This is a genomic window from Microcoleus sp. Pol12B3 (assembly GCF_036701355.1).
GTDB lineage: Bacteria > Cyanobacteriota > Cyanobacteriia > Cyanobacteriales > Microcoleaceae > Microcoleus.
This window is the reverse complement of sequence record NZ_JAUBQS010000024.1, coordinates 57,672-99,044: the sequence shown is the minus strand read 5'-3', so window position 1 is coordinate 99,044 and position 41,373 is coordinate 57,672. Positions and strand designations below refer to the sequence as shown.

Here is a 41,373-nt window from a genome sequence, read left to right as displayed (position 1 = left end):
CAGCAATCGTTTGGGGGTTTTGTGTTGCCGAATCTATCTTCCTTTCTCTCTGCTTAAATATCTGCGGAATGTGGGTTCCAAATAATGAGGTTTGGCTTGAGGGTTTGTTACCATCCCTAATGGGCCAGAATCCAAAATAATTATTCTGCTCATTGAAACAAGGGTCGATTAGACATTCGATCTTCATTTATCACTTGTTCTAGATATTCCGCAGTTTCTTTTTGCTCTTGTTCGTCATCATCTTCTCGCCATGAGCGCAATAATTCAATTGCACCTTGATTTCTTTGTATCCGTTCCTCCAACGACAGTTTAGTAATGTCTATTTGCTCAGATATCTGGGCCGGATCGGACAAGAGTGGCTTTACTGTCACCGTTTCCATAAATAAGCGCATCATCTGAAGTAAATTAGGCCAATATTCTCTGGGAGTCTGCTGAATTACGCGCAGAAATTCTGCGATGGGCTGGCTTAAGGGGCGATTGCTTTCTTTGTCTTCAACCATAGGAGTTTCGGGCGCGGATTTTACTGTCCCTTGGCTTTCGCTGCTTAAAACTTCTTCTGACATAATTAGTTTTTTCCTTTCTCTTATTTACTCATATTATAAACAAAGGGCGGGCAATGGCCCGCCCCACTTTTTACTTGCTCAACACACCATCGGGAATCCCCAAAATATCCTCAATTCGAGGCATATCTTCCAAAGCAATCACCCTGCCTTCATCCTCAAAACCAGCAATTTGATCGAAATTCAAATACCGATACAAATCACCAGCAAAAGGATCGATTCTCTTCGACACAATGTCATTGTATTCTTGGACTGTAGGAATGCGACCTAACAGCGAACAAACGGCTGCCAATTCCGCCGAACCGAGATAAACTTGTGCATCTTTGCCCATGCGGTTGTTAAAGTTACGAGTAGAAGTTGAAAACACAGTTGTCGCATCTTTAACCCGCGCTTGATTGCCCATACACAGACTGCAACCGGGCATTTCTGTACGCGCTCCAGCAGCTCCAAAAATGCTGTAATAACCTTCATCTTTGAGTTGCTGTTCGTCCATCCGAGTTGGCGGACAAATCCACAGGCGAGTTTTCACTTCCCCTGCACCTTCCAACACCTTCGCAGTGGCGCGGTAGTGACCGATATTTGTCATGCAAGAACCGACAAATACCTCGTCAACGCGATCGCCCGCAACCTCACTCAACAACTTAACATTATCCGGGTCATTCGGAGCAGCCACAATCGGTTCTGTAATGTCGTTCAAATCTATTTCGATGATTTCAACGTATTCCGCATCAGCATCAGCCTCCAGCAGTACCGGATTTGCTAGCCATTCCTCCATCTTCGCTACGCGGCGCATCATCGTCCGCGCATCTTGATAGCCCCGCGCCACCATGTTTTTCAGCAGCACGACATTAGAACGAATGTACTCGGAAACAGTCTCTACGCTCAATTTAATCGTGCATCCAGCGCAAGAACGCTCGGCAGAAGCATCGGTCAATTCAAAAGCCTGCTCGACCTTCAAATCTGGCAAACCTTCAATCTCCATAATCCGCCCAGAAAAGATGTTTTTCTTGTTCTGTTTCTCGACGGTTAGCAAACCTTTTTGAATTGCTACATAGGGAATGGCATTCACAACATCCCGCAGGGTTACTCCGGGCTGCAATTCACCTTTAAACCGCACTAAAACCGATTCCGGCATATCCAAAGGCATGACGCCCAAGGCAGCAGCAAATGCCACCAATCCCGATCCAGCAGGAAAAGAAATTCCCAAAGGAAAACGAGTGTGAGAATCTCCGCCAGTTCCCACTGTATCCGGCAATAACATTCGATTCAGCCAGGAGTGAATAATGCCGTCTCCAGGCCGCAAAGCTATGCCGCCCCGCTGTGACATGAAATCGGGTAATTCATGGTGAGTTTTGACATCAACTGGTTTGGGATAAGCGGCCGTGTGGCAAAAACTTTGAATTACCAAATCGGCGCTAAATCCCAAACAAGCAAGTTCTTTTAATTCGTCCCGAGTCATAGGCCCGGTAGTATCTTGCGAGCCGACTGTTGTCATGACTGGTTCGCAAGATGTACCTGGACGAACGCCGGACAAACCGCAAGCTTTGCCTACCATCTTTTGTGCTAAAGTGAAGCCTTTGCCCGTATCTACTGGGATTGTTGGACGGGTAAAAATAGTGCTAGGTTCTAGTCCTAAAGCTGCGCGGGTTTTGTCGGTTAAAGTTCTTCCAATTAATAGCGGGATTCGACCACCGGCACGAACTTCGTCTAGAATTGTGTCGGGTTTGAGGGTGAAGGTGGAGATGATTTCTCCGGCTTCGTTGGTGATTTCGCCTTTGTAGGGGTGGATGGTAATTACCATTCCTGTTTCCATTTGGGAGACATCACATTCGATCGGCAATGCGCCGGAATCTTCAGCGGTATTGAAAAAAATCGGGGCGATCGCACTTCCTAAAATATAACCGCCACTGCGTTTGTTCGGCACAAACGGAATATCATTGCCAATGTGCCAGAGTACGGAATTAATCGCTGATTTCCGTGACGAACCGGTACCGACAACATCACCAACATAGGCTACGGGATGACCTTTTTGCTTCAAGTCGGCAAGGGTTTGCAAAGCTCCTGGCATCTTACTTTCGAGCATCGCCAAAGCGTGTAGGGGAATGTCCGGCCGCGTGGTAGCATGAGGTGCAGGCGATAAGTCGTCAGTATTGGTTTCTCCAGGAACTTTGAAGACTGTAACGGTAATCGCTTCTGGCAACACAGGACGGCCTGTAAACCACTCGGCATCCGCCCAAGAATCGACTACCTGCTTGGCGTAGGGATTGGTATCAGACAAAGCTATAACGTCGTGGAAAGCGTCGAATACTAACAACGTTTTGCTCAGTGCCCGGGCGGCGGTGGCGGGAATGGCGATTTCGGCAGTGGGGTTGAGCAAATCGATTAAAGATTGGACGTTGTAACCGCCCATCATTGTCCCCAGCAGGTAAACTGCCCATTTGGGAGCAATTAGGGGGCTGTGGATTTCGCCTTTAGCAATGCCAGTTAAAAAACCAGCTTTGACGTAGGCGGCGCTGTCTACTCCGGGCGGGACGCGATCGCGCAATAATTCTATTAACGTTTCTTCTTCTCCAGCCGGCGGATTTTTCAGCAGTTCACACAGTTCCGACGTTTGCTGGGCGTCTAGCGGCAGCGGTGGAATTCCCAAAGCGGCCCGTTCGGCAGCGTTACGGCGGTAAGATTCAAGCATTTCTCCTCTCTCCTCGGATAGTATTCGGTGGTTGTTTGTAGGTGACTTTACTTTTTAGATTAGGAGCTTCCGCTGCACATTGGTTAAAGTACCTCGCTCTTATCAAAACTTAACGCAACTTTAAAAACAGTAGATTGTCATACCAAAGACAGATGTGGTCTTTAACGAGAGAGCTGCATATCAAACTTCAGCCGAGCAGTTTAGGGGCGTTCAGTTGCATAGTTCTGGTTAAGATTAATGTGTTGTGGGCTACTGTAGATCGTCCTCTGCATCTGAAATCGTCATTTACCAATAATCTGGACTGTTTTTAGTTCGTAGTTTGAAACCCTTGATTGTCCGTTGATAGCTCGATTGGCGAATCCCCTTGAAACTTTTATTCTACGAATGCTAATTAAAAACCGTCCGCAGTATTGATTGACCACAAGTTTAAAAAAGTTGTCCTGCTAATGGATCGATTAAACAATGGAAAGTTTTATCCCTGAAAAGTCTGAAGACTGTCACGGCTGGGCGTCCAAGCCAGACTTGTACAAAGAGCTGCAAGGAACCAAAGAATTACTGCTGACGATCGCCAACTCGATGCCACTGCCCCTGATCGTCAGCAGTCTGGCGGACGGCACAATTCTTTATAGCAATGATTTATGCCGTCAGGCTTTCGGGTTCACAGGATTCAAGTCGATCGACCGCCAAAAAGCCGAAATGCTCTACCACAAACCTGCAGATCGCCAGGAATTGCTGTTGAGGCTCGCCCGCAACGGACACGTCCGCGAGACAGAAGTCCGGCTTAAAAAAGCTGACGGCACGCTGTTTTGGGCAAGTGTATCGATGCGGTATCTGACATTGGTGTCGGGGAAAGCTGTTCTGTCGGTGTTCACCGACATTACCGATCGGAAACGAGTCGCCGCCAAGGAGCAGGAATTGCTCACCTCAATCCACTCGCGAGCCCGCCAGCAAGCGGCCGTCGCTTACTTGGGGCAGCAGGCCCTGGCAGAAACAGATTTGTCCGCACTGATGGACAAAGCTGCGGTTTTAATTGCTCAAACCCTGGACGTTGATTATTGCCAGTTGTTAGAACTGTTGCCCTCTGGTCATGCTTTTCTTCTGCGAGCGGGGGTTGGCTGGCAGCCGGGCCTCGTCGGCAGCGCTACTGTTGCCGCTTCTGCTCGATCGCAAGCAGGTTACACATTGCTAGTGGGCGAACCGACAATCGTCGAAGATTTGCGGGTGGAAACGCGCTTTAGCGAGTTGCCACTGCTGCACAATCACCGGGCTGTCAGCGGCGTTACTGTGATCGTTCCCGGCAATCGAGGACTGGGGAGGAACTGGGGACAAGCAGAACCAGCGAACAGTTCCTCCTCGCCGGCCTGGGGCATTTTGGGGGTTCATACCAGCCAAGGGCGGGTTTTCAGTCAAGATGACGTTTATTTTGTAGAAGCAATCGCTAACGTATTAGCTGCGGCGATCGAGCGCATTACATCGCAAGAGCGCTTACAAATGATGGAACGGGCGATCGAAAGTTGCAGCAACGGCATTGCAATTACCGACGCAACCGTAGCAGATAATCCAATTATTTATGTCAATCCCAGTTTTGAGCGGATTACTGGTTATCGCAGAGACGAGTTAATCGGGAAGAATTGCCGATTTTTGCAGGGGACAGACACTGACAGCCCCGCTGCCAAAGAATTGCGAATTGCGATTGAAGAAGGTAGAGAATCTCAAGTTATATTACGCAACTTTCGGAAAGACGGCACGCCTTTTTGGCACGAACTGTCGATCGCTCCGGTTTACAACTCGCGGCGACACTTAACCCACTTTATTGGAGTGCAAACAGACATTACCGACCGCCAGCGATCGGAAGAAGAATTATTTTTAAATTCTCAAGCTTTAGCAGCTTTTAGCGCTAATCTCAAACACTTGCACCGGATTACAACTTATCATTATCAAAACTTTGAAGAACTGGTTGACGATTATCTAACAGCAGGCTGTTTGATGTTTGGACTTTCAAGGGGCATCATGGCTGAAGTTGACAACGAGACTTTTATTGTTCGAGCAGCTAAAACAGAGTTAGAATACTTTGTGCGAGGTTTAGAATTGAACCTCAGCGATACTTACTGCGCGGCAGTCATTAAACTTAACAAAACAGTTGCGTATTCTCATATAGGAGCAGATATTGAGATGCGCGAACATCCTGCTTATCAGAACTGCCACGCGGAATCTTACATTGGAACGCCGATATTTGTTAACAATAAAACTTACGGCACTTTAAGTTTTAGTTCGCCAGAAATCAAGAAAAGAAAGTTCAAGTACGAGGAAATAGAAATTATAGAATTGATGGCTCAAAGTATTGGAAAAATTCTGGCGGTTCACCAAATGGAACTCGAACGCCAGCAAGCTGAAAAAGAGCGATGCGAGTTAATAGTATCTCTCAAAGAAAGTGAAGAACGCTATCGCCGTTTAGTAGAACTATCTCCCGAAGCGATCGCCGTTCACAGTCAAGGGAAAATCGCCTACATCAATGCTGCCGGCGCGAAACTCCTCGGTGCGAGCTCTCCCGAAGCGCTCATGGGCTTTCCAATATTGCATTTCGTGCATCCAAACTATGTAGAAATAGCCACAGAGCGCATTCGGCTAGTCGAGACAGAAAATCAGCCACTCGAGCTTGCCGAACAAAAACTGATGCGGCTCGACGGACAAATAATAGACGTTGAAATGGCCGGCATCCCCGCTACTTATCAAGGCTCGACGGCCGGCCAGATTATTATCCGAGATGTCACCGAGCGCAAGCGAGTAGAACGGCAACTGCTGCACGGCGCTTTTCACGATGCGCTGACGGGTTTGCCCAACCGGGTTTTGTTCATCGACAGGCTAGGACAAGCCATCCGCCGCTCCAATCAGTCCCCCGATTACAAATTTGGTTTACTTTTCCTAGATTTAGACCGCTTCAAAGTAGTTAATGATTCTTTAGGACACGTTTTAGGCGACAAATTGCTAATCGCCCTTGCGGAGCGACTGCAAACCTGCGTCCGGGTTTCTGATACCGTCGCCCGGCTGGGAGGAGACGAATTCACCATCCTGCTAGACCACATTCAGAGCCTCAGCGACGCCACCCTCGCAGCTAAAAAGATACAAAAAGAACTGACAAAGCCGTTTCATCTCGAAGGGCACGAGGTATTTACAACCGCTAGCATTGGCATTGTTTTCAGTCGAGGTGAAGCCACCGCCAGTGGCGCATCAAATTCGTACACTCACCCGGAAGAATTCCTACGCGATGCTGACATCGCTATGTACCGCGCTAAAGCTTTGGGTAAGGCCCGCCACGAAGTGTTTAATTTGGCGATGCACGACCAAACTATGTCGCTGTTGCAGTTAGAAACTGACCTGCGGTTGGCTATTTTGGGCAAGGAGGAATTAGGAGAGAGCAAGAATCAATGTTCGCACTTTATTGTGCACTACCAACCAATTGTTTCGATCGCCAGCGGTGCGCTCGAAGGTTTTGAGGCCTTGGTGCGCTGGCACCACCCAGTTCGGGGTTTAGTTCCACCGTCTACTTTTATCCCTGTAGCTGAAGAAACAGGTTTGATCGTGCCTCTGGGAGTCTGGGTGTTGCGGGAAGCTTGTCAGCAATTGCGGATTTGGCAAGAAATGTTAACCGATGAACAGGGAAGAAGTCCAATGGAAGTCGGAACAAGACCCTTCCACTCCCTTCGGCTTGACTCAGGGCAACTCGCTCAGGCTAACCAGAAGGAAGAAGGCGCTTCGACTTCGCTCCGGGTAACAACAGGGAAGAAGGGAACGGGCAATGTAGGGGATTTAACTGATGTAACAGATACAGGGAATGAGGAACACGAAACTTTTAGTGAGCGTAGTGCCAGTATTGGTCACAGGGAAGAAAGAATCGGTAAAAAATTACCAATTCCCAGTTACCAATTCCCGATTACCGATTTCCACTCATCTATTACCAATTCTCAATTCCCAATTACCAATACTTCGGCTACGTTCAGTACCACTTCCCAGGTACCAATTCCGAATTTTAAATTACCCATTATCGATCCTTCGCAATTAACAATGAGCGTCAATCTCTCTCCTAAACAGTTAGGTATGCCGAATTTAATTGACGAAATCGATGAGATTTTAGCAGAAACTGGCTGCGATCCGAGCTGTTTAAAATTGGAGATTACTGAAAGCGCGATCGTGGAAAATGTGAAGAAAGCCAATATTGTGCTAGCCCAATTAAAAGGTAGAAATATTCGATTGTCGATCGACGATTTCGGTACTGGCTATTCGTCTTTGAGTTACTTGCACCGTTTTCCGCTGGATACACTGAAGATCGATCGATCTTTTGTAAGCCGCTTGGGGGCTGTCGAAAATGGTGAGGACGGGGGTCAGCCTTTGCAGATTGTGCGGGCGATCGTAACTTTGGCTCACAATTTGGGATTGAATGCGATCGCCGAAGGTGTAGAGACAGGCGAACAGTTAGCACAGCTTCGAGAACTCGACTGCGAATTAGCTCAGGGATATTGGTTTTCTAAACCTTTGGACAGTTCTACCGTGACAGAAATCCTGATAAATCTCGGTAATCAAGCAATTATGGACTGAGTGAGGTACAGATTGGTAAATCGTGCGTCACCCCGTGAAGACATTTTTTCTACAAACTCACAATCTCGAAACTGATGCACCAAGGAATAAATTGTGCATCAAAATTAGATTTTTGGTGACAATCAAATCTGTTAGCATCGGAATTATTAATCTGCGTGAATCCGGGTTAATCTCTTGTAATCTGCGGCTATCAATTATCTTTTAAAAACCGCAGATAAGGGCAGATAAACACATATTAACGCAGATGAATTAGATTAATTCCGGTTGCACAGTCGGTGATTGTTGACTATTGACTGGATTTTATGAAGACAATACTACCGGATTTGAGATGGTTTAAAAGTACCAAACTGACGCACAGTAACGCTTTTGCAATTGCCAATTGCCAATTACAACTTACCAATTCCCCATTAACAATTAGCTTTGAGGGGAATCTCGATCGTCAATTCTGTACCCTGTCCCGGAGAAGAAGTGCATTTGAGCGACCCGTTGTGTCTGTCTGTAACAATTTGATAGCTAATCGACAAGCCCATCCCAGTTCCTTTACCCACAGGTTTAGTGGTAAAAAACGGGTCAAAAAGCCGAGTGCCGACTGTCTCCGGTATGCCCGGCCCGTTGTCAGAAATCCGAATGATTACCTTGCCCGCTGGCGATATTTCAGTGCGGATGCGGATGTGGCTGGGCTGTTGCCGCATTTCCTCAGCAGAACGGCGCTGATCCCGTTCTTCCAAAGCATCCAAAGCATTGCTCAAGATGTTCATAAATACTTGATTTAACTGTCCGGCATAACATTCTACTAAGGGAAGTTGAGCGTATTCTTTAATCACCTGAATTTCTGGATGATTGTGTTTAGCTTTGAGCCGGTGCTGCAAAATCATCAGGGTGCTATCTATGCCGTCGTGGATGTTGACTGCTTTCTTTTCTGCTTCGTCCATGCGGGAAAATGTGCGGAGAGAAGCAACAATTTGCTGAATTCTGTCTGCACCGACTTTCATTGAAGACAGCAACTTTGGCAAGTCTTCCATCAAAAAGTCGAGTTCAATCTTGTCTACTTCCTGTTGAATTTCCGGGACGGGATCGGGATAGTGGTTTTGGTAAAGTTCGATTAGGTGCAGCAAGTCTTGGGTATAGTCGTTGGCGTGGCTGAGATTGCCGTAAATAAAGTTAACTGGGTTGTTGATTTCGTGGGCGACTCCTGCGACAAGTTGACCGAGACTTGACATTTTTTCATTTTGAATTAACTGCGATTGAGTGCTGGTTAATTTCTGCAATGTTTGCTCTAATTCGCGAGCTTTATTGCGAGTTTGGGCGTAAAGATCGGCTTGGTTGAGAGCGATCGCCAATTGAACTGTAACCGCTTGCAATAATTCTATTTCGCCCTCACTCCAGGGTCGCACAGCAGCAGAGTGGGCGCAGGTAATAACGCTCACTACCCCCGAAAGTGCCTGCATCGGAATTGCCAACACAGATCGGTAGCCCAGAGAGTTAAGAGACCTTATCCAAACTGGGTCTGCGAGCGCTCCGACATCATCGATTTGCAGCGTTTCTAGACGCAACATCTGTTCTCCTATAGTGCCGAAGTCAGAAGCTTTATAGCAACCTATTAAATCGGGAAGTTCTATTCTGCGAGATTCTTGAATGATTTCCCAAAAAGCCTCTTCTTGTTCGCTGCGGTACCAGGAAAAATAGCACCGATCGATCTGCATGAAAGCCCGAATTTCTTGGACGGCGACAGCAATAATGCTGTCGAAATCGAGGGAATTGCGGATTTGAGTCGTGAGGTTGTTGAGCAATTTTTCTCGCTCTGCCTGCTGTCTGAGTCGGGCTTCCGATCGCCTCAAGGCAATTTCTCCCCGCTTGCGATCGGTAATGTCTTCGGTGACAGCTAATAGATATTGCGGTTTGCCATCAGCATCGAGTATTGCTGTTTTCTTGGTATGAAATATCAGCGTTTCTCCCTGCCTCGTTTCAATCTCTTCTTCGGCGATTTCTACAATTTGTCCGTTGTTTAGCACTTCCCGGTCTTTGGCGGTGAAAAAATCAGCTTGTTCTGTTGGGAAAAAGTCGTAATCATTTTTGCCTATCACTTCTGCTGCACTCAAACCGAGTAACTTTTCAGCTACTGGGTTCCACAGTACAAATCGCAGTTCTTGAGCATCCTTGGCAACCACTCCTACGGGTATGGTTTTGAGCACTGATTCCATAAACTGTTGGGCGTGTTGGAGTTCTGCTTCTGCCTGTTTGCGATCGCTAATATCTCGGACGTTGGCAATGATGTTGAGATTACCGTTGAGATGAATTCTGGATAGGGCAATTTCTGCATCAAAAGTTGAACCGTCGTTGGGACGCCTCGCTTTCCATTCCACGCGACCTGTTTCGCCGGCTAATACTCTTTCCCAAAGTTTTCCCATTTGTTCAATGGGATTGTCGCTACTTGAATAGTCGTTTTTAATTGATAATTTTGTTGCTTGTTCTGGAGTAACTCTGTACATTTCTAACATTCGATTATTGAAATCGAGAATATTTCCTTCTAAATCGTGAATCAAGATAGCATCGTAGACATTGTTAAATATGGTTCTCAAGTTTTGCTCGGAAACTTGCAGCGCTGCTTCTGCCTGTTTGCGATCGCCAATTTCTTGTTCTAATTGCGTGACTGCTAGGGAAAGTTCGGCCGTGCGATCGCTCACTCTGTCTTCTAACTCGACTGCTGCTTGCCGCAGTGCAGCTTCGGCGGCTTTGCGATCGGTAATGTCGATCGCCGTACCGAACAGTTTTACCACCTTGCCGTTCACATCGGTTTCGGCTTTGCCCAGGGCGTTCACGTGTCGCAAGATGCCGTCGGGACGGTACAGGCGAAAGTCAAAATCAAAAGGGATGCCTGTTGCGAGTCCCTGTTGCACTTGAGTTTGCCACAATTCCAAATCTTCTGGATGAATCAGAGCGACCTGTTCGGCTAAGTTGGGTGCAAAGGCTGCCGGTTCGAGCCCGAAGATGCGGAAAAGTTCTTCCGACCAAGTGAGGGTTTCGGTGGCTGCGTCGAGTTCCCAATTTCCGACGTGGGCAAGTCTCTGGGCTTCTTTTAGCTGCCGCTGGCTGTTGCGGATGGCGGTTTCGGCAACTTTGCGATCGGTGATGTCGAGCAGGACACCGCAAAATACTATGTCGCCGTTCTCGCTGCGCGTGGGCATTGAGTCGCCTTGCCACCAGCGAATCTCACCGTCGGGCTTGACTAACCGTCCTTCGTAGTGCCAGGGACAAAGATTTTCTACGGCTTCGTTGACGGAAGCGAGGTGGCTTTCCGAGTCTTCGGGGTGGATGCGAGAAATAAATGTACTTAAGTCTCGCGTCATTTCTGCTGCTGTGACGCCCGTGAGATCGAAGATGCGATCGCTCATGTAGTCCACTCTCCACACTCCCTGGCTGCTGCAAAATTGGAACAGAGCTCCGGGGATGGTCGCCGCGATCGTCCTGAACCTGGCTTCGCTGGCCGTGAGGGCGGCAAAAGTCTGGCGCAGTTCTGCCGTGCGTGCTTCTACTCTGCGCTCTAGTTCTGCGTTGGCGTGTTGTAAGGCTGCTTCTGCTCGCTTGCGATCGGTAATGTCGGTGGCTGTACCGGTCGTGCCGAGGAAGTTTCCGGTTTCGTCGTAGAGGGCAATGGCATTAAACATTAAATGTTTCATGCTGCCGTCTTTGGCGATTTGGGTGGTTTCGTACTGGAAAATTGATTCTCCGGTTACCAGGCGGGCGAAAACTTCTAAATCTTTCTGGCTTTGTTCTGGTGTCACAAAGTCGGAGAACGGCCGACCGATCATTTCTTCTGGTTCGTAACCGTAAATGTACTTAACTGCTGGGTTGACGAAGGTGTAGTGCCCGATCGCATCGACAGACCAAATCATGTCTTGAGATGTTTCTACCAGGCTGCGGTATTTGGTTTCGCTGGCTTTGACGGCTTCTTCTGTTTTTTTGCGTTCCGTCATGTCGCGGGAGACGCCGACAGTCATGACGATTTGGCCGTCTGCGCTGCGGATCGGTGTTTTGACGGTGCTGAACAGCCGCACTTCTCCGTCGTAGCGCGTCACCGGTTCTTCGGAAATTTGCAGAGTGTGTCCGGTGTCAAATACGAAGGCGTCATCTTTGACGTACTGGAGAGTATTGTCGGGATCGGCGAAAGGTGCGTCTACGATGTCTTGAAGTTCCTCTTGAGTCATGCCGTAATAATCGCGGAATGCTTGATTTGCCCAAACAATTTTGGATTTCGGGCCTTTGACTAATACCATATCGGCGATCGAATCGAGAATTTGGTGATATTTTTGCTCGCTGTCGCGGAGTTTCTGCTGCGCGGATTCGATTTCTGCTATTTGCCTCTGGGTTTGCAAGTGCAGTTCGGCTTGGTAGATGGCAACTGCTAAATGGTCGCCTACTTGTTTGGCAAATTCGATTTCGTCTTCTTGCCACTGGCGGGGTTGACCGCAGGAGTGAATGCACAGCAATCCCCACAAATGTTTCCCCTGCAGTAGGGGTACAACTAAGTTGGCTCGGATTTGAAACCGCTTGAGGATTTTGAGGTGACAAGGGCTCAACCGGGCTTTGTAGATGTCCGTGACTGCTTGAACGTATCCTTTGGTGTATTTAGCTGCAAATTGTTCGCCGAAACAGTAGTCGCGGATTCTTGCTCCCAAAGATGGGCTGTATTGGGGCAGTACGTCTTCGGACACTACTTCGCCCTCATTCCCTTCGGATTCGGGAAAAAAGCGGTAGACTGCGACTCGATCGGCATTTAGGAGTTGCCGAACTTCGGTGGCTGTGATTTTGAATATTGTTTCTAAGTCTAGGGATTCACGAATTTTGCTAATAACTCCCATCAGCGCTTGCAGCTTTTTGAACCAGGTTTGAGACTGCGTTTGTCTTTCTAGGTGAGCTAGTTTCTCGCGCAGGTTGGTTACTTCGTGATACAGGTATTCATGAAACATAATGCTTTTTCTTTAGTTATTTTGCGGTTTGGTATCGAGGTTGATGGCATCTCAATAGCGCTCTGCAAGTTGAGTCTGGTAACTCAAAAATGCAAAGGACATATTTTCCTCCTTCTGCTACCACTTAGCAGCTACTCAGGCTGCATTTCCGTATTTTTTCTAGATTGGGAAATCAATCGAGCATCTTAGGTTACGTACATTTACTTAAAAAAGGCACAAATTGCTACGTCATAAGTTGTCAATTATTGAGAATAATGGTAAGCAAACTTACACATAAACTCGGTTTTTTAACGTAATTAAGTCAGGGAAGCTCCGAAAGTGGAACGAAGAAACCCGGTTCTATTGCGCGATCGGCAGGAGCATCTCTGACTAATTTTGACATTTTTTGGCTCGCCTTCGGTTGCAATTGTCACCTTTTTATTATTACCGAAAACTCTAGCAAGTTTTTTTTTGTTTTGGCGAACGAATATCCTGTTGGGTTCGCCTCTATTAAAATTTGTCTAAACTTAGACCATCGCCTTTTCTCGATTTTTAAGTAATGCTTGATTTATCTATCCTAAATTATATTTTTTACAGCCTTTAGGTTAACCAGAAATTTGAGATATTTTTTCTTGCATTCTCATTTTTTTATGTAAGGAATAGAATTTTTTTTAAAATGATTAAAAATCACCGAATCAGAGGTTAGTTTTCGGTCAAACAGTTGAGGTAGTTGCAGGCTATGGTTAAATTGGCTCAACTCAAAGGCGATTTCCTACCGCAACGACCCCGAACGCGCGTTCGATAACTTCGCACGCGCGGAGACTGTTTGCCGGATTTTTGTGATTTTTGAGAACTGTAAAAATTTTCAATAATACAAATATTCACGGTATCACATTTTTGGGTAAAATAAAGGTATTTCAAGCTCGATCAATAGAAAGGGCGATCGCGACGATTAAAGTTTGGGCAAAGTAATGATAAATTTCGTATAAACTCACCTTTCACTTTCTACCTTTAAAATGCCACCGTGTAGTTCGGCAATCGGCTCGCGAGGGAGAGATCAGCCAAAACCGGCTGCTTCTGCTGTTGGTTTAGCAGTAAAGAAAAGATGGCAGATTTTTGCTTTAATTTCTACAGAAACTCTGATGGTATTGTCGCGCAGACAAAGTTCAAATGCTTTTGCCAGTTTTTGCGTTTTTACCAAATTTTTTAGAGTAAATTTTATGTTTATCGGTCGGTTCCTTGCTGCCATTTTTCGGCTTGTGAAATACATCCTCACAAGCATATCCATGATATTTACCAAAGCGCAGTTGAAATGCGAGAAGCGCAGTTTCGAGAGAGCGATCGCCCTTTGATACTCAATATAAATTATTATTATATTGCAGTGGCGAGCGGGCTGCTGCGATCGCCGAACTGCTACAAGCTTAAGAAGCAGTTTTCAATATTGCCTTGGCTTCCTCAATATTTTGGGCAACCACTTTGCCCGACTCGATAAAGGCTGCTCTTTCCCTATCGCTGAGTTCGAGTTCCACTACCTGTTCGACTCCCTGATACCCCAAGCGACAGGGAACTCCCAAACATATATCTTGCACGCCGTATTCGCCGTCCAAATAAACGGAGCAAGGCAACAGTCGTGACTGATTGAGTAAAATTGATTCTACCATCAAACAGGCAGAAGATGCGGGTGCAAAATAAGCACTACTAATCTTCATCAATCCGACAATTTCTGCGCCGCCGTGGCGAGTTCGCTGTACGATTCGATCGATCGCCTCAGCATCCATAAGTTGATTGATGGGAATACCGTTGACAGTAGAATAGCGTGGCAAAGGAACCATCAAATCGCCATGAGAACCGATGACAGTTGCATTAATTTCAGCATTTGAAACGCCCAATTCCATCGCAATAAAAGTTTGAAAGCGGGCGGAGTCGAGAACTCCCCCCATACCCATGACTCGGTGTTTGGGCAAATCCACAGCTTCCCACGCTAAATAAGTCATGATATCTAGGGGATTTGTGATTACGATTAAGATTGCTTCGGGAGAATTCTCGATCGCCTGTTTTGATGCTTCCGTGACAATTCGAGCATTAATTTTAATTAAATCTTCCCGATTAATACCGGGTTTGCGCGGAACTCCGGCGGCAATTACTATGATATTTGAGTTGGCTGTATCTGTATAATCATTTGTACCGACAATTTGGCGATCGTGGCGTTCCACTCCCCTGGCTTCCATCAAATCTAAAGCAACGCCCTGCGGCCAGCCCTCCACAATATCTAGCAATACTACATCTGCCAGATTTTTCTCAGCAATTCGCTGGGCTAAGGTACTGCCCACTTTGCCTGCACCAATAATTGATACGCGGTTTGATGGAGAATTCATTGGATTTTAGATTTTAGATTTTAGATTTTAGCAATCAGCTTAATTGGGGAAAGGTGCGCGGTGTGCACCCTTCGCTACATTAAGAGCAGTGATGTTTAGTTTTGGTGACTTACTTAAAATCTTCTAGTTGATCTACCCGCAGCCAAATATTGGGAGTGGGAACTTTGCCAAATTTGACGAAGGCATAGTCGCCGCGAATATCCATCACTTCACCCTTTGTTTCAAATATATACGAGGAAAAGCGCTGGTCGCTGGCTTTGGCTTCTAGACTGTTTTCCAATTTTTCGCGTACAGCGCGAACTATACTGCCTTTCTTGATTGCCATAACTTGCTTTGTTTAGTTTAAAAAACTATACAAATTTTAATCTAGATTTGGCTTGAAAGTCACTTTGCGATTGAAATCGCTACTAAACAAACGAAGTCCGCCTACGCGGACTAAGGAATAAAGGGGTGCGATTCGTGGGGTAAATCTAAAATCTAAAATCTAAAGCCTAAAATCCATTGACTGCTTCCTATGTTTGACAAATGGGGCAAAAATGAGTTGATCGCCCTGCTAATTTTATACGTTCGATGGTTGTGGAGCAAGTGCGACAGGGTTGACCGGCGCGATTGTACACCCAAGCGACGCCGCCGTAGTTGCCGTTGACACCTTGGACATTGAGAAAATTGCTAAAAGTAGTGCCGCCGGATTCGATCGCCTTCTGTAAAACTTGAATAATAGCTGTATGGATGCGCCCTATTTGCTCTGCGGTCAAATCCGCACACAGAGTTGTGGGCATCACTCCCGACAAAAACAAAGTTTCGTCTGCGTAAATATTGCCCAAACCAGCTATCAGCGACTGGTCTAGCAAAGCTGTTTTTATGGGTCGCGCCCGCCGGTGCAGCTTGCGGGTCAAATATTCTGTTGTAAACTCGTCGGAAAACGGTTCCGGGCCTAAGAGTTTCAGACCGATGACTGTGCTGGAAACCTCGGTTTGTGCGGGCACGTACCACATTTGCCCGAAGGTGCGCTGGTCTACAAAGCGCAATTCTTGGTTTCCTTCAAAAAACAGCCGTACTCGCGCGTGTTTTTGCAGGGGTTCGGATCGGTTCACCCACAGCAGTTGTCCGGTCATCCGGAGGTGAACGCCCAACCAGCCGGCTTTTGAAGGAAGGAGGAAGGAAGAAGGAAGAGGGAAAGACCTTGGAGTTCGATCCCTAAATTCTCCCCCTTTCCCTTTCTCTCTTTCTCCTTCGGGGAATTGAGATAGTTCTGCCAGTAGATATTTGCCGCGCCTGTACCAGCGGGCGATCGACTTTCCTTTGAGTTGTGTCAAAAAATCGGTCGCAGAGATTGAGCGGGCGATCGTGCTGTTTAGCAACACGTCCCCGTCCAAAATTTCTCTATCGAGGGTTGCTTGATTCAAACCCCGGCAAATAGTTTCAACTTCTGGCAGTTCTGGCACAATTAGCGCTGTTCTGTTCCTTGACCCTGAGGCGAACCTTCGACGCTGCCGGGCGTTTCGGCGCCGGGTTTGCTGTCGGTCGAAGTTTTCGGCTGCGAGGGGGCTCCTCCGCTGCCGGTTTTCCGAGTTTTCTCGTCGAGCGTGGTTTGTTTGCCGCCGGAAGCTACAGCAGTCGCTGTTTTCGCTTTTGCTTTGGGTGCTGCCACTTCCACTAATTCGCTTTCGGCGTAGTTGTTGGTGTTGACGCCTGCATAATTTACGGTGTTAAAGCGAACGATAACTGGGTATTTAATGCCGCTTTGGTCTACCGTAGCAACGGTGCCCACTTCTTGATACCAGTAGGATTCTTTGCGGAGAATCCGGACTGTTGAACCGCGTTGAACCATGAGCTTTTTTTCCTTTGCGATGAATAAACGGATCAAGCCATTTTTTTTACTCTAGTCGATCGCGCGGCGCATTTAAAGTCTGCAACGAATTTTTTACCTCCCGCGCCGTTTTTTGTCGGCTGTTTGTAAAGAAAAGTAAATACTTTGGTAGGGAGATCGCTGGGGTTGCAAAATAAATAAACCCACATTATCCGTCAAATAAAACCAGTCCGAGCGAGTTGAAAACAAACTTTACAAATAGTTTTGAATTGCTACAGTTAAATGTTCTGCGAAATTCTGATAAGTAATGACTGGACTTCACGCAACAGTAATACTCGCGATCAGTGCTGACGGTAAAATAGCAGATGCAGTACGATCTCCCGCGAGATTCGGTTCTGCCAACGACAAAGCCCACCTCGAACAGCAAGTAGCAGCAAGTGACGCCGTTTTGTTCGGCAACGGCACTTTACAGGCTTATGGGACGACGATGAGAGTGATTTCGCCGGAATTGGTCAAACAGAGGGAACTGCAAGGGAAGCCGCCACAACCGGTGCAAATTGTATGTTCGCGATCGTCCCAATTTGACCCCAACTTGCGATTTTTCCAGCAACCGGTACCTCGGTGGCTGCTGACGGGGCAAGACAGTAGGCACACGGCACTGCCCTTTCCCTACCCGATGACAAACAGTAAGTTCGATCGAATTATCTATACAAAAACCGCATGTGGAGAAATTGATTGGATTGATGCGTTTCAACAGCTAGAAACTCTTGGTATCAAGCGCTTGGCGATTCTGGGGGGGGGGAAACTGGTAGCGTCTGTGCTGGCTGCAGGCTTGGTAGACGAACTTTGGCTGACGGTGTGCCCGTTAATTTTGGGCGGGGCGGATGCACCGACACCTGTGGAGGGAGAGGGTTTTTTGGCGGATTTAGCCCCGAAATTGGAGCTTTTGGCGGTTAAACAGGTGGGACAAGAGGTATTTTTGCATTATAGATTCGGGGCGGGCTAGAAGCCCACCCCACAAGAGTTGTGTGGCACAGGCATCTTGCCTGTGGCGAGTAATTACACAAGCAGGGGAGATTGTATTAACTTAAATTAAGTTCGATCGCTCTACGCTCAAATCTCCCTATGCTGAAACAGCCAAAATCTGAATATTCTGTAGCCTGGATTAGCAAAATAGGCGAAATCCCGCAAGCGTCGTGGGATGCCTTGGCGATGCCACTAAAAACTCCATTTCTAGAATGGGATTGGCTTAACAATCTCGAAGTCTCGGGCAGTGCGACAGGTAAAACCGGTTGGCTGCCGCATCACTTGACTGTGTGGCGAGACAAACAGTTGATTGCTGGCGCGCCACTTTATGTCAAAAGCCACAGCTACGGCGAATTTGTGTTCGACAATCAGTGGGCCGATTTAGCTCAACGTTTGGGCATTAAATATTATCCGAAATTGATGGGAATGACGCCCTTTACTCCGGCTGAAGGCTATCGATTTTTGATTGCCGAGGGAGAAGATGAAGACGAGTTAACCGGAGTAATGGTAAGCGCGATCGACCATTTTTGCGATCGCCACAATATCTCGGGCTGCAATTTCCTCTACGTCGATCCAGAATGGCGCGAAAGAATGGAACGCCACGGTTTCAGCAGTTGGCTGCACCACAGCTATATTTGGCAAAATCAAGGCTATCAAAATTTTGACAATTATTTAGGCGCATTTAATGCCAACCAGCGCCGCAATATCAAACGCGAACGCAAAGCAGTCGATCAAGCTGGTTTGTTGATAAAAACGCTGACTGGCGATGAAATTCCCCAAGCCATGTTTGCTCAAATGTATGCTTTTTATGAGAATACTTGCGACAAATTTGGTTGGTGGGGAAGCAAGTATCTGACTAAGCGATTTTTTGAACAGTTGCACCACAATTATCGCGATCGAGTTTTATTTGTAGCCGCCTACGACAAGGAAGATGAGAGACAGCCGGTGGGTATGTCTTTTTGTTTGTATAAGGGCGATCGACTGTACGGCCGTTATTGGGGAAGTTTGCAGGAAATCGACTGCTTGCACTTCGATGCTTGTTACTATACGCCGATCGAATGGGCGATCGATCGGGGCATCCAAAGCTTCGATCCCGGTGCCGGCGGACGGCACAAAAAACGGCGCGGCTTTCCAGCTACGCCAAATTATAGTTTGCACCGATTTTATAACAACCGTCTGGCCCAAATTCTCAAGTCTTATATCGGTCAAATCAACGAAAGAGAACAGGAAGAAATTGATGCAATCAACGAGGATTTACCTTTTACTAAGTTACCTCCGTTGTTACTCGGCGATTGACGGCTGACTGGGAATTTGGAATGGGAAATTTGGAATTACTAACAGTCTATCGGTGTCAACCTAATACTAAAACCCTTTGTATATCTCGTTGGTATCGAAGTTTCGATTTCCCTCGCACCCCCCTTAATAAGGGAGACTTTTAATGATCTTCCCCCTTTATTAATGGGAGTTAGAGGGAACGTAAGAAGACTCTTTTCCCCGCCTGAATAAGGGGGGTTAGGGGGGATCGAAACTCAACTATAAACGATATTTATTATGGGTTTTAGTCTTAAGTTGAGACGAATGGTAACAGTCAACCGTCAACCAATTAACCTAATTCAAAAATACTCTCCCATCTTCCTGAATTTCCAGGGATTTTGTATCAGCGGCCACCTCAGTTGTCGCGCTGAAACTGACTTGCAACATACCCGGCATCGCGGTTGCTTGGGGGCGAACCAGCACCAATCCGCCGTCTGGGCGCTGGTAAGTGAGGGTGATTGGCACTTTGAGGGCTTGAAGCAGAATTTCAGATTGTTCGCCCAGAGTTCGCGGCTGGGTCACGCCTACGATTTGATAATTGATGACAGCATTGGTGGTATTCACCAGTTTAATTACTATCATGCCTTCGGCAGGCGTAACTCTCGCACTGGGCATGGGGAAGCGGGGAGGCGCATCTGTGGGTGTAGAGGGCATCCCCCTCAGACCCGGACTTGCAGCCGGAGTTGGTTCGCTGACGGGTTCTTCAGTGGCTGCAGGAGTCTCTGCGGGTTGGGAAACGGGTTTTCCTTGTTGGGGCGGTGGGCCGCCGGCTTGGGAAAGTGTTGCGAGACTAACGAGTAAACCTCCGCAGGTGGCTGCTAGCAAGCTGATTTTTTTTAACGGTAGATTGTGGCGAAACATAAATAACTCCTCACAAGTTCGATCGAGGTTTTCCAACAACGTTTATGTTAATCTATGGCGGAAATGAATTTTAATAGCTGGGTTTGGGCGCGAGGTAGGAAGAATAAGGGTTTGAGGGGTAGATTTTTTTTAAACCGCAGAGGGCGCAGAGGAAGAGAGGAAGAGGGGAAGTTTTAAAGGCGGAATTGTTCTGATTTGTGGGCGGGGAGGGTGACGGTAACGGCGGTACCTCGATCGACTTGGCTGTCAATGCGGATTTGGCCGCGGTGATTTTCGACAATTGCTTTGGCGATAGCTAATCCTAAACCGGAACCAGCGGCGCTGCGGTGGGTGCGGGCGGGATCTGCGCGATAGAATCGATCGAATAAATGCGGCAGGGCTTCTGCGGAAATTCCGATGCCGGTGTCTGTTACTTTTATTTGCAGCGCTGGGTGTAACATTGGCGAATTTCTTTTGTTTTTAGCTGCCACCTCCAATTCTACTTGAATTTGACCTCCAGAGGGGGTGTACTGCACGGCGTTGCTGACGAGATTGGTAAAAAGTCGGGCTAGTTGATCCCAGTCTCCCAACAGTGTAAAGTTGTCCTCAGCGTTGGGCAGATCGACAATTTCCAAAGAAAGAGAGAGATTTTGGGTTGTGGCGATCGCCTGTTGTTCTTCAATTACCTCCATCAGCAAAGCATCGAGAGGAACCTCAATCCACTGCTGCTGGACGATACCGCTATCTTGTCTGGCTAAGAACAGCAAATCGTCAACCAAGCGCCCCAAACGGCGCGTGAGACGTTCGATAACTTGTAGCTGTTGATGCTGCTGCGGTTCGATATCCGGTTCCGCTAAAGCTACTTGGACGTTAGTTTGAATAGTGGCGATCGGATTTCTGAGTTCGTGAGAAGCATCAGCAGTAAACTGTTTGAGACGCCCGTAAGATTCCCGCACAGGTTTCATAGCCAATCCCGACAGCAGCCAGCCAATAGCTGCAACGCAAATTAGAGTTAAACTCGCGCCCAAAATCAAATCGAGAATTAATTGGCGGATGGGTTTTGTCACTTCAAACCAAGGATGGCTGACTCGCAAATATCCCAGAACTTGGCGGCCGCTTTGTACTCGCTGCGTTACTTGTCTGAGGGAATAGTTTTGATCGGACTGTAACTTATTATTAATTATCCAAACTGTTTCGCCGGTACGGTTAGCGTGAATGGGAATATTCAGCGGTTCCGATAATGTAGACCACAGCAATTCCCCCGTAGGACTGAACCATTCTAAATCAATGTGGTCGTCTTCTACTGCATCGGTGCTATCTCGAAAACTCGCTTGAATATTAACTTGCAATTTAATTTTCTCTGTGGTACTGGGGAAAGTTAGCGGTTCGATAACGAGAGTTCGCTCTATTACTTCTACAACATGATTGAGAGTGTCATCAATGCGATCGATCAAAGTATTGCGGACGTAGAAATAGAAACCAGTGGCGAATACAAGTAACAATACAGCAGTAACGGCTGTGTACCAAATAGCGAGGCGGCGGCGAGTAGCTTGGAACATATTGCGAAGGAAGTTCGGCAACTGATTGTGTAATCGATTCAACAGATTTAACCGATTTAATAACTATAACCTTCTTCACTTCTTCTCTTCCTTCGTGTCCTAGCGCTTACGCGGTTCGTTAAAAAAAGCCTTCTTAGCCAATGATTCCAAAAAAACTATAACAATATTCCATTATTAATACTTCAGATAGATGTCGAGTTAGCGGTCAGCCTAGTATTGTACTCGCTAAACTTTTTAGGTAGAAAGCCTGTGAACAAATTTTTATTTCGAGCTGCGATCGGGCTATTAATGGCATTTTTTGGAGCAATCACCTATTTTACAAACGACGTACAAAATCCGGTAACTGGAGAGAGACAGCGGGTACAGCTTTCTCCCCGCCAAGAGATAGTTTTGGGATTGCAGGCGCGAGATCAAATGGCCGCCAAGTACGGGGGGCTTTATCCGAGTCAGAGTATTCAGGAGTATGTCGATCGAGTAGGAGAACGAGTTGTCAACGGTTCGGCCGCGAAACAAGCGGGTTATCCGTTTGAATTCCACCTGCTGCGAGACCCCGAAACTGTGAATGCTTTTGCTTTACCGGGGGGACAAGTTTTCATTACTGCAGGGCTGCTGCGACGGCTCAATTCCGAGGCTCAGTTGGCTGCTGTACTCGGGCACGAAAGCGGTCACGTTGTGGCGCGCCACGCTGCGGAACACTTGGCAAAACAGCAGTTGGGCAGGGCTTTGGTAACGGCGGTTGGGGTGGCTACTAGCGACGATCGCGGTGGGGGTCAGCAAGCAGCATTAATTGCTCAAGCTGTCAATCAAGTGGTCGGTTTGCGGTACGGTAGATCGGATGAACTTGAGAGCGATCGGCTCGGTTTTCGGTTTATGACGGAGGCGGGTTACGATCCGAGAGGTATTGTTGAGGTAATGCAAATTCTCGGTGCAGCTAGGAAGGGCGAAGCACCGCCGGAGTTTTTGAGTTCTCACCCAAACCCTGAAAACCGAGTTCAAAAGTTGCAAGCTTTAATCGCGCAAAATTACCCTAACGGCGTTCCCCCTAATTTGGTGTCTGGACGCGAAGAGTTTGCTAAGAATTTGTCTGGCGGTTAGCAATAATTGCATAGGGCTTTACAAAAGTTATTACTAAAGGCGGATCTAAGTTCGGCTGGGAGTTGGCACGATCGACTTAATGAGCGATCGAGCAATTGGAAAGTTGAAAACCATGATTCAATCTTGGATGATTATCGGCGGCGTGACTTTCTCAGTCGCCATGGGTACTCTGTTTTTTAAACTGCGCGATATTAACTGGGCAGTAAAACTTCAAAGGCCGGATTGGATGTTTTTTGAGCCTGCAATTCCGTTAATTTGGACGGTAATTTTTGCTTGCGGGGCCGGCAGCGCTACTTTCGTGTGGGAACAGGAACCAGGGAGCCTTAAAACATGGCTGCTGATGGCTTTGTACTTACTTTTAGAAATTGTAACAGTTGCTTATATTCCTGCTACTCTCAGAGCCAAAAGCCTGAAAGTAGGAACTATTTTGGGAGGGGCTGGCGAGATTTTGGGATTTGTGCTGGCGTTTGTTGTTTTGCCGATTTCTCAAACCGCGGCTTTGTTACTTTTGCCTTACGTGATTTGGGGTGCGATCGGCACTTATACAACCTGGGAAATGATTCAATTAAACCCAGAAGCTGCATAAATATTCGGCGCTCTGCGGCGCACCCTACATACTATAAGGCTCTTCTCTTCCTTCGTTTTCTTAGCGTCTTCGCGGTTCGTTAAAAAAAGCATTGTTAATAATAGCAAATCCCGGCTAGCGGGTTAACCCACCCGATAAAGTGAGGAAATCCGCTTAACATTGTCTGCCTGGTTGATGAGAAAATAGATGAATAAAACGGCTTTAAATCAAAGGATGACAGTTATCAATGGCCATTAAAGACCAGCCCCAACCACCTCGTTTTCGACAAATTAGCAATGTCTTGTTATTGCTCTCAAGTTTGTTTCTGCTGGCAAACATCTTTTTACCGAATTTGTTCGGCCCCCAAATTCCCCAAGTGCCTTACAGCTTGTTCGTCCATCAGGTTCAAGAACAAGATGTAGTCCGAGCTTCGGTAGGTCAAAATGAAATTCGCTACCAACTCAAAGGCGAAGGTGACAAACCCGGTCAAGTGCTGTCAACTACGCCAATTTTTGACCTGGAACTGCCTAAACTTTTGCAAGAAAAAGGCGTTGAATTTGCGGCAACTCCCCCTGCCAAAAATGGCTGGATCGGGAGTGTTTTAAGCTGGGTGGTTCCGCCGCTGATTTTTGTGGCGATTTTTCAATTTTTCATGAACAGGCAGGGTGGCGGGCCGCAGGGTGCGCTCTCGCTCGGCAAAAGCAAAGCTAAGGTCTATGTAGAAGGCGAATCGGCGAAAATTACTTTTGCTGATGTGGCTGGAGTAGAAGAAGCTAAAACTGAATTAGTGGAAGTTGTTGAATTCCTGAAAACCCCTGACAGATTTACGGCAATTGGCGCGAGAATTCCGAAAGGCGTGCTGTTAGTCGGGCCTCCGGGAACTGGCAAAACTCTGTTAGCAAAAGCAGTGGCTGGTGAAGCTGGCGTACCGTTTTTTAGCATCTCCGGTTCGGAGTTTGTGGAACTGTTTGTAGGTGTTGGTTCTGCAAGAGTTAGAGATTTATTCGAGCAGGCTAAGAAACAGGCTCCTTGTATTATTTTCATTGATGAATTGGACGCGATCGGCAAATCTCGTAGCAGTAACGCTAGCTTCGGCGGGAATGACGAACGCGAACAAACTCTCAATCAACTGTTAACTGAAATGGACGGGTTTGCGGCGGGCAATACTACGGTAATTGTTCTGGCTGCAACTAACCGCCCGGAAAGTTTGGATGCTGCTTTGTTGCGCCCTGGTCGTTTCGATCGCCAAGTTTTAGTCGATCGCCCGGATTTATCTGGCCGCGAAGCAATTTTGAACATTCACGCTCAAAAAGTGAAGTTGGGCCCGGATATTAATTTGAAGGCGATCGCCACTCGCACCCCCGGTTTTTCCGGCGCAGATTTGGCAAATTTGGTCAATGAAGCTGCTTTGTTGGCGGCGCGCAACAAACGCCTAACTGTAGCACAAGAAGACTTTGCAGAGGCGATCGAACGCATCGTGGCTGGCTTGGAAAAGAAAAGCCGCGTGCTCAATGAAAAAGAGAAAACCATCGTTGCTTATCACGAAGTCGGCCACGCGATGGTGGGTGCTCTGATGACTGGTAATGGCGAAGTTGCCAAAATCTCGATCGTCCCTCGCGGGATGGCTGCTTTGGGTTACACGTTGCAATTACCGACTGAAGACCGTTTCTTGTTAGATGAGTCGGAATTGCGGGGTCAAATTGCGACTTTGTTGGGCGGGCGATCGGCTGAGGAAGTCGTGTTTGGTAGCATTACTACTGGCGCTTCCAATGACTTGCAAAGGGCGACCGATTTAGCTGAACGGATGGTGACAACTTACGGGATGAGTAAGGTTTTGGGGCCTCTAGCTTACGATCGGAGTCAACAATCGTTCCTCGGCGACGGTATGGGAAATGCCCGCCGCGCTGTCAGTGCTCAGACTGCTGAGGCGATCGACCAAGAAGTGAAGGAAATTGTCGAAACTGCACATCAGCAAGCTGTGGATATTCTGAAAGCAAATCGAGAGTTGTTGGAAACAATTACGCAGAAACTGTTGGAAACTGAGGTAGTGGAAGGTGACGCACTTCGCGAATACCTCCGTCAAGTGCGGCCTTTAGATAAGGTTCCGGCTTCAGTTTAATAGGGTTTAATTAAACCGCCGATGAACGCAGATGATTCCAAATCATCTGCGTTTTGCGATCGTAATCCACGATGAGCCGACTGAAACAGACAACGGCAAACGGACAAACCCGCGTTTGTGCGATCGCAAGTAATCGTATTCAGGGAGAGCAATCACAGGGCGCTCTCCCTGATACTCAAATCAAAATAAATGAGCACTGACATCTCACGAATTAGCTGCAAAAACAAAGAGCGATCGCATCCAACCAATGCAGCAATTACATTATGATTGGTCGGGCGATCGAGTTGGGCTGATAAAAGGCTAATGGCAAGACTCTATTATCGAGGCATGGCAGAAGAAAACGGTAAACCCAAAATGGGACGCAACGCGAGGCTACTGGGAGTCAGACCCAGTATTGACATTGATGTTGAGCAAGTGCCCAAAGAGTGGTTGGATGAACAAGGTTATTTACTACCAGAAACAGAACGCAAGTCTTCAGAGGAGTCTGTCACTGTAGCCATTAGAAACACAAAAGGAATGTCTGTATCCCTCTCTATAGAAGGCTTACCACCATTCCGCAAACCCCCAAAATTTGGTGGAACAGGAAAAGATCCTCTTTGGCAGATTGACGATAGCAAGATCCTCGGAGATATTGAAGCTGTGCAAGATAGTCCAACTCATGTCAGTATTTTGCCAAGCGCTACAATGCTTTTAGAGAAATATGAAGCAGCCCTGGCCCAGACACAGAACGAATGGGAGAAAGTTTGATAGTTTAATTTAGTCAACGGGAGAACAGGAATGGCATGGGTGTTTAGCTTATCGGCTGAATGTGGCACAAAGCAATCTGAAGCACAGCAATTTGCTCAATATTTCAATGAAATTTCCTGGGTGAGCTCAAACGGTAGACATTCCGAATGTCGGGCAGAAAGTTTTCAGGACATAGAAGAAAATTGGTGGTGTCGAGTTTGTCCAAGTGGCATCAGTGAGATTGGGATTGACACTCCAGAAAGTGCTTATTTAATGACAGAAATAGGTATATTTCTGTATCAGAGTTTGCGGTTTGCTCCACCGTTTCGGTATGCTTTAGTTGGTATGGAAGTAGATGAGTTTAGAACCTACAGCGAATTGATTGCAGAGCCTGCCTTGGTTTTTCCTGGATTGGTTTTAGCTGAAGCTGTTTGGCAAGCAACGGGAGCATCTTCGGTTTTTCGATCGTTCAGTCTTGGATATGTTTGGAAGCCCTATGAAGGTGAAGTTTATAGACCACTACTAGCATCACCAGACTTAAAGAACAAGCTTGATGAATTGCTGAGCGTGGGGTAAATCCTTTCAGTGGAGGCATCACCCCTTACAGTAAATACCAAGCTGTGCGATGTTTGCAGAAATAGCGATCACCCTTTACCTATCGAAATCACAGTCCGATATTTACGGAAAAAGCGATCGCCTTTCACCTATCGAAATCGAAGAATTAGTCGCTTCATACAGCGAGCATTATAAACAAACAGAAACCCGGCTGCTTCAAACAACCGGGTTTATAAATATTGTTGCTGCATTTTCGACCGATTAAATTCCGGGCACGTAGGCCATAACTGGAGTACCTTGCTGCTGCTGCTGCGCGATTTCCAATAGCCGTTGAATGCGATCCTCTGTCGGCGGGTGAGTGCGGAAAAGTGACTGCAAACCTTTAGTCGAAAAAGGATTCACAATCAGCAGCGGCGACATCGCAGGATTGCCGTGCATGGGAATTTCATGACCCATTTTCTCTAATTTTTGCAGCGCGTTAGCTAAGCCGATCGGGTTATTGGTAATTTCCACCGCACCGCTGTCGGCTGCAAATTCCCTCGTCCGAGAAATCGCCAATTGAATTACGGTTGCTGATAGCGGTGCTAAAATGATTAGAAACAGCAAACCAAACGGATTCGCGCCTTGTCTGCTATCCCGCGTTACAGGGCCGTAAAGCGCTCCAAAAGTCAGAATTCGCCCGACAAATGTAATTGCACCCGCAATTGTCCCGGCAACTGCTTGAGTGAGGGTGTCGCGGTTGCGGATGTGCGTCAGTTCGTGCGCTAAAACGCCTTCCAATTCTTCGCGGGAAAGCAGCTTGATGATGCCTTCAGTAACTGCTATTGTCGCGTGTTCCGGGTCTCTCCCTGTGGCGAATGCGTTCGGAGATTGAGTGGGAACTAGAAATATTTTCGGCACCGGAATTTGGGCTTTTTCGCTCAGCGATGCTACCATATCGTAGATTTCTGGTGCTTCGCTGCGGGCGATCGGCTGAGCGCGGTAAGCCATTAACGCGGCTGTGTCGGAATAGTACCAAGAGCTAAAACTTGAGAAGGCTGCTAGCGCTAAACCGATGTAAAGTCCTTGCTCGTTGCCGATTAAATAATAACTTCCTAAAACGAGAAGGCCGCTTAGGAGTCCTAAGAGAGCGGCTGTTCTGAGTTGATTTGTTCCTAACATGGCGGCTTGAAGGCGATCGATATTTTGATTTTTTTGAGCTTGTAATTAGATTTTCATAGTTGGGGGCGATCGCGCCTCTACCTGCCGAAATAACTGCTGCCGCCAATAGTAGTATTTCACTTTTTCAGTGAGAAACTGGGAATCCATCGGGAGGCTCTCTCGCCTGCTCTCAAAAGGCGGCAGAGCCGCAGGATATGACATTTCCAGCCAGAACCTGGAAACGAGATTAAAAACAAAATAAACGCAGACAATTTTACATTCCTCTGCGTTTACCTGCGTTCATCTGCGGTTGAATTCTCCAACCCTAAACCGCTTGCACTTGCTTTTCCTCAACAGCAACAGGCTCTTGATATACAGTTTGAGACTCATTAGCCAAAAACTCTGCCAATTGAGCTTCAATTTCATCCCGCACAATCTGGCGGTATTCCAGGAAATGCTCGTTGTGAGCACACACAGTCAAATAATGATCCCAAACCGCAGGATTGCGTTTGAGAATGCTGAACAAATGATGCCAGAACTTCCACCGAGTTTTGCGCTTGACTCCCTGCCGCCAAACCACAGTTAACAGTGCTCGCAAGTCGATCCAACTGGGAATTCTTGCAGGTATATTTGCTGTAGGTGCACCCAGCATCAAGAAGTGGCGATAGGTGCGGTCTAAATATTTCTCAGCATCGTACACATCAGAAAATGCCTGAACATATTCCCTCGCGATATCTTCTAGCGGCCGCGTCGGAATGAAGTTCATCAAAGTTGTCTGGTTGAGGTTGCCCGATTTGTCGCGCAACCGCCCTTCTTTTGCTAGTCGGTGGGACAATGCAGTGTGTGGCAAAGCTTGCAGCATTCCAAAGGTTGTGCTCGGAATTGCTGCTGCTTCTGCAAAGTCTACAATGCGCTGACCTGCACCGGGTTTTTCGCCGTCAAATCCGATGATAAATCCGGCCATTACTCGCAAACCGGATTTGGCAATTAACTCTACGGATTCTATCAGGGAATTGCGGGTATTTTGGAATTTTTTCGTCATTTGCAGGCTTTCTTCATCGGGAGTTTCAATCCCTAGAAATACTGCATTGAAATTGCAAGCAACCATCATGTCCATCAATTCTTGGTCTTGGGCTAAATCGATGGATGCTTCTGTGTTGAAAGTAAACGGGAATTTGTGCTCTTCTTGCCAAACTTGTAAGTCTTTTAGCAACAGTTTTACATTGCGTTTGTTGCCGATAAAGTTGTCGTCTACCATGAACACGCCGCGCCGCCAGCCCAAGTTGTAGAGACAGTCCAATTCTGCGATCAATTGTTTTGGTTCTTTGGTGCGGGGTTTGCGACCGTAGAGCACGATGATATCGCAAAATTCGCACTGGAAAGGACAGCCTCGGGAAAATTGAATTGACATCGAGTCGTAGGCGTCTAATTCCAGCAAATCGAAGCGGGGGACTGGGGTTGTGGTAACATCGGGTTTTACGCCGTCCGATCGATAAATTCCGCTTTTTTCGCCGCGCCCTATTGCTTCGACGAACATGGGCAAGGTGATTTCGCCTTCGTCGAGAATCAGGTAATCAATGCCCGCTGCTTGAGGTTCTTCGGGTACGGAAGTCGGGTAGGGGCCGCCGCAAGCTACGGATTTACCGCGCCGTTTTGCTTCGCGAATGATGTCTAGCAAATCTTCTTTTTGGACAATCATTGCCGAGAGAATAACGAGCTCTGCCCATTCCCATTCTGCTTCGGTGATTTGTCTGATATTGCGATCGACTAACTTAAATTCCCATTCTTGGGGTAAAATAGCTGCTACTGTTACCAAACCCAGCGGTGGCAGCAGAACTTTACGATCGACTAATTCTAGGATTTTCTCGTAAGACCAAAATGTTTTCGGAAACAGCGGGTAAACTAGAAGAACTCGCATTATATGTTAAACCTCACATCAGTAAACAACTTGCGATCGGGCTGGCGTGTTTGAGAGTTCGATCGACTCTCAAGACTTCATGTTAAGGCTAAAATTACGATCTTGCACTCGATCGAATATCTGGCGAGGGGTAACACCCCCTAAGACCAACAAATGGAGCGCAATTTTTAGCTTGCAGTTCCCTGTTAAAGTTTGCAAATGCTGATATCTTATCCTATTTGACCCTTAATTGACGATAATCGCATTTAAAAAGCATAGGATTAAGGCAAAAAAGAACTGGAAACAGTAAATTACTGCTTTGGTGCGCCATAAGAACTTTACATTAGTGGCTTGATGCACATTGACTCTTCCTTTTCCCTCAACATTCATCCGTTACATCCGTTACATCCGTTATAAAATCCGCTGCCGCACTTCCTTCTGGCCTAATTTGAATCTTTGCCGGGAATCCCGCTAGTTCTTAACATATCGGCAACTGTGCCGCAATAACTCGGCATTCCTATGCTTTCGGGATTCACAAGATTTTGATAGGTAAAATGGCGGTAGCTGATGCAAAATCTATCCCAAGCAGCCACCTGAATTCGGAACAGCCAAATAAAGAAATCGGCCAGCCAAGGTGACAGAGTAATCCGAAAAAATATATTTTTATTCAAATACTGGCAAGCTTGTTCGACCACTTCGTTAGCTGTAATCGCCGGATTTCCTAGCACAAAATGTCGCGGTTCCTCGGAAGCCGGCGGATGTTCAACTAAATAATTAACTACTTTAGCAATATCTGCGCCGTGGATGAAGTGAAAACTGCCATCTGCCTTAAACCAGCGAATCAAACCAATCCATTTTGCGACAAGTGGCAGGCCAGACGACAAGTGAGAAACTGGTTTTTCTGCATCTCCTCCCAATACTAATGTCGGGTAAAGTGCCGTAATTGGAGGCACATTGGTCAAGGCTGACAAATGCACCATACAGTTGTATTTTGAGCTAATATAATCTGTCCCCAATTCCCCGGCTTCTTTGAGCAAATTGTTGTCTCGACCGAGAATGCTGGCAGTTGAAAAATAAATTACTTGCTGGCAAGTCTCTGGCGAAAGTAGTTGAATTAGGCGGAGAGTTTTGGTTACGTTAACGTCAAACACTTCTTGAGTTCCTCCCCAAGCAGTGGCAGCTAAAATTGCGACATTAATTGTTTGCAGAAGTTCGGCTTGTCGATCGATATCTCGCATATCGCCTTGTATTATATGGATGCCGGGGCGGGCTTTCCAGTCAAATTTTAATTTTTCTGGGTTGCGAACTAAGAGGTAAAGTTCGTGGTTTGTTTCTTGAATCAAAGTTTCGGCCATGTAGTGACCGATACAGCCACTTGCACCCGTCACAAAAATTTTTTTGGAGTTCATTTGGCCGCAGGGGAAGAGGGGAGGATTTGACGCTTTTTCGACGGTAGGGAGACGGCATTGCCGTATCCCCACAAATGAAAACGATTAGATGCAATTAAACTTACATCTTGCAGCATTCTCAAGAACAGGCAAGATGCCTGTTCCACAAAAATTAAATTTTATTGTGGGGTGGGCAGGAGAGCCCGCCCAATAAGGGACTATTGCAACAGGTGCAAAATGTCAGATTAACTGGATGCGCTCCGATTATATAATCTTTTTCCACGGTAGGGAGACGGCAATGCCGTGTCTTACAAATATAATGTGCAATTAACCGGATTCGCTCCGATTATATATTTTTATCGACGTTAGGGACACGGCATTGCGGTGTCCCTACAAATATCAGGTGCAATTAACTGGATTCGATCGAATTCTACAATCGAAATCAAATCAAGCAGCAACTGCCAGCAATTTGTCGGCTTGTTTTGCGGTTTCAAAGAAGAAACGCACGTTATCTTCGGGAGTTCCCGGTAACACGCCGTGTCCCAAATTGAGGATGTGTCCGCGATGACCGGCTTTGCGAATTGTATCAAGAATTCGATCGCGAATAAATGGTTGAGAACCAAACAACACGCCGGGATCGAGATTTCCCTGAACGTTCATGTTGGGGCCCAAACGCTTGCGCGCGTCGGCCATATCAACTGTCCAATCGACGCTGATGATATCCGCGCCGGATGTTGTCATGCGTTCGAGGAGGCCGGCGCTACCAGTGACTAACAGAATTAGCGGGGTGTCGGGATGGGTTTTTTTGACTTGCTCGAATACTTGTTTCTGGTAAGGTAGAGCGAAGGTGTCGTAGTCCTGCGGGGAGAGTTGGCCTGCCCAGGAGTCGAACATTTGCACTACTTGGGCGCCACAGTCGATTTGATAGCGCACGTAAACGGCGATCGCATCGGCGAATTTCGACAGCAACTGATGCAGTAAAGTTGGATCGGAAAATGCCATATTTTTGATGATGGCATAATCCTTAGAACCTTTGCCCTCAACAGCGTAGGCTGCCAGCGTCCACGGCGCGCCGACAAAACCGAGCACGGTGGATTTGTTGCCGACTTCTTCGCGCAGGGATTTCAGGATTGTTTTGATAAACGGCAAGCTTTCTTCCGGGTTCAGCGGTTGCAGGTTGTCAATTTGCTGCTGAGTGCGGATGGGTGCGTGGATAATCGGGCCTTTGCCTTCGGCGATGTCCATGTCTATGCCCAAACCCGGCATCGGGGTGACAATATCGGAAAACAGAATTACGCCGTCGGGTTGAAACGCGCGCCACGGCTGAAGGGAAACTTCGATCGCAACTTCGGGAATTTCGGAACGTTCGCGAAACGAGGGATACTTTTCTCGCAAATCTCGATAAGCCTTCATGTAGCGGCCGGCTTGACGCATCATCCACACGGGCGGGCGGTCTAGGGTTTCGCCGCGGGCTGCCCGCAACAACAAGGGAACTTCATTTAATGCCGACATTTTAACTTTTCTCTACCTTAGATATTTCAATGCCTTTGGTAGCTTACCACTGTGCGATCGTCCTTTTCGACAAAATAGTTGTGTGTACAAATGTGTATTTTGTCATGGCCAAAGAAAGTGAGGCGATAGCCAGAGATCGACTCGTATATAAACAACTGTATAAGTCCTGTGTATAGGGTCAGAAACCCGGTTTCTACAAAGAAACCGGGTTTCTGACTTCCGCCCTACAGTTTTACCTACTTACCTCGTTACACAAACTCCGCCCACCACTACCCGACATTGATCTCGGCCCGCATCGAATCTACTATCATCCCGCCGCGCCGAGTCTAAATTTCTAGTCCGCGAATTGTAGTAATAATCTCCCGCCGGAAACCTTCTATTCGGGACAGCGCAGTAAGTTGAATCTTGATTACCATCGTCAAACCTTACTCTCACCATAGAACGTCTCTCGCGACAATCAACAGACCGCAAGTCAAAATCATCTTGCAAAAGCCGTTCTCTGTCATATTGACCGTCATATCGATCGTTATCTCGCCTCGTGTACCAATCGTCCCGCGAATTGCGAGCTCGTCTGTCGCCCCCATCAATTCCCGAAACTTCCAGCGTGTAGCTACCGCCTCTAGCTGCATCTTTTGCTAACACTAACAGTTTATAATCGCCACTACGGGGAATTTGATAATTAAAAGAACGGTCTTGCGTAAAAGCGACTTGTTTGTTGTTCCCGTAAAACAGCACCATTACGGGAGTAAAACCGCGGCTTCTATCTGTATCTAAAAACACTTCAATGTTGTCGCCTTCCCTCGCGCTGAATGTGTATTCTTGGCCGCGCAATTCTTCGGTCGGAGATCCCGGAACCCACATATTTCGGAAACGGTAAATCGGGGAAGTGCGGCGAATTACTCCATCTATGCGATCGTTATTCCCTATCTGTTCGCCAACTGCACTAGACGAAATGCCAGTGAGTGCCACTCCTGCAACTAGCACAGTGGCCGCAATACTGTTTAACAAGTTGTGTGTTCTCATATCAACCTCTTTGCGAAAGTTTTAAAATCTTTTTGCTGTGTTGGCAGCAACATTTGCACATATAATCCATTTTAAATGTAATTTTAGCTATCTAGTGTTAGCCTCACCCGACAGGAATATTTCGTTGCTGTAAACTATTATTGGGCAGGATTTACGCCACCCATCTACATATAGCGTGAACGTAGGGGCAAACCTCCCGCGATTCGCGATCGCACAATGTCGATAGCCCAAAACCTCCGTAGATTTACTTATAGTGGTTGGAGCTTGAAAACTTTGATAGAATGAAACATCCCTGCTTAGAATTAGGTAGTGGCAATTGATGCAATTCACGATCGTGTTTTTTGCTATGCCATTAAATTTAAATCCGTTCTTCAAACTATTGTACTCGCTCTTGCCCTACCGGGAAGCAACCCTTCATATACCATTTTCCAAAAAAGTAGTCCGCCAACGGCTTGCTGCCAAAGTTCGTACAGGTTTAACGGTTCGCAAAGCTATTATCGGGGGAAGCCGAATTCTTTACTGCTACCAAATCGAGCTTGATGGTGATTTCCTCCGCGCGACAATTACTGGCGGAGATTGGAGAGGCTTTTTGGTGGCGACAGGACAAATTCAAGACATTGAAGGCGGTTCAGTGTTGCCCTTGAAAATGACTATTCCCACTTTATCTATTGTCTTTTTACTGTCTTTAGGATTGGGTTGGCTTGTATTTTTATTTGTCACCGAAAAACCACCCTTAGAAATCCTCCCATTTTTCCTGATAATTGTACTATTATCCTATGCTTTATTTATGCTGCAGTTTCGCTACCATGCAGAACGCACCTTAAATATTCTGAAATCGACTATTCTTTTACAGAACTTTGATGAATGATTTTCAGGGTATCTAAAAAGTAGTTTTTACCCGCAACTGAGCAATCCCGAATCAGCGTCAAGACTCGCCATAATTCCCATAGGTAAAGCAGCGTTAACCCCCTCGTGACCGAAGGGCAAATCGGAGACAATCGGAATATTCAAATCCCCCAGCCGATCGCGCAACACCTCTTCAATGCTAAAACTGGGAATACTCGGCTCAATCTCGCAGCGGCTGAAGCGCCCCAAAGCAATGCCCCGCACCCCAGCGAAAGCCCCCGCCATCCGCCACAAAGTCAGCATTCGATCGACCCTGTAAGGAGCCTCGGAAACATCCTCAAAGGCGAGAATAACCCCGGCCAAATCAGGTTGATACGGGGTTCCGAGCAAATGAGAAGCCACCGTCAGATTCGCCGGAAACAGCCGCCCGGTAGCTTTTCCGCTGCCCCATCCTTTACCTTGCAAAGATTGTAAGGGACGACCTTCTATGCAGTCAAAAAGTCGATCGACAGACCAATCCGGTTCATCCGACAAAGTTGTCAGCAGCGGCCCGTGAACGCCCCAAACACCCAATTTAGCCTGATTCCATAGCAAAGCAGTAATGTCGGAAAAACCTATTAACCATTTCGGCGAATGGGAATCGGGAGTTGGAAACTGGGAATTTTCTGCCTTTCCCACATTTCCTTTTTCCAAAAGTCGAGTGCTGCCGAAACCGCCTCTAACACAGAGAATACCGCGACAATCCGGGTCATTGAGGGCATCTGCCAACTGTCGGACGCGGTTTTCGTCGGAACCTGCCAAATAGCCCCAGCGATCGTCAAAACCCGGTGTTAATTCAAGTCGATAGCCGCGAGATTTCCAAATTTCTACACCCTTTTCAAAGTTGGTTGATTCTCGCAAAGTGCCACTAGGGGCAATTACTTTGAGCAAATCTCCTGGTTGCAGAAATTTTATGTCAGTCATTTGTTATTAGTTATTAGTTATTAGTTATATCGTGTTTGGTGAATCGATAGTAATTCTGTAGGGGCGCGTTTTACGGACAATTTATGACTGAAACAGACAATCTCGAAAACCCACCCCCACCCACCCATAAATACAAACCTACATTTGCAGATTCGATGCAAATTTCAGGTTGATTTAGGTTATCGGTTTTGGCGGGGCGGGTTTATCTAGATTGTTGATAATCGTTAGATATTGTCGGTGAAACCCGCCCCTAAAGGATATGATGGATTATTGGTTTAGGAGCTAATTTTTCAGATTTTTTGTTAATGATTGCTACGGCAAAGTCAGAATTTCCACCCCAGAATCAGTCACAGCTAGCGTGTGCTCGAATTGAGCCGAAAGCTTTCCATCCTTGGTGATAGATGTCCAACCATCGGCGAGAATTTCCACTTCCCAAGTACCCTCATTAATCATCGGCTCGATCGTAAAAACCATGCCTTGTCTGAGCTTCTTTCCCGTGCCCCGCTTCCCGTAGTGCAGAATTTCCGGTTCAGTGTGAAAGACTCGGTGAATCCCGTGTCCCGCAAAATTTCGCACTACCGAAAAACCCTGTGCTTCAGCATATTCTTGAATTGCGGCACCGATGTCGCCGGTACGGGCACCCGGTTTGACTTCCGCAATTCCTCTTCTTAAACATTCCTCGGTTACTTCAACTAACTTTTTCGCTACAGGTGAAGGTTTGCCCACAAAAAAAGTTTTGGAAGTATCGCCATGATAACCATCCACTAAAGGTGTTACATCAATATTAATAATGTCACCTTCTTTAAGAATTTGTTTCGCATTAGGGATGCCGTGACAGACTACTTCATTGACGCTAGCACACAGAGATTTTGGAAATCCTTTATAGCCTAGCGGAGCGCTTTTTGCTCCGTGTGCCAAAGTCCAGCGTTCGGCTTCGTCGTTAATTTCTAGAGTGCTTACTCCAGGTTTAACCATCGGTTCGAGATGTAGCAGAAGTTCTGCCGCTAAACGGCCTGCTTGGCGCATTTTTTCGATTTCTCTACTGGATAAAAGCACTAAACGTTCGGTTGCCATAGTTTTTTCACTTTTCTTTTTTTGTTGTCGATTAAGAGTTTATTTAACTCAGTTTTAGAATAGAGTTGAACTGCTGCTCAATAAACTTATAAGGTGCGTCAGTCAGCAGATGTTTCTAAAAATTAGCCCGTATTATTACTGACGCACCCTACTAGCAGTGATAGATTTGAACCAGTGTTCACAACGATCGCCCAAAGCTTCCAAAGAGTATTCTAGCTCTACTTGTCGCCGGCAAGCGCTGCGGTCAATTTGGTCTAAGCTGGCGATCGCACCTACCAAGCCATTTACACTATCAGGCTCCACTAAAAAGCCCGTCAGTCCGTCTCTAACAATTTCCGCCGGCCCCCCGCGCTCGTAAGCAATCACGGGCACACCGCACGCTAAAGCCTCGATCGCGACATTTCCGAAAGCTTCCACCCAACGCGGTGTCATCAACAATGCTCGGCACTGACGGACTTGCTCTTGCATTTGGGTTGTTGTCAAAAACCCTAAATATTCTACCGGAGCATCCGGGTAATCTGCACAAATTTTTTGCCAATAATCCTCATCTTGCATTTTGCCCATAATTTTCAGGGGAATGCCTGTAATTTTCGCGGCTGCTACTGCATCTTCTAAGCCTTTCTCCGGGGCGATGCGGCCTAGCCAAGCTAATTTAGACTGCGGTTTTTTGCAAAATTCGTACAGGGATAAATCTATGCCATTTCCCAACAACTGACATTCATCGGCAAAGGCGAATGTTTTGGCTTGAGAAGCGGTGTGAACTCCGATCGTACCAGGAAACTGGAGGGCGGTTTGTCCGGCAATGCGATCGAGGGCAGCAGAAAGGGAACCCATGCTGATCAAATGTGCGATCGGAGTCCTAAAAAATGGTGTCAAATAAAACGGCAGCCAATCGTAGGCAAAATTAACAATGACATCCCATTTATCCTGAACTTGGCGAGCATATTCCCACATATTCGCCAGCACAGAATCTGCAGGCATCACAATAGGATCGTTGTAATCTTGTGTTTGGGCGGTTACTTGCAAATCGCCCGTTATTTCGATTACTGGAATTGATTCTAAGACTGAACCTATCGGCGCTACGACTGCTATTTTATGACCGCGACTCTGCAATTCTTTAGCAATGTTAAGGACTGTAAGTTCGACACCGCCACCCAACCCCGAACCTAGTTGACCGACCGAAGTTGACAGGAACAATAGTTTTAAAGGGTTATTAGTCATTAATCCTTAATCATTAGTCAGCATTCACTAATTTTAACATAATCTAAATTATAAATTCTCCCATCTCCAATCTCAATTTTCAAATTATTTGAAAATTGCTACATTTATTAATCCCTCCCAGAACGCGGACGGATGCGATTCAACTGATTTATTGCCCAGCGAGCAACTTCCTGAACTTCGGGATCTGGATCGTCCGTAGCACGGTGCAACAAGTAACTGATTTGATTCACCAATTCGTAAATCCGCGTCAAGTCGCGAATTGCATTTTTACGCACTTCTGGATTTTCATTTTGCAGCGAAATTGACCAAGCATTATTCATTGGTTTGAGCGTGCGAATGCCAATTTCCGAGAGACTTGCCAAAATTAAACTGTACTGCTTCGAGTCGGAATTTGATAACAAATCGAGCAACGGCTCAACTGCTCTGGAATCTCCCCGCTGACCTAGTTCCCAAATTGCTTTGCCCCTCTTTGCCGGATTTAGGTGCTGCAAATCTTCAATCAGTGCTTCAATAATATCAACTTTAGGTCTACCATCCGTTTCGGGAAGGGCAAAATCTTTCTTGCGACTCGCTAGGGAATCGCCTTGATTTGTTGTTTCGGGAATGTTGAAATCTGTGTTGCTGTACCCATTGCTGTGATGTTCCAAGGGCGAGGTGTCGGAATTAATTCGATCGCCCTCGAATGCTGCATCGTCGGATTCTGATTCCCCGGATTCCAGGATAAAAGAGGGATCGCTGCTGTCGAGACTGTTGTCTTTTGGCAAATCCAAAGGGTAGGGCAAGGCTGACATCGGTTTTGACAGCCCAAAAGAAGCCTCTTGCTGTGTAATTGCGTGCGAGTTTGTAGGAGAACCGGAATTAGTAAATGGAGAGTTTCTTTGGTGCTGGCGCTCAAATCTTCCCCGTCTTCGCTTGGAATAATTTGACTCGTCACTGCTAACTAATTTGAGCATGATAAATACTGCCGCTGCCGTGACGACAACTGCTGCCAAACCCAACATTAAGAACCCCCGCTGACGAGACAAAATGACGATCAAATTGGATACCGATTTCGGGAGCTTAGAATTAGATTTGGACGTTTTGGACGGCTGAGATTTGTTTTTATCAGGCGCTGGAGAAGGTTTTGGAGGCTTGGCATCCTGGCGATCGTCCGGGGGAGAGTTTGCCTGAGCAATTTCTTGGGAAACAGCACGCGCAGAGGCATTAAGTACCTTTTGCCCTCCGTCGGCACTTGGACTGAACGCAGCACCCAGACAGGCAATGCAGGTGAACAAACATACAGAGGAGCGGTAATGCGCCATAAGACTCAATCCGGGTTTTGAGAGGCAACGCCGCATGACGAGCTTTAGTTTAACCTTGAGTTAGCTCGATCCTAGCTGCTATAGGCTTAACTAACTCACAAATAGCACCATACTAGCGAAAAACCCTGGTTTGAAAGGGCATCGAGCCAGCTCTCACAAGCACAATTGTGTCATTGACGTGCAACTCTTTTAAATAATTAGTTTAATTAGTTTAAAACGAACAACTACATCGGTGGCCGCGACTTTAGCGGCATCCTGAAAGTTGATTGCAGCTAGTTTCACCTACGTGCAGTGTGCAGTGCAGACCCAGCAGCGCAGCACTGCGGGGGCGGTAGCAGACGATTGTGGCTCCGTCGCCGTCGATTTCTCACTAATAGCGTGGCATGACCAAAAGTTTAACAAGCTTTCGAGCCTGTGGGTCGATCGTTATTGTCTGAACTGGGGCCCAAGTGGGACAGGGGGATTGGCAGTGGAAACGAGAAACTAGGTTTTTTCGTTAATTCTTCCCTGCTAAGCCGCATATTTTTCGTACATTCAAGGACGCACTCTCGACGCTCATAAATCAGTTTTATTTACCAAAAATGCTGTAAGAAAGAGAGCGCTGATTTGAGCGATGTTAATTTGAAGGGGGCAATTATGCCGGATAGAAGTGTTTGGGCGATCGGCGAAGATAACCGTTAGGAAATATTGTATTCAGTTAGCCAGCGCCAAAAATCATACTACCTTGTAAAAGTAGGGTCGGATTTAGTTAGGAGCTATAGTGACAGCGAGTAGACCCTTTCACGCAGGCGTCTTTTGCCAACGTTTTGTTTATTTGTACCCACTTACTTAAGTTAAATCAATCGGTATTTAACGCTGGGCCGCCAAATTTGATATAAGATCGACCTAAATTTCTAGTGTGAGAGTAGAGGCGTTTGTGAGCCAACAAGATATTTTAAATTTAGCAAAAGAAGGCGATGCCAGGGCGATCGCATTTCTGATCGGTCAAGCACTCCAAAGCTTCGGCGTCACGGCTAAAGCCAGCCGGGAAAATGACACCCTGCACCTGCTACTGGAAGCAGAACATTTACCCGCAGAAGAAGCCTGTCTCCGAGTCGCAGTCAAAGGGTTGCAGCGGTTGCAACCAAATAACCTTTACTCAGTGACCATTTACGGGCGGCAGGGCGGCCAGCAATTGCCCGCTTGGACTCAGACGGTAGAATTAAAAAAACGCTTGACTTCCGAACCCGTGAGTCCGTTAGTGACCGTGAATGCAGCAGTAGCTGCGAGTGCAGCAGTAGCCGCTAGTGTGGCCGCTTCTCCCATTCCTGTGACTTTGCCCAAGCTAGAAAAACCTCAAAATGTCACAACGGCGCCCCCTCAAACACCAAAAAAATCTCCGCCCCAACCCCCTAAAATCCCAACTCCAAAACCCCCACACCAAAAGCAGCAAAAGCAATCACCGCAGCCAGAATTAGCCCGCACTAAAATTAAAAAATCTGGGCTGTCAGTCGCTGCTCTGAGTCTAATTCTCGTACCGATATCCGGCTTTGTGCTGGCTTCTCAACTTTACAAATCCTCAACCACCGCTACTAATAACCCTCTCACGTCAAACCCTGCGGTACAAGAAGTGAGCTCGACACCAGCACCAGCAGCCGCAGCCAAACCCCTTCCCGCTCCAAAATCGCCCTCCCCGGCTGCCAAAAAACCTGCCATTTTGCCCGCCACTGTCAGCATCAAAGCAGTTGGTGACATGATCCCCGGCACAAATTATCCCTACAATAAACTGCCGGCCAAAAAAGAGATGTTATTAGAGTCGGTAAAACCGTACCTCAAAGGAGCTGATATTCTGTTTGGCAATTTTGAAAGCACGATGACCGATTATCCTTACAGTTCCAAAGCAGGTGGCGGACGAATGCTGTTTGCCTTTAGGACGCCTCCGAGTTATGCGAAAATTTTCAAAGATGTTGGTTTTGATATTTTAAATGTTGCCAACAATCACTCTTACGATTTTAACGAGCAGGGATTTAAGGACACTATTAAAAACATCGACAGCAATGGCATGAAGGCTGTTGGTAAAAGAGATCAAATTGTTTATCAAAATGTCAAGGGTGTGAATTTTGCCTTTATCGGTTTCAGCAACTACGGCGAAGTTCACAATTCCTTGCTGGAACTGAAAGCGGGAGCCGAAGTTGTCAAAAGAGCCAAGGAAAATGCTGATATTGTAGTGATATCAGTTCATGCTGGAGCTGAAGGA

The 41,373-nt window shown here is 46.9% G+C and carries 29 protein-coding genes (1 of these 29 cut by a window edge); 10 read left to right on the top strand and 19 right to left on the bottom strand.

What is annotated here, in order from left to right:
* Window positions 1-149 precede the first annotated feature (149 nt).
* Entirely contained in the window at window positions 150-563 is a 414-nt protein-coding gene (locus tag QUA53_RS14455; RefSeq protein WP_333097830.1) for a hypothetical protein, read from the bottom strand.
* 70 nt (window positions 564-633) lie between these two features.
* Window positions 634-3,249 carry a bifunctional aconitate hydratase 2/2-methylisocitrate dehydratase gene (gene acnB, locus QUA53_RS14450; RefSeq protein ID WP_333097832.1) on the bottom strand — a complete coding sequence of 872 codons (2,616 nt, stop codon included), beginning with the start codon at window positions 3,247-3,249 and terminating at the stop codon, window positions 634-636.
* A gap of 462 nt (window positions 3,250-3,711) precedes the next feature.
* Between acnB and QUA53_RS14445 the strand changes: the two genes are divergently transcribed.
* A complete protein-coding gene (locus tag QUA53_RS14445) occupies window positions 3,712-7,842 on the top strand; it encodes an EAL domain-containing protein (protein WP_333097834.1) in 4,131 nt (1,376 codons plus the stop codon).
* Between the two features lie 407 nt (window positions 7,843-8,249).
* Here QUA53_RS14445 and QUA53_RS14440 read toward each other — a convergent pair whose 3' ends face one another.
* The 6 genes from QUA53_RS14440 to QUA53_RS14415 form a co-directional block, all read right to left on the bottom strand.
* Window positions 8,250-12,809, bottom strand: a complete 4,560-nt coding sequence (locus tag QUA53_RS14440; RefSeq protein ID WP_333097836.1) for a PAS domain S-box protein — start codon at window positions 12,807-12,809, stop codon at window positions 8,250-8,252.
* 1,036 nt (window positions 12,810-13,845) lie between these two features.
* A complete protein-coding gene (locus QUA53_RS14435; protein WP_333248919.1) occupies window positions 13,846-14,037 on the bottom strand; it encodes a hypothetical protein in 192 nt (63 codons plus the stop codon).
* A gap of 172 nt (window positions 14,038-14,209) precedes the next feature.
* Window positions 14,210-15,163, bottom strand: coding sequence for a malate dehydrogenase (mdh, locus tag QUA53_RS14430; protein WP_333097839.1), 954 nt, complete (start codon window positions 15,161-15,163; stop codon window positions 14,210-14,212).
* A gap of 109 nt (window positions 15,164-15,272) precedes the next feature.
* Window positions 15,273-15,488: an NAD(P)H-quinone oxidoreductase subunit O gene (locus QUA53_RS14425; RefSeq protein ID WP_333097841.1), complete on the bottom strand. Its 216-nt coding sequence runs from the start codon at window positions 15,486-15,488 to the stop codon at window positions 15,273-15,275.
* A 187-nt stretch (window positions 15,489-15,675) separates the two neighbouring features.
* Window positions 15,676-16,608 carry a DNA-formamidopyrimidine glycosylase gene (locus QUA53_RS14420; RefSeq protein WP_333097843.1) on the bottom strand — a complete coding sequence of 311 codons (933 nt, stop codon included), beginning with the start codon at window positions 16,606-16,608 and terminating at the stop codon, window positions 15,676-15,678.
* Between the two features lie 2 nt (window positions 16,609-16,610).
* Window positions 16,611-16,994, bottom strand: coding sequence for a photosystem I reaction center subunit IV (locus tag QUA53_RS14415; RefSeq protein ID WP_333097845.1), 384 nt, complete (start codon window positions 16,992-16,994; stop codon window positions 16,611-16,613).
* A gap of 286 nt (window positions 16,995-17,280) precedes the next feature.
* Here QUA53_RS14415 and QUA53_RS14410 point away from each other — a divergent pair, with 286 nt between their 5' ends.
* Both QUA53_RS14410 and QUA53_RS14405 read left to right on the top strand, forming a co-directional pair.
* On the top strand, window positions 17,281-17,979 hold the full coding sequence (locus tag QUA53_RS14410; protein ID WP_333097847.1) for a RibD family protein: 699 nt from the start codon (window positions 17,281-17,283) through the stop codon (window positions 17,977-17,979).
* A 119-nt stretch (window positions 17,980-18,098) separates the two neighbouring features.
* The gene (locus QUA53_RS14405) at window positions 18,099-19,295 is read left to right on the top strand and encodes a GNAT family N-acetyltransferase (protein ID WP_333097849.1); all 1,197 of its coding nucleotides are present in this window, start codon (window positions 18,099-18,101) and stop codon (window positions 19,293-19,295) included.
* Window positions 19,296-19,607: 312 nt separating this feature from the next.
* Here the strand turns inward: QUA53_RS14405 and QUA53_RS14400 are convergent, their stop codons facing one another.
* Together QUA53_RS14400 and QUA53_RS14395 are read right to left on the bottom strand one after the other, a co-directional pair.
* On the bottom strand, window positions 19,608-20,174 hold the full coding sequence (locus QUA53_RS14400; protein WP_333097852.1) for a hypothetical protein: 567 nt from the start codon (window positions 20,172-20,174) through the stop codon (window positions 19,608-19,610).
* A gap of 173 nt (window positions 20,175-20,347) precedes the next feature.
* Window positions 20,348-21,712, bottom strand: a complete 1,365-nt coding sequence (locus QUA53_RS14395) for an ATP-binding protein (protein ID WP_333097853.1) — start codon at window positions 21,710-21,712, stop codon at window positions 20,348-20,350.
* A 249-nt stretch (window positions 21,713-21,961) separates the two neighbouring features.
* On the opposite strand from QUA53_RS14395, the gene QUA53_RS14390 reads away from it, so the two are divergent.
* The 5 genes from QUA53_RS14390 (at window position 21,962) to QUA53_RS14370 (ending at window position 26,793) form a co-directional block, all read left to right on the top strand.
* On the top strand, window positions 21,962-22,807 hold the full coding sequence (locus QUA53_RS14390; protein WP_333097855.1) for a M48 family metallopeptidase: 846 nt from the start codon (window positions 21,962-21,964) through the stop codon (window positions 22,805-22,807).
* Between the two features lie 112 nt (window positions 22,808-22,919).
* Entirely contained in the window at window positions 22,920-23,393 is a 474-nt protein-coding gene (locus tag QUA53_RS14385; RefSeq protein WP_333097857.1) for a tryptophan-rich sensory protein, read from the top strand.
* 226 nt (window positions 23,394-23,619) lie between these two features.
* Window positions 23,620-25,491, top strand: coding sequence for an ATP-dependent zinc metalloprotease FtsH4 (ftsH4, locus tag QUA53_RS14380; protein WP_333097859.1), 1,872 nt, complete (start codon window positions 23,620-23,622; stop codon window positions 25,489-25,491).
* 303 nt (window positions 25,492-25,794) lie between these two features.
* Window positions 25,795-26,238, top strand: a complete 444-nt coding sequence (locus QUA53_RS14375) for a Tse2 family ADP-ribosyltransferase toxin (RefSeq protein ID WP_333097861.1) — start codon at window positions 25,795-25,797, stop codon at window positions 26,236-26,238.
* A 30-nt stretch (window positions 26,239-26,268) separates the two neighbouring features.
* Window positions 26,269-26,793, top strand: a complete 525-nt coding sequence (locus QUA53_RS14370; protein WP_333097863.1) for a hypothetical protein — start codon at window positions 26,269-26,271, stop codon at window positions 26,791-26,793.
* Window positions 26,794-27,033: 240 nt separating this feature from the next.
* On the opposite strand, the gene QUA53_RS14365 is transcribed toward QUA53_RS14370, so the two are convergent.
* The 5 genes from QUA53_RS14365 to QUA53_RS14345 all read right to left on the bottom strand — a co-directional run bounded on the left by QUA53_RS14365 (window position 27,034) and on the right by QUA53_RS14345 (window position 33,732).
* The gene (locus QUA53_RS14365) at window positions 27,034-27,933 is read right to left on the bottom strand and encodes a M48 family metalloprotease (protein WP_333097865.1); all 900 of its coding nucleotides are present in this window, start codon (window positions 27,931-27,933) and stop codon (window positions 27,034-27,036) included.
* Between the two features lie 304 nt (window positions 27,934-28,237).
* Window positions 28,238-29,830, bottom strand: a complete 1,593-nt coding sequence (locus QUA53_RS14360) for a B12-binding domain-containing radical SAM protein (RefSeq protein WP_333097866.1) — start codon at window positions 29,828-29,830, stop codon at window positions 28,238-28,240.
* A gap of 422 nt (window positions 29,831-30,252) precedes the next feature.
* Complete coding sequence (locus QUA53_RS14355) at window positions 30,253-31,218, bottom strand: NAD(P)-dependent oxidoreductase (protein ID WP_333097868.1); 966 nt, start codon at window positions 31,216-31,218, stop codon at window positions 30,253-30,255.
* 426 nt (window positions 31,219-31,644) lie between these two features.
* Window positions 31,645-32,709: a uroporphyrinogen decarboxylase gene (gene hemE, locus QUA53_RS14350; RefSeq protein WP_015178097.1), complete on the bottom strand. Its 1,065-nt coding sequence runs from the start codon at window positions 32,707-32,709 to the stop codon at window positions 31,645-31,647.
* A 240-nt stretch (window positions 32,710-32,949) separates the two neighbouring features.
* A complete protein-coding gene (locus tag QUA53_RS14345; RefSeq protein WP_333097869.1) occupies window positions 32,950-33,732 on the bottom strand; it encodes a hypothetical protein in 783 nt (260 codons plus the stop codon).
* A gap of 346 nt (window positions 33,733-34,078) precedes the next feature.
* Here QUA53_RS14345 and QUA53_RS14340 point away from each other — a divergent pair, with 346 nt between their 5' ends.
* Window positions 34,079-34,600, top strand: a complete 522-nt coding sequence (locus tag QUA53_RS14340) for a hypothetical protein (RefSeq protein ID WP_333219057.1) — start codon at window positions 34,079-34,081, stop codon at window positions 34,598-34,600.
* Between the two features lie 26 nt (window positions 34,601-34,626).
* Here the strand turns inward: QUA53_RS14340 and QUA53_RS14335 are convergent, their stop codons facing one another.
* The 4 genes from QUA53_RS14335 to QUA53_RS14320 form a co-directional block, all read right to left on the bottom strand.
* Window positions 34,627-35,541, bottom strand: coding sequence for an LD-carboxypeptidase (locus tag QUA53_RS14335; protein WP_333097871.1), 915 nt, complete (start codon window positions 35,539-35,541; stop codon window positions 34,627-34,629).
* Window positions 35,542-35,853: 312 nt separating this feature from the next.
* Window positions 35,854-36,615: a type I methionyl aminopeptidase gene (gene map / locus QUA53_RS14330; protein ID WP_190659689.1), complete on the bottom strand. Its 762-nt coding sequence runs from the start codon at window positions 36,613-36,615 to the stop codon at window positions 35,854-35,856.
* Between the two features lie 135 nt (window positions 36,616-36,750).
* Window positions 36,751-37,836, bottom strand: coding sequence for a glycosyltransferase family 4 protein (locus QUA53_RS14325; protein WP_333097873.1), 1,086 nt, complete (start codon window positions 37,834-37,836; stop codon window positions 36,751-36,753).
* Between the two features lie 107 nt (window positions 37,837-37,943).
* Window positions 37,944-39,137, bottom strand: coding sequence for a HEAT repeat domain-containing protein (locus QUA53_RS14320; RefSeq protein WP_333097874.1), 1,194 nt, complete (start codon window positions 39,135-39,137; stop codon window positions 37,944-37,946).
* A gap of 916 nt (window positions 39,138-40,053) precedes the next feature.
* On the opposite strand from QUA53_RS14320, the gene QUA53_RS14315 reads away from it, so the two are divergent.
* Window positions 40,054-41,373 carry the 5' portion of a CapA family protein gene (locus QUA53_RS14315; protein ID WP_333097877.1) on the top strand. The gene runs 429 nt beyond the window's last position, so 1,320 of the gene's 1,749 nt are visible here — the first part of the coding sequence; its start codon is at window positions 40,054-40,056; its stop codon lies off the right edge, out of view.

Bases quoted from the DNA above. Each gene is read 5' to 3' on its own strand.
- QUA53_RS14370 (WP_333097863.1), top strand. From the start codon at position 26,269: ATGGCATGGGTGTTTAGCTTATCGGCTGAATGTGGCACAAAGCAATCT.
- QUA53_RS14385 (WP_333097857.1), top strand. From the start codon at position 22,920: ATGATTCAATCTTGGATGATTATCGGCGGCGTGACTTTCTCAGTCGCC.
- QUA53_RS14435 (WP_333248919.1), bottom strand. From the start codon at position 14,037: ATGGCAGCAAGGAACCGACCGATAAACATAAAATTTACTCTAAAAAAT.
- QUA53_RS14415 (WP_333097845.1), bottom strand. From the start codon at position 16,994: ATGGTTCAACGCGGTTCAACAGTCCGGATTCTCCGCAAAGAATCCTAC.
- QUA53_RS14325 (WP_333097873.1), bottom strand. From the start codon at position 37,836: ATGACTAATAACCCTTTAAAACTATTGTTCCTGTCAACTTCGGTCGGT.
- QUA53_RS14400 (WP_333097852.1), bottom strand. From the start codon at position 20,174: ATGTTTCGCCACAATCTACCGTTAAAAAAAATCAGCTTGCTAGCAGCC.
- QUA53_RS14440 (WP_333097836.1), bottom strand. From the start codon at position 12,809: ATGTTTCATGAATACCTGTATCACGAAGTAACCAACCTGCGCGAGAAA.
- acnB (WP_333097832.1), bottom strand. From the start codon at position 3,249: ATGCTTGAATCTTACCGCCGTAACGCTGCCGAACGGGCCGCTTTGGGA.
- map (WP_190659689.1), bottom strand. From the start codon at position 36,615: ATGGCAACCGAACGTTTAGTGCTTTTATCCAGTAGAGAAATCGAAAAA.
- QUA53_RS14335 (WP_333097871.1), bottom strand. From the start codon at position 35,541: ATGACTGACATAAAATTTCTGCAACCAGGAGATTTGCTCAAAGTAATT.
- QUA53_RS14320 (WP_333097874.1), bottom strand. From the start codon at position 39,137: ATGGCGCATTACCGCTCCTCTGTATGTTTGTTCACCTGCATTGCCTGT.
- QUA53_RS14445 (WP_333097834.1), top strand. From the start codon at position 3,712: ATGGAAAGTTTTATCCCTGAAAAGTCTGAAGACTGTCACGGCTGGGCG.
- QUA53_RS14360 (WP_333097866.1), bottom strand. From the start codon at position 29,830: ATGCGAGTTCTTCTAGTTTACCCGCTGTTTCCGAAAACATTTTGGTCT.
- QUA53_RS14455 (WP_333097830.1), bottom strand. From the start codon at position 563: ATGTCAGAAGAAGTTTTAAGCAGCGAAAGCCAAGGGACAGTAAAATCC.
- QUA53_RS14355 (WP_333097868.1), bottom strand. From the start codon at position 31,218: ATGAACTCCAAAAAAATTTTTGTGACGGGTGCAAGTGGCTGTATCGGT.
- QUA53_RS14405 (WP_333097849.1), top strand. From the start codon at position 18,099: ATGCTGAAACAGCCAAAATCTGAATATTCTGTAGCCTGGATTAGCAAA.
- QUA53_RS14345 (WP_333097869.1), bottom strand. From the start codon at position 33,732: ATGAGAACACACAACTTGTTAAACAGTATTGCGGCCACTGTGCTAGTT.
- QUA53_RS14365 (WP_333097865.1), bottom strand. From the start codon at position 27,933: ATGTTAGGAACAAATCAACTCAGAACAGCCGCTCTCTTAGGACTCCTA.
- QUA53_RS14340 (WP_333219057.1), top strand. From the start codon at position 34,079: ATGCCATTAAATTTAAATCCGTTCTTCAAACTATTGTACTCGCTCTTG.
- hemE (WP_015178097.1), bottom strand. From the start codon at position 32,709: ATGTCGGCATTAAATGAAGTTCCCTTGTTGTTGCGGGCAGCCCGCGGC.
- QUA53_RS14395 (WP_333097853.1), bottom strand. From the start codon at position 21,712: ATGTTCCAAGCTACTCGCCGCCGCCTCGCTATTTGGTACACAGCCGTT.
- QUA53_RS14410 (WP_333097847.1), top strand. From the start codon at position 17,281: ATGACTGGACTTCACGCAACAGTAATACTCGCGATCAGTGCTGACGGT.
- QUA53_RS14375 (WP_333097861.1), top strand. From the start codon at position 25,795: ATGGCAAGACTCTATTATCGAGGCATGGCAGAAGAAAACGGTAAACCC.
- mdh (WP_333097839.1), bottom strand. From the start codon at position 15,163: ATGAATTCTCCATCAAACCGCGTATCAATTATTGGTGCAGGCAAAGTG.
- QUA53_RS14425 (WP_333097841.1), bottom strand. From the start codon at position 15,488: ATGGCAATCAAGAAAGGCAGTATAGTTCGCGCTGTACGCGAAAAATTG.
- ftsH4 (WP_333097859.1), top strand. From the start codon at position 23,620: ATGGCCATTAAAGACCAGCCCCAACCACCTCGTTTTCGACAAATTAGC.